Source organism: Cyclobacterium xiamenense (assembly GCF_900109255.1).
Lineage (GTDB): Bacteria > Bacteroidota > Bacteroidia > Cytophagales > Cyclobacteriaceae > Cyclobacterium > Cyclobacterium xiamenense.
This window is the reverse complement of record NZ_FNZH01000003.1, coordinates 847,667-903,865: the sequence shown is the minus strand read 5'-3', so window position 1 is coordinate 903,865 and position 56,199 is coordinate 847,667. Positions and strand designations below refer to the sequence as shown.

Annotated in this window: 54 protein-coding genes (1 of these 54 running past the window's edge); 38 read left to right on the top strand and 16 right to left on the bottom strand. The window is 49.3% G+C overall.

All coding sequences use genetic code 11. The features are described 5' to 3' along the window. The 3 genes from BMW71_RS13480 to BMW71_RS13470 form a co-directional block, all read left to right on the top strand. The coding region (locus BMW71_RS13480) for an RHS repeat-associated core domain-containing protein (RefSeq protein WP_092174754.1) at positions 1–1,524 on the top strand (1,524 nt) is incomplete at its 5' end. 208 nt (positions 1,525–1,732) lie between these two features. Next, positions 1,733–2,035: a PH domain-containing protein gene (locus BMW71_RS13475; protein WP_092174752.1), complete on the top strand. Its 303-nt coding sequence runs from the start codon at positions 1,733–1,735 to the stop codon at positions 2,033–2,035. 42 nt (positions 2,036–2,077) lie between these two features. Then, the gene (locus BMW71_RS13470; protein ID WP_092174749.1) at positions 2,078–2,602 is read left to right on the top strand and encodes a hypothetical protein; all 525 of its coding nucleotides are present in this window, start codon (positions 2,078–2,080) and stop codon (positions 2,600–2,602) included. Positions 2,603–3,001: 399 nt separating this feature from the next. Here BMW71_RS13470 and BMW71_RS13465 read toward each other — a convergent pair whose 3' ends face one another. Together BMW71_RS13465 and BMW71_RS13460 are read right to left on the bottom strand one after the other, a co-directional pair. Continuing rightward, positions 3,002–3,733: a hypothetical protein gene (locus BMW71_RS13465; RefSeq protein WP_092174748.1), complete on the bottom strand. Its 732-nt coding sequence runs from the start codon at positions 3,731–3,733 to the stop codon at positions 3,002–3,004. Positions 3,734–3,735: 2 nt separating this feature from the next. Continuing rightward, on the bottom strand, positions 3,736–4,053 hold the full coding sequence (locus BMW71_RS13460; RefSeq protein WP_092174745.1) for a hypothetical protein: 318 nt from the start codon (positions 4,051–4,053) through the stop codon (positions 3,736–3,738). Positions 4,054–4,540: 487 nt separating this feature from the next. Here BMW71_RS13460 and BMW71_RS13455 point away from each other — a divergent pair, with 487 nt between their 5' ends. The 3 genes from BMW71_RS13455 (at position 4,541) to BMW71_RS13445 (ending at position 7,551) form a co-directional block, all read left to right on the top strand. Further along, positions 4,541–5,206 (top strand): SDR family oxidoreductase, encoded by a 666-nt coding sequence (locus BMW71_RS13455; protein WP_092174951.1) that lies wholly within the window; start codon positions 4,541–4,543, stop codon positions 5,204–5,206. A gap of 79 nt (positions 5,207–5,285) precedes the next feature. Beyond that, on the top strand, positions 5,286–6,455 hold the full coding sequence (locus tag BMW71_RS13450) for an FG-GAP repeat domain-containing protein (protein WP_092174743.1): 1,170 nt from the start codon (positions 5,286–5,288) through the stop codon (positions 6,453–6,455). A 46-nt stretch (positions 6,456–6,501) separates the two neighbouring features. Continuing rightward, complete coding sequence (locus tag BMW71_RS13445; RefSeq protein ID WP_092174741.1) at positions 6,502–7,551, top strand: DUF3500 domain-containing protein; 1,050 nt, start codon at positions 6,502–6,504, stop codon at positions 7,549–7,551. A 130-nt stretch (positions 7,552–7,681) separates the two neighbouring features. Here BMW71_RS13445 and BMW71_RS13440 read toward each other — a convergent pair whose 3' ends face one another. Genes BMW71_RS13440 through BMW71_RS23540 form a run of 3 tightly spaced genes read right to left on the bottom strand, consistent with a single transcriptional unit; the run spans position 7,682 to position 9,741 of the window. Next, positions 7,682–8,599 carry a glycoside hydrolase family 16 protein gene (locus BMW71_RS13440; RefSeq protein WP_092174739.1) on the bottom strand — a complete coding sequence of 306 codons (918 nt, stop codon included), beginning with the start codon at positions 8,597–8,599 and terminating at the stop codon, positions 7,682–7,684. Between the two features lie 31 nt (positions 8,600–8,630). Further along, positions 8,631–9,506: a sterol desaturase family protein gene (locus BMW71_RS13435; RefSeq protein WP_092174948.1), complete on the bottom strand. Its 876-nt coding sequence runs from the start codon at positions 9,504–9,506 to the stop codon at positions 8,631–8,633. 16 nt (positions 9,507–9,522) lie between these two features. Further along, the gene (locus BMW71_RS23540) at positions 9,523–9,741 is read right to left on the bottom strand and encodes a hypothetical protein (protein WP_143057622.1); all 219 of its coding nucleotides are present in this window, start codon (positions 9,739–9,741) and stop codon (positions 9,523–9,525) included. Between the two features lie 106 nt (positions 9,742–9,847). Here BMW71_RS23540 and BMW71_RS13430 point away from each other — a divergent pair, with 106 nt between their 5' ends. From BMW71_RS13430 to BMW71_RS13415, 4 genes are all read left to right on the top strand, one after another. Next, entirely contained in the window at positions 9,848–11,782 is a 1,935-nt protein-coding gene (locus BMW71_RS13430) for a fumarate reductase/succinate dehydrogenase flavoprotein subunit (RefSeq protein ID WP_092174736.1), read from the top strand. Next, positions 11,782–12,510: a succinate dehydrogenase/fumarate reductase iron-sulfur subunit gene (locus BMW71_RS13425; protein WP_092174733.1), complete on the top strand. Its 729-nt coding sequence runs from the start codon at positions 11,782–11,784 to the stop codon at positions 12,508–12,510. The genes BMW71_RS13430 and BMW71_RS13425 overlap by 1 nt, the downstream gene beginning before the upstream one ends. 9 nt (positions 12,511–12,519) lie before the next feature. Beyond that, positions 12,520–14,052, top strand: a complete 1,533-nt coding sequence (locus BMW71_RS13420) for a Ppx/GppA phosphatase family protein (RefSeq protein ID WP_092174731.1) — start codon at positions 12,520–12,522, stop codon at positions 14,050–14,052. 126 nt (positions 14,053–14,178) lie between these two features. Further along, entirely contained in the window at positions 14,179–15,918 is a 1,740-nt protein-coding gene (locus BMW71_RS13415) for a SulP family inorganic anion transporter (RefSeq protein WP_092174728.1), read from the top strand. A gap of 300 nt (positions 15,919–16,218) precedes the next feature. Here the strand turns inward: BMW71_RS13415 and BMW71_RS13410 are convergent, their stop codons facing one another. Beyond that, entirely contained in the window at positions 16,219–16,818 is a 600-nt protein-coding gene (locus BMW71_RS13410; protein ID WP_244891165.1) for a superoxide dismutase family protein, read from the bottom strand. 247 nt (positions 16,819–17,065) lie between these two features. Between BMW71_RS13410 and BMW71_RS13405 the strand changes: the two genes are divergently transcribed. Continuing rightward, positions 17,066–18,640, top strand: a complete 1,575-nt coding sequence (locus tag BMW71_RS13405) for an ArnT family glycosyltransferase (protein ID WP_092174725.1) — start codon at positions 17,066–17,068, stop codon at positions 18,638–18,640. On the opposite strand, the gene BMW71_RS13400 is transcribed toward BMW71_RS13405, so the two are convergent. After that, positions 18,637–19,356, bottom strand: a complete 720-nt coding sequence (locus BMW71_RS13400; RefSeq protein WP_092174722.1) for a phosphatase PAP2 family protein — start codon at positions 19,354–19,356, stop codon at positions 18,637–18,639. The genes BMW71_RS13405 and BMW71_RS13400 overlap by 4 nt on opposite strands. A gap of 298 nt (positions 19,357–19,654) precedes the next feature. Between BMW71_RS13400 and BMW71_RS13395 the strand changes: the two genes are divergently transcribed. Continuing rightward, entirely contained in the window at positions 19,655–20,299 is a 645-nt protein-coding gene (locus BMW71_RS13395) for an ureidoglycolate lyase (protein WP_092174719.1), read from the top strand. A gap of 324 nt (positions 20,300–20,623) precedes the next feature. Here the strand turns inward: BMW71_RS13395 and BMW71_RS13390 are convergent, their stop codons facing one another. Further along, positions 20,624–20,836, bottom strand: coding sequence for a hypothetical protein (locus tag BMW71_RS13390; protein WP_092174717.1), 213 nt, complete (start codon positions 20,834–20,836; stop codon positions 20,624–20,626). 417 nt (positions 20,837–21,253) lie between these two features. Between BMW71_RS13390 and BMW71_RS13385 the strand changes: the two genes are divergently transcribed. The 5 genes from BMW71_RS13385 (at position 21,254) to BMW71_RS13365 (ending at position 27,521) form a co-directional block, all read left to right on the top strand. Continuing rightward, on the top strand, positions 21,254–22,831 hold the full coding sequence (locus BMW71_RS13385; RefSeq protein WP_143057621.1) for a PKD domain-containing protein: 1,578 nt from the start codon (positions 21,254–21,256) through the stop codon (positions 22,829–22,831). Between the two features lie 206 nt (positions 22,832–23,037). Beyond that, positions 23,038–24,273: a M16 family metallopeptidase gene (locus tag BMW71_RS13380; protein WP_092174712.1), complete on the top strand. Its 1,236-nt coding sequence runs from the start codon at positions 23,038–23,040 to the stop codon at positions 24,271–24,273. Further along, complete coding sequence (locus tag BMW71_RS13375) at positions 24,270–24,908, top strand: O-methyltransferase (RefSeq protein ID WP_092174709.1); 639 nt, start codon at positions 24,270–24,272, stop codon at positions 24,906–24,908. Before BMW71_RS13380 ends, BMW71_RS13375 begins: the two co-directional genes overlap by 4 nt. A 10-nt stretch (positions 24,909–24,918) precedes the next feature. Further along, positions 24,919–26,493, top strand: a complete 1,575-nt coding sequence (locus BMW71_RS13370; protein ID WP_092174707.1) for a LysM peptidoglycan-binding domain-containing protein — start codon at positions 24,919–24,921, stop codon at positions 26,491–26,493. A 44-nt stretch (positions 26,494–26,537) separates the two neighbouring features. After that, complete coding sequence (locus tag BMW71_RS13365; RefSeq protein ID WP_092174704.1) at positions 26,538–27,521, top strand: DUF3078 domain-containing protein; 984 nt, start codon at positions 26,538–26,540, stop codon at positions 27,519–27,521. Here the strand turns inward: BMW71_RS13365 and BMW71_RS13360 are convergent. The 3 genes from BMW71_RS13360 to BMW71_RS13350 all read right to left on the bottom strand — a co-directional run bounded on the left by BMW71_RS13360 (position 27,518) and on the right by BMW71_RS13350 (position 30,243). Beyond that, positions 27,518–27,970: a hypothetical protein gene (locus BMW71_RS13360; protein WP_092174702.1), complete on the bottom strand. Its 453-nt coding sequence runs from the start codon at positions 27,968–27,970 to the stop codon at positions 27,518–27,520. The genes BMW71_RS13365 and BMW71_RS13360 overlap by 4 nt on opposite strands. 119 nt (positions 27,971–28,089) lie before the next feature. Beyond that, positions 28,090–29,235 (bottom strand): DNA polymerase III subunit gamma/tau, encoded by a 1,146-nt coding sequence (locus tag BMW71_RS13355; RefSeq protein WP_092174699.1) that lies wholly within the window; start codon positions 29,233–29,235, stop codon positions 28,090–28,092. Positions 29,236–29,382: 147 nt separating this feature from the next. Next, complete coding sequence (locus tag BMW71_RS13350) at positions 29,383–30,243, bottom strand: GNAT family N-acetyltransferase (RefSeq protein WP_092174697.1); 861 nt, start codon at positions 30,241–30,243, stop codon at positions 29,383–29,385. A gap of 136 nt (positions 30,244–30,379) precedes the next feature. Between BMW71_RS13350 and BMW71_RS13345 the strand changes: the two genes are divergently transcribed. From BMW71_RS13345 to BMW71_RS13330, 4 genes are all read left to right on the top strand, one after another. Further along, complete coding sequence (locus tag BMW71_RS13345; protein ID WP_092174694.1) at positions 30,380–31,867, top strand: DUF5687 family protein; 1,488 nt, start codon at positions 30,380–30,382, stop codon at positions 31,865–31,867. After that, entirely contained in the window at positions 31,864–32,562 is a 699-nt protein-coding gene (locus BMW71_RS13340) for an ABC transporter ATP-binding protein (protein WP_092174692.1), read from the top strand. Before BMW71_RS13345 ends, BMW71_RS13340 begins: the two co-directional genes overlap by 4 nt. 78 nt (positions 32,563–32,640) lie before the next feature. Continuing rightward, complete coding sequence (locus tag BMW71_RS13335) at positions 32,641–33,870, top strand: sulfite oxidase (RefSeq protein ID WP_092174689.1); 1,230 nt, start codon at positions 32,641–32,643, stop codon at positions 33,868–33,870. A 3-nt stretch (positions 33,871–33,873) separates the two neighbouring features. Further along, positions 33,874–34,332, top strand: a complete 459-nt coding sequence (locus BMW71_RS13330; RefSeq protein WP_092174686.1) for a hypothetical protein — start codon at positions 33,874–33,876, stop codon at positions 34,330–34,332. Between the two features lies 1 nt (position 34,333). Here the strand turns inward: BMW71_RS13330 and BMW71_RS13325 are convergent, their stop codons facing one another. Next, on the bottom strand, positions 34,334–35,710 hold the full coding sequence (locus tag BMW71_RS13325; RefSeq protein ID WP_092174684.1) for a DUF3748 domain-containing protein: 1,377 nt from the start codon (positions 35,708–35,710) through the stop codon (positions 34,334–34,336). 123 nt (positions 35,711–35,833) lie between these two features. On the opposite strand from BMW71_RS13325, the gene BMW71_RS13320 reads away from it, so the two are divergent. The 5 genes from BMW71_RS13320 (at position 35,834) to BMW71_RS13300 (ending at position 41,975) form a co-directional block, all read left to right on the top strand. Beyond that, the gene (locus BMW71_RS13320; protein WP_092174681.1) at positions 35,834–37,987 is read left to right on the top strand and encodes a glycoside hydrolase family 31 protein; all 2,154 of its coding nucleotides are present in this window, start codon (positions 35,834–35,836) and stop codon (positions 37,985–37,987) included. Between the two features lie 112 nt (positions 37,988–38,099). Then, positions 38,100–38,546, top strand: a complete 447-nt coding sequence (locus BMW71_RS13315; protein WP_092174678.1) for a hypothetical protein — start codon at positions 38,100–38,102, stop codon at positions 38,544–38,546. Between the two features lie 117 nt (positions 38,547–38,663). Continuing rightward, positions 38,664–40,472, top strand: coding sequence for a translational GTPase TypA (gene typA / locus BMW71_RS13310; RefSeq protein ID WP_092174676.1), 1,809 nt, complete (start codon positions 38,664–38,666; stop codon positions 40,470–40,472). Between the two features lie 158 nt (positions 40,473–40,630). Further along, positions 40,631–41,605 carry a 6-phosphofructokinase gene (gene pfkA / locus BMW71_RS13305; protein WP_092174943.1) on the top strand — a complete coding sequence of 325 codons (975 nt, stop codon included), beginning with the start codon at positions 40,631–40,633 and terminating at the stop codon, positions 41,603–41,605. A gap of 1 nt (position 41,606) precedes the next feature. Then, positions 41,607–41,975, top strand: coding sequence for a hypothetical protein (locus tag BMW71_RS13300; RefSeq protein ID WP_092174673.1), 369 nt, complete (start codon positions 41,607–41,609; stop codon positions 41,973–41,975). On the opposite strand, the gene miaA is transcribed toward BMW71_RS13300, so the two are convergent. Beyond that, a complete protein-coding gene (gene miaA / locus BMW71_RS13295) occupies positions 41,947–42,879 on the bottom strand; it encodes a tRNA (adenosine(37)-N6)-dimethylallyltransferase MiaA (protein WP_394333692.1) in 933 nt (310 codons plus the stop codon). The two genes, BMW71_RS13300 and miaA, sit on opposite strands and share 29 nt — an antisense overlap. A gap of 47 nt (positions 42,880–42,926) precedes the next feature. Here miaA and BMW71_RS13290 point away from each other — a divergent pair, with 47 nt between their 5' ends. From BMW71_RS13290 to BMW71_RS13270, 5 genes are read left to right on the top strand one after another with little or no spacing between them, the layout of a single operon-like run. Beyond that, a complete protein-coding gene (locus tag BMW71_RS13290; RefSeq protein ID WP_092174668.1) occupies positions 42,927–43,685 on the top strand; it encodes a response regulator in 759 nt (252 codons plus the stop codon). Further along, entirely contained in the window at positions 43,678–44,058 is a 381-nt protein-coding gene (locus tag BMW71_RS13285) for a response regulator (protein ID WP_092174665.1), read from the top strand. Before BMW71_RS13290 ends, BMW71_RS13285 begins: the two co-directional genes overlap by 8 nt. Position 44,059: 1 nt before the next feature. Then, complete coding sequence (locus BMW71_RS13280; protein ID WP_092174663.1) at positions 44,060–44,338, top strand: hypothetical protein; 279 nt, start codon at positions 44,060–44,062, stop codon at positions 44,336–44,338. Further along, positions 44,335–45,096: an MBL fold metallo-hydrolase gene (locus tag BMW71_RS13275; protein WP_092174661.1), complete on the top strand. Its 762-nt coding sequence runs from the start codon at positions 44,335–44,337 to the stop codon at positions 45,094–45,096. The genes BMW71_RS13280 and BMW71_RS13275 overlap by 4 nt, the downstream gene beginning before the upstream one ends. Before the next feature lies 1 nt (position 45,097). Next, complete coding sequence (locus BMW71_RS13270) at positions 45,098–46,663, top strand: NFACT RNA binding domain-containing protein (RefSeq protein ID WP_092174658.1); 1,566 nt, start codon at positions 45,098–45,100, stop codon at positions 46,661–46,663. 97 nt (positions 46,664–46,760) lie between these two features. Here BMW71_RS13270 and pyk read toward each other — a convergent pair whose 3' ends face one another. Further along, the gene (gene pyk, locus BMW71_RS13265; RefSeq protein ID WP_092174655.1) at positions 46,761–48,191 is read right to left on the bottom strand and encodes a pyruvate kinase; all 1,431 of its coding nucleotides are present in this window, start codon (positions 48,189–48,191) and stop codon (positions 46,761–46,763) included. Positions 48,192–48,203: 12 nt separating this feature from the next. Continuing rightward, the gene (locus tag BMW71_RS13260; protein ID WP_092174653.1) at positions 48,204–48,632 is read right to left on the bottom strand and encodes an IPExxxVDY family protein; all 429 of its coding nucleotides are present in this window, start codon (positions 48,630–48,632) and stop codon (positions 48,204–48,206) included. Between the two features lie 148 nt (positions 48,633–48,780). Here BMW71_RS13260 and BMW71_RS13255 point away from each other — a divergent pair, with 148 nt between their 5' ends. From BMW71_RS13255 to BMW71_RS13235, 5 genes are read left to right on the top strand one after another with little or no spacing between them, the layout of a single operon-like run. Next, positions 48,781–49,017 carry an acyl carrier protein gene (locus tag BMW71_RS13255; RefSeq protein WP_010855324.1) on the top strand — a complete coding sequence of 79 codons (237 nt, stop codon included), beginning with the start codon at positions 48,781–48,783 and terminating at the stop codon, positions 49,015–49,017. A 19-nt stretch (positions 49,018–49,036) separates the two neighbouring features. Next, positions 49,037–50,290, top strand: a complete 1,254-nt coding sequence (fabF, locus tag BMW71_RS13250; protein WP_092174650.1) for a beta-ketoacyl-ACP synthase II — start codon at positions 49,037–49,039, stop codon at positions 50,288–50,290. A 2-nt stretch (positions 50,291–50,292) separates the two neighbouring features. Continuing rightward, positions 50,293–51,036, top strand: a complete 744-nt coding sequence (gene rnc, locus BMW71_RS13245; protein WP_092174647.1) for a ribonuclease III — start codon at positions 50,293–50,295, stop codon at positions 51,034–51,036. Positions 51,037–51,071: 35 nt separating this feature from the next. After that, entirely contained in the window at positions 51,072–52,934 is a 1,863-nt protein-coding gene (locus tag BMW71_RS13240) for an NAD(+) synthase (protein ID WP_092174645.1), read from the top strand. Positions 52,935–52,960: 26 nt separating this feature from the next. Next, on the top strand, positions 52,961–54,058 hold the full coding sequence (locus tag BMW71_RS13235; protein ID WP_092174642.1) for a prolipoprotein diacylglyceryl transferase: 1,098 nt from the start codon (positions 52,961–52,963) through the stop codon (positions 54,056–54,058). Positions 54,059–54,069: 11 nt separating this feature from the next. On the opposite strand, the gene yidD is transcribed toward BMW71_RS13235, so the two are convergent. After that, the gene (gene yidD, locus BMW71_RS13230; protein ID WP_092174941.1) at positions 54,070–54,282 is read right to left on the bottom strand and encodes a membrane protein insertion efficiency factor YidD; all 213 of its coding nucleotides are present in this window, start codon (positions 54,280–54,282) and stop codon (positions 54,070–54,072) included. Between the two features lie 85 nt (positions 54,283–54,367). Here yidD and BMW71_RS13225 point away from each other — a divergent pair, with 85 nt between their 5' ends. Both BMW71_RS13225 and BMW71_RS13220 read left to right on the top strand, forming a co-directional pair. Beyond that, positions 54,368–55,825 (top strand): BamA/TamA family outer membrane protein, encoded by a 1,458-nt coding sequence (locus BMW71_RS13225; RefSeq protein ID WP_317041149.1) that lies wholly within the window; start codon positions 54,368–54,370, stop codon positions 55,823–55,825. A gap of 81 nt (positions 55,826–55,906) precedes the next feature. Beyond that, a protein-coding gene (locus tag BMW71_RS13220) for a PorV/PorQ family protein (protein WP_092174640.1) crosses the window boundary here: on the top strand, positions 55,907–56,199 show its 5' portion. Its footprint extends 541 nt past the window's final position; 293 of the gene's 834 nt are visible here — the first part of the coding sequence; it begins with the start codon at positions 55,907–55,909; the stop codon falls past the right edge of the window.

Below are 56,199 nucleotides of genomic sequence, written 5' to 3'. Positions count from 1 at the left end.
AACTTTGAAGGCGTACACCAAACCCGCCAATCCGGTGTCGAACACAATAGCACGCCCGGAGGCAGCCATTCGGCCTGGCTGAATGCCGGCCGGGGGAGAATTCTCGGTCCTGCCAGGAGGCAAGAGGTTGCAATTGGCGAGCAGGTACTCCTTTCGGTCCGCGGCAAATACCGGGATAGGCGCGGCTTGTCGGTAAAGCCGGAGACCTTTATCGCCAGTGGCGCCAAAACCCAGCTGCTCGACCGCCTGACCGAATTTAGAAATGCTCCCGCGGCAGCCGGTAACCCGGTGCTTTGGCTTTCGCTGGCGGACCTGCTGATCCAGTCGCTCCAGCGCAAACCGGTACCCGAGGCCTATCTGTTGTATGCGTTATACGATAGGGAAGGAAAGCTTTACCGCCAGGAAAAAAGAACCTTATCAAAAAAAGCGGCCGGAAAACACGAATTTCTGGAGGCAAATTTTTATATTGAAAAGGATGGGTATATGGAAGCCTTTTTGGTAAACGAGACCGAGACCGATGTCTGGTTTGACGACTTCCGGATACAAACCCTGAGCCCCCTGGTGGTGCAGGAAGACCACTACGACCCCTGGGGACTAGCGCTTAGCGGGCTGGAATACCGGATGGAAGATCGGAAGGAGAGTAGGTACGGATTCAATGGTAAAGAATTAATCTCTGACGCTAGGCTTAATCTATATGATTTTGGTGCCAGGCTTTATGATCCAAGTGTTGCACGATGGTCTACAGTTGACCCTCTGGCTGATCACCAAAAGCAATTGGACAAATCACCCTATGCTGCCATGTGGAATAATCCGGTCAGGTACAATGACCCCGATGGAAGATGTCCTGAATGTGAAGAAGAAGTGAAAAATCCGATTGACGGGCAGGTGTATGAGTCACGTGGAGGTGCCGAATACACGTTTGGAAATGGGCAATGGACCCGAGATGGGGGAATACTTGACGGCGTTAATGTTGAGGCCTCAAGGTCTGAGGGAATCGATTTTGGCGAGAACAATCTAAGTTTGGGTGATATTGGTACAGTACTTAGCCTTGCTGGTGAAGGAATGTGGTTATCGGGAGAAAGCAGGAGTACAAGTCTTTATCAGCAAGGGTTTAGGAGAGGTTTGGGTGGTAATTATCAATTAACAGGACGAAACTTTTCTTTATTTGGTAATCAGCCAATGACATTTGCAACAAAACCGCTCACAAGTTTTAACTCAATCGGAAATTTTGGGAGAGTTTTATCAAATACAGGAACATTTCTATCTGGCGCATCTGCTGTCGTTGATACCTATAGTTACAGTCAGGGCAACTTAAGTGGAAGTAGATACAGCTATCATTTGATTGGAATAGGTTCTTCACTTGTAGCAATGAGTTACCTGGGTGGGCCATATGGAGCTGCGGTAGGAGGCTTGTTTTTCTTAGGTGAAAAAGCTTGGGATGTGACACAGCCTCTGAGATATGAAATAAGCCAACAGTATTGGCAAGTTGAAATTGCTATAAGAAACGGTTGGATACCCAGATAGAGTGAATATGTTTACATATAAAGTTAGTTTTAAACATCAATTTCAAAATTCGTGGCCAATTTTAATCTATTTGATTGGATCGTTTATTTTACCTCTTTATATGATAAATAGATTTGGATCAGGTGATACTTGGATATTTATCCTACTATCTACTGCATTGTTTCTAGTGTTTTTCATTCCTCAATTAGTCCTACACATTAATTATTATATGAAAAACAAAGGCGATATATTCTTCTATGACCCCGTAGGGCAACGAATCACGATTAACCACAAGGGTGAGTCGGCGAGCTTTTCTTTTAGTGATATTGAATTGATAAAGCGGTTTAAATCCTACCCTTTGGCCGAAGACAGGATGCAGTGGTTTCCTTGGGATAATTACAACTACTCCATGGTCCGATTAAAAAATGGCCAGGAATTTATCATTACTAGTTTGCTGGTTCCCAATATGGACCTTCCCATTGATTCCGATAAGATAAAAATAATGAAAAGGTTTTACCCTATTGTACAATAAATAAATTCAAAGATACTTTGCTACTGGTCTGGCCTACATACTTTGCACGAGGACGAAAGTTGGACCTCGGGAAAACGGAAGTACTGGCATCAAGAAACAGACGGAATCGGCAAAATGGTTACCTATGGCATTAGCGGCAGCCAGGTAGCAGCAGCCGCTTCCCCGGCGTTGGTTAGGGGAATGGTCGAGGGATTGGGTGGCAGGGTAGTTCAACGAATGGGGATTGAAACTGGATTGCAAATGGGGACAAGTTTGGTATTTGAGGGGAATTTGTCGGGGGTCGATATTGCAGACATTGGATTTGCTGGTTTATTCTCCAAATTGGCTTTTGTAGGACAAGCATTTGTAGATTTTAAGTCTAAAGATGGCTTGAAAACCTCATTGGGGTTAGGAACGGACAAAACGATTTGGGATACTTCGTTGGGTTTTGCGGTTGGAGGGTTCAATGCAGGATATAGTAAGTTACTTGATTCTTCAGAAATTGACAAAAATGTAATTTCAATTATTTCTACATTTAATGGAGGAGTGAGAACATTAGTAACCGAAGCAGCAACACCAATTGATTAGCAAATAATGAAGAAAAAATGGCGATGGTCCCAATCCGCTACTATTCAATCCATTACAATTTAGTGATACTTTTTGAATGTCCAATAAAACCTAAAAAAAATACATGGAATTTACGAAAAATTTCTTTGATCAGGGAATGTTGCTGATTTTGGAAGCGGCGGGGGGCTTCGTTTACCAGGTAGGCATTTAGCCGGACTGCTTCAGAAGCCGATAAAAACGGTGGCGCCAGGCCGATCCGCCAGCGTTAAAAAAAGAAATGCCGCCACGACCAACAAATGAACCGGATCACTCCACCCCAATGCAAGAACACATGCCGTAGTAACACGGACCAAAATGGTGGCGAGCTGGCCGTTGATGGACTCATAGCCGCTCTGGATACCAGTACCCGGGCAGGAGTGGCTACCCGTCTCCCATCAATTCAGGCAGGTAATTTTTACCCCAATCTTTTCGGCCATCAAAATAGGCCCCCTCAAAACCCTGCTCACGTATTAGTTTTACGTTAAGTCGATACGCTCGGGTAAACGTTCCGTTGCCGGTTACCGCCAATCGAAAATAGTTTTTCCCTTCTTTATAGATCGCCAGTTGGTCCCTGTCGTAGAGGGATGCGACCTTGGTTACAATCCCCTTTAGGTCTTCAAGAGACACGCTAGATGCTACAATCACAATCCAATCCCGGTCCTCCGTAATGGACGGCAGTGCCTCGACTTTTTCTGAGAGATGCAAATAATTGCCGCGTACCCTTTCTTCCAGCATTCTAAATTCTATAAAAAACATGGCTTCAGCGGAAGAACGGTTTGCCGAAGGCATGTTATCAATCATTTGTTTAAAATCCCATAGAACAGAAGTGGCTTTTCCCAGCGTAGTGGTAGATTCGATCAATACATGGCTTAACGAATCATTTTTACTTTTTAACGAATCGTTTTGCGCCCGAAGGGCCGCATTGATCGCCGCCGTTTCCTGAAATTCCTTTTGGATCGTAGCGAGCGTTGCATTTACCCTGATCACTTCTCTAGAAGTTACCGTTATCAAAACGATAGCTGTCAGGATGGGGATAAGTGTAAAAATGAACGTTCTCCGTTTTACCTTTTTTTCCTGTATTTCCAGTCTACGGAATAATTCGTTAGTTTCCATGGTTAGACGATCTTATCGATTGATTTTGCGATTAGCTCTTCCGCTTTTTTTAAGTCAGACGCTGTCATACTGCCGATATTTGACGCGTAATAGGCGTATATTCGTATCCGTTCGATTCGATTGATAATTTGGTTAATCGGAAAGGCACTTATCGTGGATATAAAACCGCCCCCGATTCCTATAAAAAGCTTGATCGTTTCGCTGGATTCAGAGATTTCAATAAATAAAAATGCGTACACGACCAGACCGATACCAAGAATAGCGATGGAAACCGCAAAAAAAGATAGGTACCCAATTGCACTTCGTTGATTCTTAATCAAAATGGACAATATCTCTGCTGTACTGGACAAACCCTATCCCATCTGAACGCTTTTTGCTGTTGTATTACAGACTTACCGTGGAAGTACTTACTCTCCAACCAACGCTGCAAGGTCCCGTCGGCCAGGAAAGCTGCTGCCAAGCAACCCGTTCCCGATACCTTGCCGCGTTGCCGGGATAAAACCTACCTTGCCCGCCTTCAGACCCTGCGAAGTGGCCTTTAAATCAATGGGCTTTACCAAGATAGTAGCTTTTTTCTACATGCGCGAACCAGGGAGGCAAAAAGATTTCCCTTCCAATCAATCGCATCCTACTTGCATCCATTTTTTTTTCCCGCCTTTTCGATGGGTTGCGTTCTATCAGGTCCGGCTACGCTACCGCGATCCGCATGCAGCCAGGCCCAATCCCCCGCAACGAACCGCCCAAAGCATTCCCCAGAAAGACTTTGGAACAATATTTGGTCCTGATTCGAGAAAAACGTTTATACCTATGGAAAACATACTAATAATTGGCGCAAATGGAAAAATCGGACGCCTGCTGGTGAAACGCCTGGCGGCACATACCGCCTACAATCCGGTGGCCATGATTCGGAAGGAGGACCAACGCCCCTTTTTCGAGGAATCGGGAGTCAAAACGGTGCTGGGCGATTTGGAAAAGGACTTCAGCCAGGCATTCGACGGCATCGATAAAGTTATTTTTGCGGCAGGTTCGGGCTCCAAAACGGGCAAGGATAAAACCAATCTGGTCGATAAAATCGGTGCCATCAAAAGCGTGGACCTGGCCCTCGAAAAAACGGTGAAAAAATACGTCATGCTAAGCTCCAGGGGAGCGGAAAATGCGGAAAAGGCCGACGAATCCATGCAGCACTACTTACTCGCCAAAAAAGAAGCCGACGAACACCTGAAGGCCAGCAGCCTTCCCCATGCCATCGTCCGTCCGGGAAGGCTTACCGACGGGCGGTACACGGGAAAAATAAAGGTTTCTTCCGTATTTAACGAAAAAGGAGAAATTTCCAGGGAAGATGTGGCGGCCGTTTTGGTGCACATGCTGGACGATTCCCTCAGCAGCCCGCAGGTCTTTGAAATTCTCGGCGGAAAGGTCGCTATTCCGGAAGCCATCCACCTCTTCCTTAAATCCAGACAGCCTGTGATCTAGCGCAATAATGGTAGAATAGTTGCCGGGTATCGTTTTTTTTGGTTAAATTTATTGAATTCATCAACCCAAACCAAACACCATGATACACTGGCTATTTTTTTTGCTGCTACCCGGCTTGCTCGAGCCCGCGCCCAACCCTTCCTTCGAACGACAGGTACTGGACGAGCGGATTAAAATCGGCTACGGACTCGGCATCGGCGATGTGGACGGAGACGGAAAACCCGATATTCTGCTGGCTGATAAGACGGAATTTGTCTGGTACCGAAACGGGGACTGGAAACGATTTTTAATGGTAGAAAACCTCACCCCCTACGACAACGTGTGCATCGCCGCCAGAGACATAAACGGAGATGGACAGGTGGAAGTGGCCGTGGGCGCCCAGTGGAATCCCGGCGAAACCTCCGACGATACGGAGTCCGGTTCGGTGCATTACCTGATACGCCCCGACGATCCTACCCAAAAATGGGAGCCGGTACGCCTACACCACGAGCCCACCGTCCACCGCATGCGCTGGATACAAGCAAATGACACGCTATTCCATTTGGTGATGCTCCCCCTGCACGGTCGGGGAAATTCCGGGGGCATGGGCGCAGGAGTAAAGGTAATCGGCTACGAAATGCAGGATACCCGCGGCAGGGACTGGAAGCATTGGGTCATCGACCAATCCATGCACCTCACCCACAACCTGGAAATCGTCCCGGAAGGCAATGCAACCGAATCCTTGTACATCGGAGGCAAAGAGGGCGTGAAGGCCTTTCACTACGCAAACGGCACCTGGAAAGCACATCCCAAGGGTGACTGGCTGGTAACCGGACAGGGATTCGGAGAAATTAGGGTGGGGAAAAATAAAGCCGGCAGGCAGTTCCTAACCGGCGTGGAACCCTTCCACGGCCCAACGCTATCGGTTTACCTTCCCACAGCCGCCGGCTTTACCAAAGAAAATCTGGACCGACAGGTACTCACCGAGGCCATGAATCAAGGACATGGATTGGCCGCTGCCGATGTACTTGGCTTGGGAAGCGATCAAATCGTCATTGGCTGGCGGGAACCAAACGAGGCCGGCGAGATCGGCATCCAGCTCTACCAACAAGGCCCTGATTCCTCCTGGCAAGCACACTGGGTAGACAAAAACGGCATGGCCTGTGAAGACCTGAAAGTAGCCGACCTGAACGGCGATGGCAAGCCCGACATCATCGCCTCTGGAAGATCCACCCAAAACCTGGTCGTCTACTGGAATACAAGCGACTGAATACACCACCCCCTTTCCCCGGCCAACTAGCGAAACCTCCCCCACTATGAACCATAAAATCAAGATCTGCTGCCTCTTTGCCTGCCTGCTGCAACTCACCATCAGCACGGCGCAGGACCTGGCCCCGGCGGCCAATGCCTTTATCGAAAGTCTGGATGCCGAGGGCAAGCGGCAGGCCTGCTTTCCCTTTGACCACCGCGAGCGCTTCGACTGGCATTTTGTCCCCCGGCAACGAAACGGTCTTACGTTCCACCACATGACCGCGCAGCAGAAAGCCGCCGCCCTCGCCTTGATACGCGCTTCGCTGGGTGAACCGGGTGTGAAACGTACCGAGGCCATTTTCGAATTGGAGAATGTGTTGCGGGACGTGGAAAACCGACCGGCAAACGATACCTACCGCGACCCCTTAAACTACCATTTTAGCATTTTTGGAACACCCGGTGGCGAAAACGAATGGGGTTGGCGACTCGAAGGCCACCACCTGTCGCTAAATTTTTCCTCGCGAAACCAAACCCTTGTCTCGGCCACCCCTTCCTTTATGGGATCCAACCCTGCGGTCGTCCTCTCCGGGCCTTTTCTTAACCGGCAGGTCCTGGCCGAAGAAACCGATCAGGGATTTGCCCTGCTGCATTCCCTGAACGAAACCCAACGAAATCAGGCAAAATTCTCGGACAAAGCCCCCTTAGATATCATCACTTCCAACCACCGGGAGGCAGCCTTATTGGATCCGAAGGGGATTGCCTATGGTTCGCTGAGCAACAACCAGCAGCAGCTGTTGCAATCCCTGGTGAAGACCTACCTTTCGCGGTACACGGCTACCTATCGGGACATCCTGCTCGAACGGATACAAAACGAGGGTTGGGAAGCGATAACCTTTGGCTGGGCCGGAAGCGAAACCAATGCTGTAGGAGAACCGCATTACTACCGGATCCAGGGAGCAGACCTGCTGATTGAATACGACAACGTTCAAAACGATGCCAACCACGTGCATACCGTGGTTCGTGACCTGCAAAACGATTTTGGGGAGGGCGACGCGCTGAGAAGCCATTACCAGCGGGAACACCTACCCGATGCGCTAGCAAAGCAGGGGGAGTAACGGTCGCCGAACCCGGACCGCCCGGCTGTTCCATTGGCTGGCGATTGGGCCAGGGGCATACCCGAGGAACCGCCGAAAGCGAGCGGGATTTTACCCAAGGAGCGCTCCTGGGAGACAAAACCACACCCGCCTACCGGTACCCAGCGGATCCGGCAGCAGTGTTCTGTTGGAGCGCATCTACCGGATCATCCGGGGTATCTTTCTGGTACACCCGCACGTAATCCACACGGTAGTCCGCGGGAAAAACACTTTGAGCCGGATCACCTCCATTTCCTCCAATCGCCAAATTCAACAATATATAGTGGGGTTGCCGAAAGGGGTTTGTCCCATCCGGATTGACCGTACTGCTCAGGTCTACTTCGTTTAGCAAGTGTTCGTCCAGATAGATCCGTAGGTAGTCGGCGGTCCATTCCAATTTCCAAACGTGAAATTTTTCTACCCAATCCGGATCCGCTGCCAAAAGCCGGGCGAGCGGTATTTTTGCCTCATCCCAGGCAGCTCGTTTATCCGGATGCGCCCAAGCCGCATTGGCCAGCAACGTGGGTTCTCCCTCCACCAGGTAGTATTCCATCACATCGATTTCTCCATTGGCTGGCCAGTCTCCGTCTACCCCCAGGGTCCAGATAGCGGGCCAAAGTCCCACATCCGTAGCAATTTTTGCCCGCACCTCCAGAATCCCGTAACGAAAAGAAAATTTTCCACGGGTATGAATGCTGGAAGAAGTATAGCTGGCGATTGGGCGGTTCGTTTTCCAGTTTTTGCTCGTTTCGTCAAAAGCCGGGTTTACTACCGATTCCCGCCTGCCTTCGATGAGCAGCAATCCTCCCTCCAGGCGGGCGTTGGCAGACTGGTACCACTGCAACTCCCGATTCCGCACAAATCCATGCTCGAAGGACCAAAAGCGCGGATCCGGGCCTCCCGTTCCCAGGAACTCCTCCGCCCATACCAGCGCATAGCCGGCCGGCGGAAGTGTATCGGCGCGCTGTGCGGCCAGGTGGCCTAACGAAAGATAAAAAAGAAAACTGCTGCAGAGAAAATACCTTTTCATGGGGATGGGATGGTTTCCTGCAAGGTACGCATTAGGTGCTTTTTTTCCGAAGGGGGTAGGTCACTTGTTCCCAAAAGGTCTTGGGGAATTTTTCCACCCCATCAAAGCCCAGGGGTATGTCCCTGCCCTCGTGCGGGATGTAGGCGGTGCCAAACAAATAATCCCAAATACTTAGCGTAAGACCGTAATTCACACCGTAGGATCCCTTTGGCAGCGTTTTGGCATGATGCCAAATGTGCATGATTGGATTGTTCAGTAGGTATTTCAGCGGTCCGTAGGTTATTCGCAGATTGGCGTGATTCAAATGACCAATGGCGGTAGCAAAAATATGGACCAAAAAGAAATCCGTCAATCCGAACCCAATCATAGCCAGGGGAATGTATTGGGCGCTCTTGTACAAAATGGTCTCCATCCAGTGAAACCGCAGGTGCGCCGCAAATCCCATTTGCTCGACGGAATGGTGTACCTTATGAAATTCCCAAAGCGCCGGTACCCGGTGCAACAGGCGATGCACGTTCCACTGGATAAAATCAGCGACGACAAATAACAATGCAAACTGCGCCCATCTTGGCCAGGAGCTCACCTCAATGGCCACCAGGTTGGTAATACCAAATAGCCCCAGAAAATCGTTAAAGGCCTCTACGGCCACATTTGAAATGGCATTGTAAGCGATCAAGGAAAACAGAAAGAAGTTAAAAAACATGTAAAAACCATCCAACCAGAAATCCTTCCGCAGTGCCGGTTGGCTTTTTCTCCAGGGAAACACCAGTTCCAGCAACCAGACCGCCAGCGAAAGCCCTACCAGCCACCAAAAATAATTGGTCCAGGAGGGATACATGATTTCATTGACCAGGTAATTGAAGTACCCGTAATAGGCATCGACGACGATTTTAAAATATTTTTCCATGGCTATTTTTTCCCGGTCACTTGTGGTTTCCCCGGGCCAATTTTTGGTAATCCCCGCCCACTTCGGTTGGACTATGTCTGGCGAAGGTAAAAAGAGGAGACCCACACAAGTCTCCTCTTTCCAGATAACTAAACCCAATAAAAACCAAATAGGTTTTACTCAAATTAACCAAAAACCGGTCCTTGCTGTTTCGAAGTTTAAATATATACCCGGCAAATGAGGTAGTTGGTGACAAGGGTTACATTTGATAAAATAAAGCCGGAAATTACTTACCGCATTCATTGGGAACATTGGGAATAATTTCTTACTATTAAACTACAGCAGCAGCAAAAACGCTTTTCATGTATTTTACCACCGACACCGCCACCACACCTTTTGCCAAGATTCCCGAAGGCGATTTGACCGAAAAATGGTCCAACTTCAAAGACAAAGCCCGGTTAATCAGCCCCAATAACCGGAAAAACTACCACATAGTCGTCGTGGGAACGGGTCTTTCGGGAGCTTCTGCCGCCGCGTCACTGGCCGAACAGGGCTATCGGGTGACCACGTTTTGTTTTCAGGACTCCCCCAGGCGAGCCCATTCGGTGGCTGCACAGGGTGGAGTAAATGCCATGAAAAATTACAAAAACGACGGAGACAGCGTTTTCCGTATGTTTTACGATACCTTGAAAGGGGGCGATTTTCGCGCCAGAGAGGCCAATGTCTACCGGTTGGCCGAATGCTCGGCCTCCCTCATCGATCAGGCGGTTGCCCAGGGGGTTCCGTTTGCCAGGGAATACAGCGGGTACCTCAATAACCGCTCTTTCGGAGGCGTTCAGGTGAGCCGTACCTTCTATGCCCGAGGCCAAACGGGACAGCAATTGCTTCTAGGTGCTTACCAGGCACTTATGCGACAGGTGCACCTGGGAAGGGTCACCGCGTATATCCGGCACGAGATGCTGGACCTGGTCACCGAAAATGGCGTGGCAAAGGGTATTTTGGTCCGCAACCTCGACACCGGCGAAATCAGCAGGCACGGCGCCCATGCGGTAGTCCTGGCCTCGGGAGGGTTTGGGAAAATCTACTATTTGTCTACCCTGGCCATGGGCTGCAATGGATCGGCCATTTGGCGGGCGCACAAGCGGGGTGCATGGGCTTCCTGCCCCAGTTGGACACAAATACACCCCACCTGCCTGCCACAATCGGGAAACCACCAGTCCAAACTCACCCTCATGTCCGAATCGCTACGAAACGACGGTAGAATCTGGACACCCCTGGCAAAAAATGATACCCGCCAGCCCGGCGCCATTCCGGAAGAGGAACGCGACTACTACCTGGAACGGAAGTACCCCTCCTATGGCAACCTTGCTCCCCGAGACATCGCCTCTCGAGCTGCCAAGGAGCGAATTGATGCCGGACAGGGAGTGGGGCCCTTAAAGAATGCCGTCTACCTGGATTTCAAGGATGCCATCGCCAGCCAGGGAAAGGACGCCATTGCAAAAAAATACGGCAACCTCTTTTCCATGTACGAAAAGATCACCGGCATCAATGCCTACCAGCAGCCCATGATGATTTCCCCAGCCGCCCATTTTTCCATGGGAGGCTTATGGGTAGATTACGAGCTCAGCTCCAATATCTCGGGGCTGTTTGTGATCGGTGAGGCGAATTTCTCAGACCACGGCGCCAATCGGCTCGGAGCCAATTCCCTACTCCAAGCCTGTGTCGATGGGTACTACATCCTGCCCCAAACCCTGCCCCATTACCTGGCTCACCTGGGAAAAGGCACGCAGGCAGGCACCCAATCGGCGGCATTTGAGGCCTGCGAAAAGGAGGTGAAAACCAAACTCAGCGAGCTCTGTCGGATCAACGGGAGCAAGACCGTGGACCATTTTCACCGGGAACTGGGTAAAATTCTCTACGACAAATGTGGCCTCTCCAGAAATGAAAAAGGGCTGATCGCTGCCATCGAGTCCATCCGGGTGCTTCGGGAGGCATTTTACCGGGAGTTAAAAATTCCGCCAACGGAAAACGGCATCAACGAAGAGCTGGAAAAAGCCGGTCGGGTGGCCGACTACCTGGAAATCGGGGAGTTGATGTGTGTGGATGCCCTGAGCCGGGAAGAGTCCTGTGGCGCACACTTCCGCGAAGAATACCAGACCAGCGATGGGGAAGCAAAAAGAAACGATCGGGACTATGCCTTTATCTCCTGTTGGCGTCCGGGAGAAAATACGCCGGTGCTTATCAAGGAGCCGTTGAATTTTGCCTATACCGAACCAACCGAAAGAAGCTACAAGTAATGAATTTCAAACTGAAAATATGGAGGCAGGCCAATTCCCGGGAAAAAGGGAAAATGGTGGATTACGACGTGAAGGATATTTCGCCGGACACTTCCTTTCTGGAAATGCTCGATCAACTAAACGAAACCCTGATACTTCGGGGAGAATCGCCCATTTCCTTCGATCACGATTGCCGGGAGGGAATATGCGGTCAGTGCAGCCTGTTTATCAACGGACGAGCCCACGGGCCGCTGGACCAAACAAGCACCTGTCAACTGCACATGCGTTCCTTCAAGGAAGGGCAGACGATTTATGTAGAACCGTTTCGGGCGGGCCCGTTCCCTATCCGAAAGGACCTCAGCGTGGACCGAAAGGCCTTGGATAAAATCATCGCTTCCGGAGGTTATATTTCTGTCAGCACCGGGCAGGCACCGGAAGCAAACCAAACCCGGATAAGCAGCGAAGCCGTCGAGCAAGCCTTTGATGCTGCTTCCTGCATCGGCTGTGGCGCCTGCGTTGCTTCCTGTAAAAACGGTAGCGCCGCATTATTCACCGCCGCAAAAATCAGCCATTTGTATCGGTTGCCTCAGGGAAAAATCGAGCACAAGAAACGCATCCAACAGATGGTCCAAACCATGGATAACCTGGGATTTGGTGCCTGCAGCAATACGGGGGCTTGCGAGGTGGAGTGTCCCCAGGGTATTTCGATCGCGCACATCGCCCTGATGAACCGGGAATTTTGGAAATGACCTGACGAGATGAACCTGGCGGCAATCGATATCGGCACCAACAGCATCCACATGATTCTTGTGAAAGTTCAGCCAGGAAACCGGTTTGAAATCCTCATGCAGGAAAAAAGCATGGTCAAATTGGGAGTTGGCGTATTCGCAAAGAATAAAATTAGTCCCGATGCCCTGGAACGGGGGGTGGAAACAATAAAGAAATACGTACAACTGGCCGATCAGTACGGAGTGGACGACATCATTGTCAATGCCACCAGTGCCAGCCGGGAAGCCAAAAACGGGCGGGAATTTTTAGACCGACTGATCCAGGAAGCCGGTATTTCCCCACGATTGATTTCCGGAAAAGAGGAAGCGCGGTTGATCTTTCTTGCTGTAAAGGAGGCCATTTCGATCAAGAAAGAAAAGGTGTTGGTGCTGGATATAGGCGGAGGAAGTACGGAAGCCGTAGTGGGGGACGAACACCAGATTTATTTCGGGAATTCCATGAAACTGGGCGTACTTCGCCTGCTTGACAAGGTCGGGCATTCGGGACCACTGACCAAAGAAGCGCAGCAGGACCTGAAGCGGCACATCCGGAAAGCAGCATCCAAACTGATGGACCCCATTCGTGAAACCGGGTTCAACCGCGTGATTGGTACCTCCGGAACCATCCGCTCTCTGGCAGAGTCCTGCCTGGAAAAAACGGAAAACCCCGACCCGGAACGCGTAAATGCGGAAGAGATCCGCCTGGAAGAACTTGTCAGACTCCGTGACAAATTGATTGGCGCCAGCCCCGAAGCCCGCGGCGAGATACCGGGCATCAGTCCCAACCGATCCGATGCCATCCACCTTGGAGCCTTGTTACTTGTAGAACTGTTGCAATTGGTGGAAGCCGACCGAATGACGATCTCCGACGCTTCGCTGCGGGAAGGCATGATCCTGCACTACATCGAAAAAAACAAACTTCAAATTGGTAAGGAAACCCAGGGCAAAAACCTTCGGGAGAAAAGCTGCATTTGGCTGGCCAATCGCTACGAGACCGAGTTGGACGCCAAAAAACACGTCTCCGGATTGGCCCTGCAGCTGTTTGATCAACTCAAATCGCTCCATGGAGCCGGGGAGCAGGAACGAAGCCTGCTGTATCACGCCGCCTTGATCTACGATGTCGGCCTTTACGTTAAATTTCAGGATTACCACAAGCACTCGCGGTACATCATCAACCACAGTCAGCTGCGCGGATTTACCAACGAAGAGGTTTTGCTTCTGGGGCATTTGGCACGCTACCATCGAAAAAAAGGACCCAAAAAGCGGCACAAAAAGTTTAAACGCCTTACGGCTCCGCAACAAAAGCAGGTGCGGTTGCTGGCGGGCATTTTGCGCATAGCCATTGGCTTGGATAAAACCAAAAACCAATGGGTGCAAACGCTCTATTGCCTTCCGAACCGGTCAAAACTGGAAATCCAGGTATTTGCGGAAGAAAACATCGCCCTGGAACTATGGGAAGCCCAGCGCTTTTCGGATACACTTAGCAGCTACCTAAAAAAAGACATTCACCTGACGATGGGCTAACTACTGCGCTCCCCTGTGATAAAAATCACTTTTTTTACCAGGGAAAGCGGTCAAATTTGTAGTTCGTAGGATTTACAGGCCCGATTGCGGCCACAAAATTACTGTAACGCACAAATTTAGACACCAATGGACATAAAAAAATATTTACCCTTTCTACAATGGCTTCCCCATTACGATAAAACGTATTTGAAAGGGGATTTGTCTGCCGGAATCACCGTCGGGATCATGCTGATTCCCCAGGGAATGGCCTATGCCATGCTGGCCGGGCTGGAACCCATCCACGGACTGTATGCGGTAACCATCCCGCTAATTTTATATGCCATCTTCGGAAGTTCCCGACAGCTGGCAGTGGGGCCGGTTGCCATGGTTTCCCTATTGACCGCAGCGGGTATCAGCAGTCTGGGACCCGCTTCCCCGGAAGAGTACCTGTTGTACGCCCTTACCCTCGCTTTTTTGGTAGGATTGGTCCAGTTTTCGATGGGGGCCTTGCGCCTGGGCTTTGTGGTAAACTTTCTCTCCCACCCGGTGATCAACGGTTTTACCTCTGCGGCAGCCATCATCATCGGATTAAGCCAAATCAAGCACTTATTTAAGATCAATCTTCCCAACAGCGAACACATCCAAGAGATGATCGTGGCGATCTACCAAAACATCGGAGACCTCCACTGGCTCACCTTCGGTATTGGGCTGTTGGGGATTGTCATCATCAAATTTGGTAAAAAAATTCACCCTTCCCTTCCTGCCCCCCTGCTGGCCGTGGTGGTGGGGATCGTCCTGGTCTGGGGCTTTGGCCTGACGGAACGCGGGGTGAAAATTGTCGGAGATGTCCCGAGTGGTTTGCCCGGATTCTCCCTACCCTCCTTTGATATCAGCGGCTGGTCCACCCTATTGCCCATCGCGTTGACCATTTCGTTGGTTGGCTTTGCGGAGAGCTTTGCCGTAGCCAAAACCATTCAGGCCAAGCATAAAAACTACCGGTTGGATGCCAATCAGGAGCTGATGGCCCTGGGGATTGCCAATTTTGGTGCAGCATTTTTCAGAGGCTACCCGGTGACAGGAGGGTTCTCGCGGACAGCCGTAAACAATCAGGCAGGTGCGAAAACCACCATGGCCTCCATCATTAGTGCGGCCTTGATACTGTTGACGCTCTTATTCTTTACCGGCCTGTTTTATTACCTGCCGAGTGCCATTTTGGCCGCGGTGGTATTGGTAGCCGTGGCCGGGTTGATCGATTTCAAAGAGCCCGTAAACCTTTGGAAAAAAGACAAAACGGATTTCTCCATGCTGATCGCCACCTTTTTGATCACCCTTACCCTGGGAATCGAGACCGGCATCATCGCAGGCATGGTACTTTCCCTACTGGTGGTGATTTACCGGGCCTCCAGACCCCACATGGCTCGATTGGGCCGGGTACCCGGCACAAAAATCTACCGGAATATCCGGAGGTTTTCCAATCTTGAAGTCAACGAAAACTTGCTCATTGTCCGAATCGACGGCCCCATTTACTTTGCCAATGTGGAATACATCCGGGATAAAATGAATCAATGGCTGCTGGACCGAAAACAGCCAACGAAAATGATCATTTTCAATATGGAAAGTGTCACCAGCATGGACAGCACCGGCGCACATGCGTTACACGATTGGATCATGGATTGGCGGGCCGGGGGCATTGACGTGTGCATAACCGGAACCAAGGGACCAATCCGGGACGTGCTGGATAAATGGAACCTCATCGAATGCGTAGGGGCAGACCACGTATTCATCGACGATCATTCGGCTACTGCGTACTTTGAACAATCAATGGACAACGACCACATGGAACAGCTGGCACCCTATGCCCTGCAAAGCAACGTGGAAAAAAAGTAAGGACACGGATTTAATCGGCGATCGCTGACAAAAGGCGGATCGTAGGCTGGAAGGTTGGGGATTTTTTCCCAACCTTTTTTTGTTTGCCTGCCCGGTGAATCCGTTTTTGTTCCGAAACAGACCAGCAAAACGTCCAATTAATCCCAAACGGTGGGACACTAGGAAGCGATCGGCTAGGGGAACGATACCCGGTTTAATGGAATAAAAAAATCCCGGTGGGCATTCCACCGGGATCCAAGCGGCCTTGCGACCGCTGGTTGTAGTTTAGCCCAACCATAGCTGGGCAAACAGCCGTATTGCTTAGCTACCTGCCTGGATAACGCCGCACGCAACCCTCGCTCCGGCTGCGCCGGATGGCTGAGAGGTGAAGTCGTCCGCATCCGCATGGATGATCACGGCTTTATTGACGATGTCCGAACGGGAACCATCACCGATGGTCCATCCTTCTACTTCCATCTCAAGGGTACCGACCCCGTCTTCTCCAACGACCATATTATCGATGTCTCCGCTATGGTGTTCGCTTTCGCCTCGTTCCCCGTGCGGATCATCGGTTGGGTTCCAATGTCCACCTGCAGAGGTTGCATCAGCTGCGCTGCAATCCCCGTTTTCATGCAGGTGCAAGGCATGCTCTCCGGCACTCAGATTTGCCACATCCATCACTAGGCGAACCTTTCCGCTTTCCAACGTAGTAAACGTCGCTGTGCCGGTGACATTGCTTCCACTGGCCCCGGACAAAACCGCAACCGCTGATTTGGTTTCCATTTCCGGAGCTGCCGGCTCGTCGGTGACCATTTCCTGATCCACACTTGTCGCTTCTTCCGAACTATTATTTCCAGACCCGCAGGCATAGGCAAACGTGGAAAGTCCAAGTATTACTAGATAATTTAATCGTTTCATCATGACAATTCTTTTTTTGGTTGTATTCATTCGATAGGCTATGTATAGAAAAAAATGTGCCAATTGTGCCAAAAGTGAAAATCTATCAGAACCTTGGCAATGCAAACCAGCAGGGCGGCACTATCCTGGAGGAATCGCTTCGTGTCGATTAAGCGGAACGGAACTGGTACAGCCAACCTTAATGATTTTTTAACGCGAGCCAGCTGATTCTGATTTTCCTTTTTAGCTATATTCGTTTAACGAACGTACCATGAAAGTAAACGAATCCAAATGGCTGTGGTGGCTGGTGTTTGGCTCATTTCTAATTCATTTTGCCAACATCGGCGGTTTCAGTATCTATGCGCTGGATGAAGCGAAAAACGCCACGGCAGCAATCGAGATGATGCAACAGGACGAATGGGTCTTACCCACCTTTAACCGGGAACCCAGATTTGCTAAACCACCCTTGCATTATTACGCATTTGCCCTCGCTTACTCCTGGTTTGGTTTCAATCCCTTTGCTGCCCGATTCTTTCCAGCACTGCTTGGCTTTTGTTTGATCTGGGTGGTCTATGGGTTTACCCGATACCATACCAACAAGCGCCTGGCTTTTTGGGTTGCTTTTGTAGTGTGCTGCAGTCCCCATTGGGCCATACAGTTTCACATGGCCGTCCCGGACGCTTTTTTAATTTTCTTTCTGACCTGTTCTTTGGCCTGCTTTTATACCTCTATCAAAAAAAGCGAGAAGTCACCTAAGTTAATCCTTGCGGCCTACCTGTCTTTGGGACTGGCGGTCCTGAGCAAAGGACCGGTGGCCATTGTTCTGGTTGCAGGAATCATGGGCCTGTATCTCCTTATTGGTCAAAAAAACCCCCTGCGGCAGATCGCAGCCTTGCTGTATGTTCCCGGGGTGCTGCTTTTCTTTTGCGTCGTACTGCCCTGGTACGTACTCGTCGGCATTCAATCCGAGGGTCAATGGCTTTCGGAGTTCTTTCTAACGCACAATTTGAGCCGATTTTCGGCCCCCATGGAAGGGCATGGTGGTGGTCCCTGGCTGACCTGGGGCTACGTATTCGTGGGAATGCTGCCCTTTTCCCCACTTTTGGTTTTTCGTCTTCGAAAACTCCGTTCGCTGCTCAAACCAGCAAATGACCTGCTCCTTTTTTCGGCGTGTGCGGCGGTTGTCATCGTGCTTTTCTTTTCCGTTTCCGCTACCAAACTTCCGAACTACACCGTACCGGCTTACCCATTTATAGCCATTTTGGTGGGATTCTTGATCAATCGGTTTATACGAACCAAAAACGAAACTCCGGTTCGGGTTTTCGGCTTCGTATCGTTGCTTACCCTGTCCCTGCTTACCCTCCTTCCTTACATCCTGTTCCGTTCCATCGATGAACTGCGTCATTTTACAGACGCCGCATTCCCGCTGCTTGTACTCGGAATTATCTGCACGGGTCTACTTGCCGCTGCCCTGCTGTTTCGTAGAAAAAACGAGGAAATCATCGCAACGGTAGGTATTTCCTTCTACCTGGTTGCGGTTACCTTTTTCTATGTTTCCGCCCCGGCACTGGATCGTTTCAATCCGGTACTGAATGCTCCTTTACAAACCCTGCGCCAAGCCGAGCTGTATTATTATCAGATATACAATCCGGCCTTTTCTTTTTACCTGCAAAAAGAAGTGAAGAACATCGAAGACCAGAGCAGTGTTCCGCAGTCGGGTTTTGTACTCACCCGAGAAAAATACCTCCCGGAGTTTGAACGGCTAAATATCCCCTACCGCGTGGTGCATGCACAGAAAGATCTGTTTGAACCGCCCGTTACGGTGGTTTTGGAAATCCGGCCTTAAGGTTTTGACGCGTTTGACTTTCGGAGCTTGATCTCTCCGGGAATCCGTAGACGGCCTATCCGTAGCTCCAATCGTCCCTCCCACCAAGATCGCTGAGGAAAGGAATGTAGGAACAAATATCCGGCATACGCGGAGAAAATACCAAGTAGTGAGCCTGCATACACATCCCATATAAAATGCTGTAGCAAATACACGCGACTAAAGCCCACGAGTACCGCCACGGCCAACCAAAAGATCTGCCACTGCTTTCCGGCGGGTCGAATCAACAGCCAACTGGTAACAAATAAAAAAATACTGGCCGTATGTCCGGAGGGGAAGGTATGGTAGAGGGCATTGCGCATCCCCTCGATGCGGTGCAAGGGCTCACCTTCGAAGTAGGCAACCGGTCGCAGCGTTCCCGGAAAGCAGACCTTTTTAAAGAAATGAACCAAAAAGGCATGAAGCAGAAAACCAATTGTCAGAAAAAGGGCATCGGCATACCGAATCCATAAAAAGCCGCCGATTAGAAACACCGCCACCAAACCGTCTCCCAGGTTTGTAAAGCTCTTGAAAAATACATCCAGGATGTCTGTGTGTTGGCGATTGATCCACAATTCCCAGTAGCCCTTTTCCTGTCCAAGCAAAACTACCGGGAGGAGTACTAACAAAAAAACGTAGCCAGTAAAAAAAACGCGTGGGAGGGATTGCCGGCACTTGCCCCAGGGAATAACGTTCATGCTTGAGCCAAATAAATCATTGATCGATATACCCGCGAAAGGTAGCAAATGGAACTTCCTAACAGGTTACCAGAAAATAATCAAAACGTTAACATTCAATCCATTGCTACCGCCTCATTCGCCGCTGTAGGTACAGGCAAGCCGTACCCTGCAGCAGGAATGCCCGGTAAAAGTGTTGGACAGGTGCCACCCGAAGTCGAATGCGGAATAAATCCATCAGGTGTTTACCCTATTTACAAGCAATTTTTCTATTTTTAGCGTTCTAGACGGTACTTTACCAAACAAATTTCTTTGTCCCATGAAAATAGACTATCAAAACCCCCAAATCCCTCCCGGTACCGGACAGGTGGATGTCCCCCTTGTAGAGGCCACCGAAGAATCCCTAAAGGGATTTGGTAAACTGGTTAGCAAAGATGCGTACCGCAACTACCCCATCGAAATTGTCCGGTGGCCGGCCTCCGGATGGAGAAACGTAGACGAAGGCACCGGAGACGAAGCCGGTACCGTATCGGGCGACTTTGAGTTTTTTTGGGAGGGAGATTTTTTTAAAGGAAGAAACCATGCCGTCGGTTCCGAATACCTCTTTGGCTGGAGCAAGCCGCCGGAAGAAGCGGACCCTTTATCCCGGGAGCAGCCAAAAGAAGTATTGCTTTGGCACGCCAACTATCATCCGGATGGGGGGCAACTGTTTTTCCCCCTGGACGGAAAGCCCTTTATCACCGCGTTGGCGCTGCCTGGAGACGAGGTGCGTCCGGAAGATTTCGTAGCCTTCAGGGTGGCCGCAGGAATGGGGCTGTATATCCATCCGAATGTCTGGCACGAAGCAATCGTTCCGCTGGAACAAAAAGCCGTCTTTTATGACGAACAGGGTGCGATCCATGCCCGGGTCAGCGTACACTTCCCCAATGAATTCGGCGTTTTGCTGCGGATTCCGATCCAATAAAAGCCGACCCAACCAGGCTTCCAGAAAACGGGCCGAAACTAACGAGGGCTTCTGACCCTCCATTACCCGTAAAACCCGGCCCCCCTCCTTCTGCTTCTAGCGGCTACACCGGTAAGCAGACCGGTCAGGACCCGGATAAGGTCAATCGCCGAAGAGGCTGCGAAAAACGATCAAAACTTCTGGCAGGGGTACAGCGTTTTTGATGAATCGGCCACCTATGCCAGATTTTCAATCCTGCCTTATTGGCAAAAAAATGCCGCCCAGATTTCCGACATAGGAGAAGGAATCTGGGCGGTATTTCCACCAATTATTGGTTCATTTCCTTCAAGCTACTGCTTGATGGCTGGTCGAATGATGCGTTTTCCAAAGAAAAAAAACAAACCCCGACTGCGGGACCAACACCAACGCTAGTTGCGGAAGCAATGCTCCGGAACCCAGGCTCCAATCTATATTTAACAGCGTACATACCGATACGATTACCGCTACCGATACCAATGCAAACAGATTGGCCAACACTAATTTTGTTTGATTTTTCATGACAGTATTGAATTAAAAATTTGATCAAAAAAAGAGCCGTTTTCGCTGGTACGAGCCCTCTTCTCTACGAATGTCGGGCATAAAAACAGAAATACCAAATGGTAAAATAGATTGAAAATCAAGTCAATAAACGCCTTTCCATTACAAAAAATAAATAATGTAAATCGATTTACAGAAACTGTATTTCACGCCAGAAATCAACGGTAAAAAAAATTTAACTTTTTTTTTACCTCCTGACAGAAACGCAATTTCTCCGAAAAAACCCGTCAACATCGACCACCTGCTTCCGATCCGGATGGTTAGGAAAATAGAACGATATATTGTATTTTTACCTTATATAAGCGAATAAACTGATATTTTGAAATAAAATAAAATTTTATACTAAACAAAATGTTCCTTGTCCGGAAAATATTGCTTTTGATAATCGTGATTCTGGGAGGATCGATCCATGGATTTTCCCAAAATCAGAGCAATCTTTTGGACATACGTACCTGCGATAAAAGTTGCAGTTCAAATAACTACACCATCGAATCGGTCTATTTGAGTGATTCCACGGGCACTCCGGTTACCAGTTCCCTGCTCACCTGCAGCCCTGGAACCGAGCAAACCACGTATATATCGTTCACCTATACTACGAGCGCCGCAAGCACTGCCAATAACGGACGCCTGTTTGCCGATCTGCTGGTGGGTGATTCCACCCTATTTTTAAACTACTATTTTGGCACCATTCCCTCGGCAAAGACCGTTGCCGATACGTTAACGCTGGCTGAGTTTCCGCTCACCTGGACCTGTGGAGAGGTAGTGATCCTCCAAAACCCCCTGTTGGCCTGGACAACGAGCGCATCGGCCGACTTGTCAGGAGCCTATGGGTGTAACGATTACCCAACGGCCCAATGCCAAACCACAGCAACTATCGTGGTAGACGCGCCTTTGGCCGTACAATTTGACTACAGCGCTTCTTGCCTGGTAGACGAAAGGAGCGAGGTAACCTTCACCAGCACCACGAATGGCGGGAGAGAAGCCTATCAATACGACTGGACATTCACCAATGCAACGATCAGCAGTGACACGGTTGCCAATCCACTGGTTCAATTCCTGGCTTCGGGAACGGCGGAGTTGACCGTCACCGATGCCAACGGCACCCAAAACAGCTTTAGTAGTGTGATAGACATTCCGGTAACCACGAACCTGAATGCCGCGATCACCGACCATACCGACGACGAAAATCCAGATGGAGCCATTGCGGTGACCATGGTAAGCACCGGCGATTACAGTTATTCCTGGACCGGGCCGGGAGGCTTCACGAGCAGCCAGCAATCAATCAGTGAGCTCATCGGCGGCGACTATTACCTTACGGTAACCGACGAATTTGGGTGCAGCAGCCATTGGGAATTTGAGGTAAACTATTTCGGAGCGCTGCCGATTACCTGGGGAGAGGTGAAAGCAAGGGCACATGCCGATCCCTCCATAGTCACCATAAAATGGTCCACGTTGAAAGAAAGGGAGTCCAGCCATTACGAGGTCCAACGTGCCATTCAGGATATTTCGCGCTTCACCACGCTGGGAAAAATCCCTGCTCAGGGAAACACGGATCAAACGACGCAGTACCAGTTTACCGACAAGTTGCAGCCGGGCACCGGGACCTGGGCCTATTACCGGATTTGCCAGTTCAATAGGGACGGCAGCTTTGAGCACAGCCCCACGCTGTCCGTGGCCATTCCAACAGTGGAGGGCCAAACCAGCGATTGGACGGCCTACCCCAATCCCGCGAACAACGGCTCTTTATACCTCATCTTTACCGGTACCGATCTTCCTTCTGATCAATTCATTCGGATAAAAATCATCGAACAGGAAACATCGGTGCAGCTGGCCTCCGAATGGAACGGTTCGCCGATCGAATTGAGTCAATGGATCCAATTGCTTCCCAAAGGCCTATTGATCCTTGAAATTCACTATGCCGATAAGGTACAGCGCCTAAAAGTAATTCAGCGTTAAGTGGGGGCGCATGTTGGACCAATTCGTTGCGCCTCACCCAACCCTACTGTACGGATTTTTCCATCGCCCCGGGTTTGCCTTGTATTTATGGGTATCGGTTGATTTTACCCGGCCCCTTCGTTTCCATGCCCATCCGGGGGCATTTTTTTGTTTTCTGATTTCTTTCCCAATATTTGCTGTTATTTTTGTACTTAGGAAAACGTCGCATGGTATACCAGATTAAGGAATTAGCAAACGGAATCAGAATTGTACATCAGGAAGTCACTAGTACCCGATTGGTGCACTGCGGGTTCGTCCTGGATATTGGAAGCAGGGACGAACGAGAAGATCAGGAAGGGCTGGCGCATTTTTGGGAGCACATGGCCTTCAAAGGCACCGAAAAACGAAAAGCATTTCACATCATCAATCGCCTGGACTCCGTCGGAGGGGAACTAAACGCCTACACGACCAAAGAAAAAATTTGTTTTTATGCCAGCGTATTGCAGCAGCACTGGAGCAAAGCGGCAGAGTTGCTGTGCGACATCACCTTTAATAGTACTTTCCCCCCGAGGCAGATCGAGAAAGAACGGCAGGTAATTCTGGAAGAAATGGCGATGTACCGGGACTCTCCAGACGACGCCATACAGGATGAATTCGACGATTTGTTATTTCCTGGCCATTCCCTGGGCTACAATATTCTGGGAACGGAATCCACCGTAAGCCGATTCAGCCAGCAAGATTTCCTCGACTTTGTGGACCAACACCTGGACACCTCGCGTATCGTTTGCTCGGTGGTGGGCAATATCAGTTTTAAAAAAGCGCTCCGCACGCTGGTGCCTTTGCTTGGTGCGGTTCCTGCGACAAGCAGAACTACCGTAAGGCAGGCGGTGAACGGCTACTCCCCGCGAACCACGATTCAGTACAAAGAAATCACGCAGGCGCACTGCGCATTGGGAAAGCCCGCCCTGGCGCTCAACGACGAACGGCGGTTTACGCTATACCTGCTCGATAACATCCTGGGCGGCCCCAGCATGAATTCCCGGCTAAACATGGCCCTGCGAGAGAAACACGGATTGGCGTACAGCATCGAATCGGTTTATCAGCCGTTCACCGACACCGGATTTATCGGGATTTTCTACGGGACAGAGGAAAAAGCCGGACCCAAAGCGCGGAGGATCGTCCTGAGAGAAATCCGCAAGATCAGGGAAAAGAAACTGGGTACCTTGCAGCTTCACATGGGTAAGGAACAAACCATCGGGCAAATGGCTATGGCCGAAGAAAATTATTCCGGACTCATGCTGGTGTATGGCAAAAGCCTGTTGGATAAGGGCTACATTGAATCATTGGAGGCTATTTTCAAAAAGATCCGCTCCTGCACGGCAGAGCAACTACAAGAATTAGCGAATGAGGTGTATGATGAAGCGCAATTTAGTTTTCTTACGTATTTACCGAAACCACAATGATACCTGAAGAATTATGGAGCTACTGTGTGGAACACAGCAGTCCGGAAGACGAATTACTGGCACGTATTTCCCGGGAAACACACCTGAAAGTACTGAAGCCACGCATGCTTTCGGGACCACTGCAGGGCAAGTTTCTGGAGATGCTTGTCAAAATGACCGGTGCAAAGAAGGTATTGGAAATCGGTACCTTTACGGGCTACGCCACCATCTGTATGGCCCGGGGCCTTTCAGAAGGGGGAACGATTCAGACCCTGGATAAAAACGAGGAACTCGAAGAGATGGTCCGGGGTTTTTTTAAGCTATCGGGACTGGAAAAGAAAATCGATTACCGGCTGGGACACGCGCTCGATTTGCTAGCCGATTCCACGGATAGTTTTGATTTTGTTTTTATTGACGCAGACAAACAAAACTATACACACTATTACGACTTGATCGTTGAAAGACTACGTCCCGGAGGCCTGATCGTTGCCGATAATATTCTCTGGTCGGGCAAAGTGCTCGCCGAAAACCGGAAAAAACTCGACAAAGATACCGCCGCAATTATGGCATTCAACAAAAAAGTGCAGGAAGACCCCCGGGTAGAAAACGTGGTTTTGCCCATCCGGGACGGCATTACCCTTGCTAGAAAGCGCTGATTTTATTATCATGAAAAAATTTTTGGTTGGTTTATTTTTCGCCCTGTGCTCCTTGAATGCCGTCATGGGCCAGGTACCGCAGGTGCCGCGGACGATCCGATTTGCAGACATGACACTTCACCTCGATCCAGGCTTACAGCGAGAAATTCAGGACGAGGTCAATGCGCAATACCGGAGTCCTTCCCATTTTCAAACGAAACTGGACCGGGTAAATCTCTACCTGCCCGTCGTTGAACGGGTCTTGCGGGAGGAAGGGGTTCCGGAAGACTTTAAATTTCTCGTCATTCAGGAAAGCAGCCTTATCTCGGATGCCGTTTCTACCTCCAATGCCGTCGGCTTTTGGCAATTCAAACAAGCCACCGCCGAAGAAGTACTGCTACGTGTAGACCAGGAAGTGGATGAACGCAAAAACATTGTATCCGCGACCAGAGGTGCAGCCAGCTACCTGAAAAAACACCAACGATACCTCGACAACTGGGCCATCACCCTCGTTTCCTACCAAATGGGCCTGGGGGGAGCAAATAACTACTACAAGGGCAGGCATAAAGGAGAACGAACCATGGACCTGGACCGAAAAACGTACTGGTACCTGAAAAAATTTCTTGCCCATAAAATCGCCTTTGAGCCCCAGTTGGGCCAGGTCGTCAGCAATGGAGACTACCTACACGAGTACCCGGTAAAGGGACCCACCGATCTAAAAACCCTGGCAAAATCCCTGGGAGTCAGCGAAAATCACCTCAGGGAGTACAATACATGGGCAAGCAAGGGGAGAATTCCCGGCGACCGCACCTATGTGGTGACCTACCTTCTCAACGGAATTGTGCCCAATCGCCCGATCCTTGTCAGCGAGACCCCACAGGCTACAAACGAAGGGCTGGCTCCCTCTCGACAAAATGCCGGGGGATTTCCCCGGATCAGTGGAAACCTCTCCAATGCGCGCCAACCCCGGGAAATAAAAATCAACGGCATCCACGGTATTTTAGCTAATAGCAGCGACCAAAGCCGCCTGGCAGCTCAGGCTGGGATCAGTGAACGAAAACTGAGGCGGTCAAACGATCTAAAACCCTCCGACCCGGTACAGGCGGGCCGTTATTATTATACCCGACGAAAGAAAAGCAAAGGGGAACCGGAAGAACACATTGCGCAGCCGGGTGAAACGCTCTGGGAAATCTCCCAGCTGTACGGCATCCGCCTGCACTCCCTCATGGCCAAAAACCGGCTATACCGGGACGAACAGTTGCTTCCTGGCATGGTCTTGCGGCTTCAAAAGTACTATAAAAAGAATGAACCCATCCGCCGGGTAACGTTGACCCCAGCTCCTCAACGACCCGCTGCGGCCAAACAAGCGGCCGTACCCCTGAAATCGACACCCAGCGTAGAAACCCCACCGAAAACTACCCGACCGTCTCCAGACCCTGAGCCATCCGCCCCGGCCAGCGTAGTGGTCCATCTGGTGCAGCCGGGAGATACGCTATATGCCATTTCGAGAAAATACGGCGTGACCGTAGCCGATTTAAAATCCTGGAATCAGATCGGAAGTGACAATATCCTATCCGTGGGACAAAAACTCGAAATCAGAAAATAAATCAACGCAAATGACCGTATATTTGCCCTTTACCTAAAAATGCCATGCCTTACCGGATTTTATTGATTCTGTTTTTACTTAGTGCTGCCCGTACCGGCTACAGTCAGGACCTATCCAAGGCCGATACCGTGATTATCGGCGGGGATACACTGGTGATGCGCGGCGACTCCCTCATCTTCACGACGGAAGCTCCACCCGTCTATTGGGAAAAAGGAGGCAATTACAACCTCAGCATGCAACAAGTGAGCTTGAGCAATTGGTCAGCAGGGGGCGCAAGTTCCTTTGCCTTTACCACCGGCTTGCAACTTTTTGCCAGCTATAAGAAAGAAAACATCATTTGGGACACCAACCTGTCTGTAAACTATGGGATTAATCGACAGGCCGGAAGGGCTTTCCCTACGCGGAAGACCAACGATAATTTTATCTTCACCAGCAAATACGGGCGTCAGTTGAGCGATAAGATATACCTCTCCACGCAGATTGATGCACGAACGCAACTTTTGGCGGGACACCGGTATTTCCGGCCCTCGGGGGCCGAACAAGACAGCCGGAATCGGATTTCTGATTTCCTGAGTCCAGGCTATGTGCAGTCTTCTACAGGATTGAACTACCAGACTTCCCTGGAAAAAAAAGGAAAATTTTCGGTAATTCTTTCCCCCTTTACCGGTCGTTTTACCATCGTACTGGATGATTCTCTAAGCCGGGCGGGCGCATTTGGGGTATTGCCCGGAGAAAGCGTACGGGCAGAAGCCGGGGTCTCCCTCGGCTCCACGGCAGATATTCAGGTGATGGAAAATGTGCGGTGGAGAACCGATTTAAACCTTTTTTCAAATTACGAAAAGCTGGGGAATACCGTAGTAAATTTCAACTCTGTCGTAAGTCTAAAAGTTAACAAATACATTACCACCCGCATTGAGACCATCGTTATCTACGACGAAAGTGTCTTTATCGAACAGGACGACGGTACATCTTCCAGAGCCGTGCAGCTCCAAAACCTGATCAATTTTGGGATCGGGGTCGATTTTTAAAAGTCAGTTTCTAGCCCAAACCGGTTTTTAAATTCCTTAAGCGCCGGCGATTTCTTCAGCAAATACCCGAGTTTCTCACTAGAGGTATAGAGACTTTTTACCGGGTCCAGGTCGTCTGCTTTGACTTCAAAGTTCACTTCCACCTCGGGATGTTGTAGTTTTTTTCGAAATATGCCCGTCAATTCCGGTTTGAGTTTGGGGAAAAGATCCTCCTGCAGGCCTCCGTGAATGAGAAACACAATTTGCTGTAGCCGGACTTCAAAGGGCTGCTGCAGAAGCGCCATCTCCATGTTTTTATGCCCTTCCTTAAATGCTTGCTTCACTTCTTCCAACACACCTTTCACCTCCGCTTCGCTTATCGAGCGATTGGAGTTTGCCGGTTTTTCTTCGGAAGGGGTCGGTTCGGGTGTTGTTTCGTCCAAAACCTGCAGTACCGGGCGATCTTTCATCTGCCGCTTTACTTCTCCCAGGCTGGAAGGAATGGCAATGGATTTCTTTAGTTCGGAAAAACGGGATTCCTGATTGGATGGCGCGGGCGCTGGATTGGTTGCAGTGAGGCTTTCAGCCGTTACGCTTTTTTTTTTGACGAATCCTCCGCCAGACTGGCCAAATTGATGGCGTGCGGCAGTTTTGCGAGTTTCATCAAAACCAGTTCCACATGCAAGCGTTGGTTTTTGCTGGTCTTATAAGACATATCCGCCTGATTGCAAATGGTAAGCGCCGACAAGAGAAACGATAACGAGGCCTGTCTTGACTGATCCTTGTACCGGTTTTTGGCCGATTCCGACACTAGAAGCAACTGGGCCGTATCCGGATCCTTGCAGACCATCAGCTCCCGAAAATGCTCGCTCAACCCCACCAAAAAGTTATGCCCGTCAAATCCCTTTTTTAGAATTTCATCAAAAATCAGCAAGGATTTGGATATACTTTCTTCCAACAAGGCATCCGTTACTTTGAAGTAATAGTCGTAATCGAGTACGTGCAGGTTATTGATGGTTTCCTGATAGGTAACCTTTTTCCCTGCGGAAAAGGTAACGATCAGGTCAAAAATGGAAAGGGCGTCTCGAAGGGCACCGTCCGCTTTGGTCGCAATTAGACGCAATGCCTCTTCTTCGTAATCAATGTCCTCTTCTTTTGAAATGTACGCCAGGTGTTGGCTGATATCCTGAATCTGAATCCGGTTGAAATCAAATATCTGACAGCGCGAAAGGATGGTCGGAATAATTTTGTGCTTTTCCGTTGTTGCCAGAATAAAGATGGCATGCTTTGGCGGCTCCTCCAGGGTTTTCAGAAATGCATTGAACGCCTGCGTGGTCAGCATGTGAACCTCATCGATGATGTAGATTTTGTATTTGCCTCTCTGGGGCACGTACCGCACCTGCTCTACCAGGTTGCGCATGTCGTCCACTGTGTTGTTTGAAGCCGCATCCAACTCGTGCACATTGAAGGAACTATTCGAATTAAATGCCTCGCACGAACTGCACGCATTGCAGGCTTCTCCGTTTTCCAGCCGGTCTTCGCAGTTAATGGTTTTGGCCAGAATCCTCGCACAGGTGGTTTTACCTACGCCTCTGGGACCGCAAAAAAGAAATGCCTGCGCCAAATGTTCGTTTTTTATGGCGTTTTTCAGCGTTGTCGTAATATGGCTTTGCCCCACCACACTTTTGAAGTCTGAAGGTCTGTATTTTCTGGCAGAAACAACAAAATTTTCCATTACCGCAAGTTATAAAATTAATCCAACTTACATCCCGTCTGAGCGGGTTTTTAGCCAGTACTTTTTGCTAACCTATTCAAAATAAATCCAGTAAATTGAGCCGGTTGCATCCGCTCCTTTCGCTGCTACCCGTACCCAGCTGAAGTGCTAGCCCAATTCGGGCCCGGCAATCAGGTAATACTTGTCGGGCACCCCAGCATGCGTATTCCTTCGGTAATACATCCGTATCAGTGGTCGTCGTTGTTCAAACCCCTGTGCCTCGAGCCAACGCCTAAATTCATTTTTGTCGGCCGCCACATCCAAAACCAGTGGCCTATCGGAAAATCGCCGAAGAGCGGTCCTAACCAGGCATTTGGCGTCTGCATCGGTTTCTGCGACGAGCGGGCCCAGCTGAATGTACCTACTTCCGTGCCGGCAAATCACCATTCCATTGATTCGCCGATCTTGTTTTCGCATCCATGCCCCCCCGGGAAATTCATCGAGCAGGTAGCGCAGTAAGTGCTCCCTTTTTGCCCCGAATACTGCTGCGTCTAAGTTCGTCAAAAGGGGCAGTTCGTCCCGAGACAGCGGAAAAACATCCGCTGGTATTTCACCGGATTGCTCCGAGACCCCGGGATTCCGCACGTATCTCCAAAGGGTATATTCCTTGATAAAGCCCATGCTTTCGTACACCAACTGACCTTCTGGGGTGGCATCCAGCTTGATGGTCTCCATGCCTGAAAGGCGATTCAGCAGTTCGTGCATCAGTTTTCTACTAATTCCCTTTCGCCGGTGTTCCCGATCCACCAACATCATCCCAATCCAAGCCAGCCGGTTTTGATAGGCTATTGCCGTGACGGTGCCCACGGTTTTTCCGTTGACGACGGCCACCTGGCATAACGCTGGGTTCTGATCAAGAAAGAACTGCCAATCTTTCCTTGTCTGGTTCCAGCCCTCCGCATTTTTGAGGGCCATCGCCCGGTCCAGGTCCTCCAGCCCCATGGGCCGTATGTATAGCGCTGCATCCATGGTGATTTATTTCTTTTCAAAGATCCACTATTTACCAGTAATCGGGAAATTTTTAGCGGCTCTTGGTATTTTTTTTCTATTTTAGACAATCAAACCTGTCGAAGTCGACAGGGCTGCCAATAAACCCGAGCCCCTTATGCTGATTACCCTTATACGACTGCAACTACTAAAACGGATACGAAGCAGCTCATTTGCAAGAAGCATGGCCTTTGGAATTGTTGCCATCGTTATTGGCTCGTTTTTGCTTGCGTATTTGTTTTTGATCGGCCTGGTACTGAACACCTTGGTGAAAGAGGTAATGGGGGTTTCCGATGCTGTATTGGTCATCAACAGCTCTCTGCTGTATTTTTATTTGCTGGAGCTTATTTATCGGTATTTTATCCAGCGAATGCCTGTGATCAGTTTGGGGAATTTTCTACACTTGCCCCTTTCAAAATCGCGAATTATCCATTTTCTGCTAGGAAGCAGTTTCGTTTCCCCACTCAACTGCATTGCCTTGCTGGTGTTCGGTCCATTCGCGGTATTGGAAATTCTTCCATTGTACGGAGCCGTGCCTGCGGCAACCTGGCTGCTGGCGGTGGTCCTCACCAGTTGGTCCATTCATTGGTTTATTCTCTGGTTCAAACAGCGCTTTGAAGACAGCCAGACGGGCCTGCTTTTCGTGTCCGCAGTGTTGTTCCTGAGTATTGTCTCCAGTTATTTTTCTTTTTTTGACCTGGGTGCATTTTTCGAACCTGTTTTCACCTTTGCGTTGGAAAGTCCGGTGCCGGTTTTCCTGTTGCTTACCGTTGGCATATTGAGTTACTTCTTGTGTTTCGCTTTCTACCGCCAAAACGCTTATCTGGACGAACTTAGTACCGGTGATCACCTGCAGTTTGCCGACCGGGACCTGGGGTTTCTTTCCAGATTTGGTTTGGCTGGAGAGGTGGCAAACCTGGAATGGAAGCTGATCATGCGCCATAAAAAAAGCCGTACCTACCTGACCTTATGCCTGGTCTTTCTATTGTACGGACTCATCTTTTACGGCAATCCTTCCTACCAGGTAGAATCCGGGTTTAGTAAGGTGTATATTTTCGTGGGAACGTTTATCACCGGAATATTTATGATTCAATACGGACAGCTTTTTTTAAGCTGGAATTCGCCCGCATTTGATTTTTACGTGCATCAGCGGGATGGGCTTCGCGCCCTGGTGCACGGAAAATACCTGCTATTTGCAAGCATATCCTTGCTTTGCTTCATCTTATCGGTACCCTATGTGTATTTTGGCTGGCACGTGCTGCTGATTCATTTGGCTACTTTCTTGTTTAACCTGGGTGTAACCATGCACCTGGTCATTTACCTGGCCCTTTGGAAACCCAAACCCATGGACCTCAACAAGGGTTCCATGTTTAATTTCGAAGGGGTAGGTATTTCCCAGGTTCTCGTCATTCTACCCCTGCTGGTTGCGCCTTATGCGGTCTTCCTTCCTTTTTCGTATTGGTTTAACGACTATGTGGGGTTAGCTGCTCTGGGGACAGCCGGAACGTTTGGGCTGCTGGTGTTCCGCCGGATTTCCTCCCTGATGACCGACCGGGTGATCCAAATGAAATATGAAATCGCATCGGCATTTCGTCAGGAGTTATGATACAAATAGACTCGTTGAAAAAGGTTTATGGAAACACGACGGTACTGGATATACCGAATCTCCGAATCCCCAAAGGCCAATGCTTCGGCCTCGTGGGAAATAATGGAGCAGGCAAAACCACCCTTTTTCGGATCATACTGGACCTGGTCCGGACCACCGAAGGGGCCGTGCTGGTCGACGGAGAAAACGTAAGCCAGGGAGAACAGTGGAAAACAAAAATTGGTGCCTACCTGGATGAAAACATGCTGCTCTCCTACCTTAGCCCCGAGGAATACTTTGCCACCCTGAAAAAGATATATGGGCTATCGGAAGCGGAGCTGCAGCTTCATCTGGATAAATTTACCGACCTATTCAACGGCGAAATACTCGGCAGCAATAAGTACATCCGGGACCTCTCCAAGGGCAATATCAAAAAAGTCGGTATCGCTGCTGCTCTTTTGGGACAACCGGAAGCCGTACTCCTGGACGAACCCTTTGAAAATCTGGATCCCAGCTCTCAAATTCGGCTGAAAAGGCTCATGCTGAAAGAAAAAACGGACCACCTGGTTACCTTTGTGATCTCCAGCCACGACCTGAACCACGTGACAGAACTTTGTGAACGAATTGTACTCCTGGAAAAAGGTGCCGTTATAAAGGACCTGCACGACAGAAATCGCATGAAAGAGGAGCTTGCCGCCTATTTCAATGTGGGGTAGCCAGAACCGGGAAAAATGGGTGGTATGGAATTGAAAAAACAGTAAAAAAGCTTAATTTGCTCGAAAAACAGGGTATTTATGAAAAAACCTTTCAATCGAAGAAAATTTATCAAAAATGCCGGTCTCGGGTCCCTGGCAGCTTGGATAGGTATGGAAAGCGTCTATCCAATCCCGGATGGGTACCTGCCGCTTGCCCTTTCTCAAAACCAGGACCCACAGAAACTTTTTGGGAAGCACAAAGAAATGCGCGTGCTAAACGATCAACCCTGGAATATCGAAGCGCAGGCACATTTACTTGACGAGGCCATAACGCCTGCGGAGAAAATGTTTGTCAGAAACAACGGAATCATTCCCGAAGAAGTGGACCCCGCCACCTGGACACTGACCATCGACGGAGAGTCCGTCTCCCAACAAAAAACGTTTAGCCTGCAGGAATTGAAAACACAATTCCCTACGCATACCTATCAGTTGGTACTGGAGTGTGGCGGAAACGGTCGCAGCGAATACTACCCTCCTGCGGAAGGCAACCAATGGACCGTGGGTGCAGTATCCTGTGCGGAATGGACCGGAGTCCGGCTGCGGGATGTGCTGCAGGAAGTGGGAATCAAAGACAATGCCGTATACATCGGATACTATGGTAAAGACAGCCACCTAAGCAGGGACCCCAATAAAAACCCCATCTCGCGAGGCATCCCGCTTGCTAAGGCCATGGAGGACCAAACGCTACTTGCCTTTGCCATGAATGGTGTGGACATTCCCATCGCACACGGGCATCCGCTTCGGTTGATCGCCTCCGGTTACCCGGCTTCGGTATCCGGTAAATGGATCCACCGCCTCGCCGTCAGGGATAAGGTCCACGACGGAGAAAAGATGGCGGCCCCCTCCTATTCGGTCCCCTGTGAGCCGGTTCAGCCAGGAGCGGAAGTCTCCAAAGAAAACATGTGTATCATTGAAAACATGCCGGTCAAGTCCCTAATTACCTACCCAAAGTCGGGAGCAATGCTCCGACCGGAACAGCAACTGGCGGTGAGAGGACATGCCTGGGCGGGCGCAAATCAGATCCGATCGGTCGACTATTCCATCGATTTTGGTGCCACCTGGCAGCCCTGCCTGCTGCAGGATCCGGTCAACCCATTTGCCTGGCAACATTTTGACGCCAACATTTCGTTTCCTAAAAAGGGCTACTACGAAGTATGGGCCAAGGCAACTGACAGCCAGGGCATCAGTCAGCCCATGCTGACGCCGGGATGGAATCCCAAGGGCTACTTGAACAATGCCTGTCACCGAATCGCTATAAAAATAACCTAAATCATGCAACACCTTCCTGCCAACCTTCGCCTGCTAATCGGTGCCGGCCTCCTGGTATTGGTGCTAGCCGGCCTGATGTTCTATTTCTTTCCGTCCGAGACACCAACCGTACTCAAAGACGGGGAAATGCGAGAAGCGGAAGCCCCGCTTCCGGTAGATGACGTAGACGGAGCCATCGAAAACGGTATTCATACACCAACGGGCCTGATTGCCTCCGAGGGCGTACACCTGGTAATTGCCCATTGTACTGCCTGCCATTCCGCAAAGCTGGTCACCCAAAATCGGGCCGATCGGGAAGGCTGGGAGAAAATGATCCGATGGATGCAACAAACACAAAACCTTTGGGACCTGGGCGAACAGGAGGTAGCAATTCTGGACTACCTCGCGGAGAATTATGCCCCGGTGAAATCCGGACGAAGACCTCCGCTTACGGACATTGACTGGTACGAACTGAAGGACTGAATTAGGGTCGATCCGCCAGAAATACCTGAATGTATCCCTCCACGTAGCGGTTGAATGCCAGCCGGTTGCCATCCCGGGAATATACCGGCGAAAAAGGTGCAGGTTCAAATGCAGGGCTGATTTTTTTTGGTACGCCAGGTTTCCCCGCTGCGTCTAATTCTCCTATAAAAAGGCCTTTCTCGCATACGTAAACAAATTCCCTTCGAAATGGGTGCCAGCGCACCATGCTCTGCACGGAGCTGCGGTGATGGGTCACCTGAACCGGGTCTCCACCGACAGTCGGCACGACGAAAACCTGCACAATCCCGGCCTCATCCTTCGCCAGGTAACTTACATAGGCTCCATCCATGGATGAACTCACCCAATGTCGGGGACTGCCAGCCACCCCCGGAAATTTTCTGTCTTCGGTGTGGGTCAATCGCTGTACCGTTGCGCCTTTGGGAGGGGCTGGCATTTTCCCGGCGGTGCCCTCCAGCGGTCCTTTCTCACCGGGGTTGTCGATCGCCTCCGGTATATCCACGAGGAATACTTCGGTAAATTTCTTTCCATTGCGCCCGACCATGTCCCCTAAAAATGCCCTGGCTAGCTGCCGGGTACCATCTTCTTTGAGGTAGCCGGAGGTTCCTACCCACCAATCACTGTACGCTCGGCTTATCTCCCCGCTTCCGGGCTTGGGATCCGGCACAACTTCTACCAGCACCACGGAAAACCAGTTACCCTGTACATTTTCTCCAGGGTCTCCCGGATCCACCCGAACCGTCGGGCCGAGCCGTTTGGCTACGCCGAGGGTACGCAGGTCGCGAGCCTTGCCGGTTTTCGCTTCCAGATCAACCATTATCGCGTCGTTGTAGGTAAACCCTACCCAATTTCCATCGCCACTCCAGTGGTGCCGGTGCGTGCCGCCACGCAAGGCTCCGGGCGTAAACGGTTCCGTCACATCCCGGCTATCCATCCAATAGGATCCGTCTTCGTCGACAATTTTTCCCAACCGCCTATGTCCCGCATAGGGTTTCAGGGAATCGGCATGGGGTAGCCCATGAATAAACACCACCTTGTTTTCCCGGGGGTGGTAGCTGACCGCCCCCAGCCCGGGACCGTAAGGAGTTGCTTCCGGTACCTGGTACAGGCATTGAATTTGCCCCGTGGTGACGTTTACCTGCTCAATGCGTTGGTTTTGGGCGATTCCAGATGGATTGGGCCGGGTGTCGTAGACTATCCAGTGATCATCCGGAGAAAAATTTTGGTTGTGATCCAATTCGTGGTTATAGAGGTCATGAGTCAATTGCCGGATCGCCCATTCTTGCCGGGCTCCCGCATGGATACATGCGAGTAGGAAAAGTCCTGTAAGGGAATACGCTTTTAGCAAACTTGGTATCATATGAAACGAAAAAACCGATTACCAATATACGAAAGCCGCCAGGATTTGTACTACTCGTAGCAAAGGGGTTTCATAAGTCGGGATTTTTCACCATTTTTCCCTGCTCATCGTCAAGCACAACCCATGAACCGTTTTCCAGTTGCCCTACTTTTGCTTTTTTTACTCAATCTCCCCACTTTTTCTCAGGAAATCCAGTGGGAACCCATTGCTCCGGGTGTGTGGAAAGGCAGCAGCGGCGTGCCGGAGTCTTACGATCTATCGTCTGCCGCTCAACCTGAAGCAAAACTGGCTGCCTTGGAAAAATTGGGGGCCGAAGCGTTCCCGCTGAACCAAGGAGAAATTACCGGGATTCAGCGGGATGGAAACACCTATTTACGATTCCCGCTGGAACGGGGCGAACAGCTTTTTGGTTTTGGCCTAAATTTCAAGACGGTACACCAGCGCGGACGGATCTTGCGACTTCATGTGGACCATTACGGCGGAACAGATAACGGAAGAACCCATGCTCCTGTCCCGTTTTATGTCTCGGACCGGGGATACGGTGTGTTTGTGAACTCGGCTCGCTACCTGGACGTCTATGCGGGGTCGGCCTCCCGGCTGGATAGCGATGACCCGCCGGAAGCGCGCGACCGCAACACGGACTCCAAATGGACGGCAAGCCCCTATTCCGACGCGGTAGAAGTAATGGTGCCGGCGGCCGGGGTTACCGTTTATGTGTTTGCTGGCCCCACTGCACTGGAAGCCATCCAACGGTTTAATCTACTCAATGGCGGGGGGGCGTTGCCTCCCCGCTGGGGACTGGGCTTTACCCAGCGGGTACACCGCTTGTACAGCCAGGAAGAGGTAGTCCGGGAAGTGGATGAATTTGAAGCCCGGGGCTTTCCCCTGGATTTTGTCGGGCTGGAGCCCGGCTGGCAAAGCAAATCCTACCCCAACACCTTTGCCTGGGATCCGGTACGGTTTCCCAATCCGGCGCAACTGGTCAAAACCCTACAAGAGAAGGGTGTCAGTTTAAATCTCTGGATGAACCCCTACGTTTCCCCGGATGCTACGTTTTACAACAGCCTTACACCCTATTACGGCAGTCACACCGTTTGGGCAGGAGCGGTACCCGATCTCAGCATGCCAGCGGCACAGCAGATTTATTGGGAAAACTTTACACGCGATCATGTAGAAATTGGCGTGGGTGGCTACAAAATAGATGAGGTAGACGGATACGATCGCTGGCTTTGGCCCGATGTAGCGACCTTTCCCTCCGGCCTTGCGGCCGAACAATTGCGTCAAACGTATGGACTACTCGTCCAAAAACAAAGCGCACAGCTCTTTCGGGAGCAGAACCGCCGCACCTGGGGATTGGTAAGGGCTTCCAACGGCGGCGGCGTCTCTTTTCCCTACGTTCTTTACAACGATTACTACAACCACCGGGATTTCATCACGGCCTTGATCAACAGCGGCTATTCGGGCTTGCTATGGACACCGGAAGCGCGGGCGTCAGATACGGCCGAAGAATGGCTCAGGAGATTCCAAACGGTCGTGTTTTCTCCCATGGCCATGATAAACGCCTGGGCCAGCGGAACAAAGCCCTGGACCTATCCAGAGGTAGAAGAAGAAATAAAAGCCATGGCCCTATTGCGGATGCAGATGATCCCTTACTGGTATTCCAGTTTTGCACAGTATCATTTCGAAGGGATTCCTCCCTTTCGGGGCATGAATCTGGAACCGGGCTTCGTAGAGGCAAAACCAATCGGCGAGCCCAAGGTTTCCATGGACTTGGAATCCAATCCTTACGAGGAGGCGATTAAAAGCGAAATAAAAGACCAGTACATGGCCGGACCTTCGCTGCTGGTTGCACCCTTTTTTGCGGGTGATACTTCCCGAAGCGTGCTGCTGCCAAAAGGTAACTGGTACGACTTTTACGATGGCCGCTATGTAGGCAACGGTGAAATCATCGAGGTCCGGTCGCGCCTGGACCAGATCCCCGTATTTGTACGCGAGGGCAGCCTCATTCCCTTGATGGAACCAAGGCTGCATGCACCTGGACCGAATGAACGGGTAGATCTGGAAATCCGGCACTACGGCAAGGAAGCCGCTACCTATTGGTACTACGACGACGATGGCTACTCCTTTGACTTCGAAAACGGTAACTTTACCTGGAGGGAATTGAAAGTGGAGAAGGATGGGCAAGGAAACTGGAAAGGTACGCTTTCGCCTGCTTCCAAAGGAAAACCCAATACCATTGGAAAGGTACGTTGGAAGTTCATGAGCTTGGAGGAATGATCCTGCATGAAAATGGGCCGGTTTACCAAAAACGCGTGTTTTTTGTAACTAATTCGTACGTATCGGTGTTGGTACAGTACATGAACGTATTATTTACTTTATCTTTTGCTTTATGAAACCTGCATTTGCGTTAGACGTCCCGGTATGGAAATTCATTGTTTTTACGCTGCTGATTGCGGGCTTTACTGCGTGTTCTACGAAAATCACCTTCCCCGTTTCACGGGTAGTTCCTGCGGCCCATCCCGAAGCGAAAGTCACCAAAGCGAAGGACGGAACCTATGAGGTAGCTTTAAATGTCTCGCATCTGGCACTTCCCGAACGCTTGAGTCCTCCCAAGAAACACTACCTGGTATGGATTGATACACCCGAGCAGGGAGTCAAAAAACTGGGTGAAATTGCGAACAACAGTGGTATTTTCAGCAATCGGGGAAAAGCATCCTTTGAGACCAGCACCTCGTTTCGCCCAAACCTGATCCTGGTAACTGCCGAGAATAGTTTGGAAGTGGCTTACCCTGGAACGCACGTGGTTTTTAAAAGTCGTCCATTTGAGCTTCGGTAGGATTTGGAAGGATCGCCTGTGGCACTGGTAATTAGCCGTTAACAAATTATTATCTATCGAAACAAATCCTCCTTTTTCAAAATATTATTTGTACTTTTGCACCTTAATTTAATTAACATGCAGAGTATCCGTAATATTGCGATCATCGCACACGTTGACCATGGAAAAACGACCCTGGTGGACAAAATCATCCATGTCTCAAAAATTTTCAGGGAAAATCAACAGTTTGATGATCTGATTTTGGACAACAACGACCTGGAACGGGAAAGAGGCATTACCATTCTTTCCAAAAACGTTTCCGTGAGGTATAAAGATATCAAGATTAACATCATTGACACTCCCGGTCACGCCGACTTTGGAGGGGAAGTAGAGCGTGTCCTAAAGATGGCCGATGGAGTAATCCTGCTGGTTGATGCCTTTGAAGGCCCCATGCCCCAAACCCGATTCGTACTGGGGAAAGCGCTGGAACTTGGTCTTACACCCATCGTGGTTGTCAACAAGGTAGATAAAGAAAACTGCCGTCCGGATGAAGTTCACGAGGCGGTATTCGACCTGATGTTTAACCTGGATGCCACGGAAGAACAATTGGAATTCCACACCCTGTACGGTTCGGCAAAAAATAACTGGATGGGCCCCGATTGGAAAAACCCTACCGACTCCATCCTTCCTCTATTGGATGCCATTGTCAAATACATTCCAGAGCCAAAAATCGAGGAAGGCACCACCCAAATGCAAATCACCTCGCTGGACTACTCCAATTTTGTGGGGCGTATAGCCATTGGACGGGTTAAAAGGGGCCTAATCAAAGAAGGGCAGCAGTATGCGCTTTGCAAAGCCGATGGAAGCACCAAGCGGGTAAAGGTAAAAGAAGTGCACGTATTCGAGGGCTTGGGGAAAGTAAAGGCCACCGAAGTACAAACCGGAGATATTTGTGCCATCACTGGCATTGAAGGTTTTGAGATTGGAGACACCCTGGCGGATCTGGAAAATCCGGAGCCATTGCCACGCATTTCCATTGACGAGCCCACCATGAACATGCTTTTCACGATCAACAACTCGCCCTTTTTTGGAAAAGAGGGTAAGTTTGTGACCTCCCGACACCTTCGGGACAGGTTGATCAAAGAAACAGAGAAAAACCTCGCCCTGCGGGTGGAGCCAACGGATAGCGAAGATAAGTTTTTGGTTTACGGCAGGGGTATTTTGCACTTGTCGGTTTTGATTGAGACCATGCGTCGAGAGGGTTATGAATTGCAGGTGGGGCAACCACAGGTAATCTATAAAACCATCGACGGCGTAAAATGCGAGCCGATAGAGACTCTGTTTGTGGACGTTCCCGAAACTTCGGCGGGTAAAGTGATCGAATTGGCTACCCAACGGAAGGGCGAATTGCTGGTCATGGAGCCGAAAGGGGATTTGCAGCATCTGGAATTTAAAATTCCTTCCAGGGGATTGATTGGCCTCAGAAATAATGTACTCACGGCTACACAGGGCGAGGCCATTATGAATCACCGTTTTTCCGCTTACGAACCTTTTAAAGGGACAATTCCCGGACGAATAAACGGCTCCCTTATCTCTATGGATGCCGGACAATGTACGGCCTATGCCATTGATAAACTGCAGGACAGGGGTACGTTTTTTGTGGATCCCGGCGAAGAATTGTATACCGGACAGGTAATTGGTGAGCACTCCAGAGACAACGACATTGTCGTGAATGTTCAAAAAGGAAAACAGTTGACCAACATGAGGGCTTCCGGTTCGGATACCAATACAAGAATTGCTCCTGCCAGGAAATTTTCGTTGGAGGAGTCCATGGAGTACATTCAGAAGGACGAATACCTGGAAATCACGCCAAAAAGTATCCGAATGCGTAAGATCCACCTGGACGAAAACGAACGGAACCGCGCTTCGAAGATGCAAAATGCATAAGCATAAAAACGAAAGGATGGATTTTTTCCATCCTTTTTTTGTCTAATGCGAAGGTATTGGGCTTATTTCTTTATTTTTATAAGCTGAACCGGATCGGTAAACCGGGCAGCCCTATGCCGATCGTTTATCCGAAAGTCACCAAAAACGGAAATGTACCTATGAAAAAAATCGCAGTTTTTACCTCAGGAGGAGATTCTCCCGGAATGAATGCCTGTGTAAGGGCCGTCGTGAGGACAGGAATATACCATAAACTGGATGTGTACAGCATCATGTATGGGTATGATGGCATGATCAACGGCAACATCAAAAAAATGCAGTCCCAGTCGGTTAGCAATATTTTGCAACGAGGCGGTACCATCTTGAAATCGGCTCGCAGCGAGGAATTCAGAACCAAGGAAGGGAGAAAAAAAGCCTTTGAGGAACTCAGCAAACACGGCATCGATGGCCTGGTTGCCATCGGTGGTGACGGGACCTTTACGGGAGCCAAAATATTCTATGAAGAGTTTGGCATCCCGACGGTAGGTTGTCCGGGCACCATTGATAACGACATTTACGGCACCGATTATACCATTGGCTTCGATACGGCGGTAAATACAGCCCTGGAAGCCATCGACAAAATACGAGACACGGCTGCGGCACACGACCGCATCTTTTTTGTAGAAGTGATGGGAAGGGACAGCGGGTACATAGCCATTGAATGCGGAATCGGCGGAGGAGCAGAGCTGGTGATGGTCCCGGAAACCACCACGACCATTCACGACGTGGTAAAGTCCCTAAAGGGCCTGCGGAAGTCTAAAACGTCCAGCATCGTCGTCGTAGCAGAAGGCGACGAAGAAGGCGGGGCTGCGGATATCATGGAACGCGTAAAATCCGAATTCAAGGGTGAGGACAAAGAGTTTAAAGTCACCACATTGGGTCATATACAACGAGGCGGTAGTCCCACAGCCAAAGACCGAATTCTGGGAAGTCGTAGTGGCATGGCCGCTGTTGAGGGCCTGATCAATGGGCAGTCAAACTGCATGGCTGGAATTATCAACGATCAGGTTGTCTATACGCCCTTTGAAGAATGCATTACCAAAAGCAAACCCCTGAAGGAGGAGTACCTGAGGCTTCAGGAACTGTTAAGTATATAGTATGGGCTTTGTACCGATTTTCATCACGCTGGGTGGTTTTGTGTTTTTATTTGTCCTACTGGTGCATCAAAACCTGCGACAGAAAAAACGAGCGTTTTCCCTGGACTGGGAGACGCTGGTCTTGCGTGTGGGGGACGGTAGCTGGCTGAAGCTAACAGAGCAAAACCCGGAGGGCGGAGGATTGGACTCGCTGGAAAGACTGCTTCGTTCCGCTGCTAAATCGACGAGTAATCCAGCCGAGAAAGCGGAAATGGAATCGCTCAAGGAGGTATTGGGTCGCGCGAAAAGAACCCGCTACGAATACAACAACTTGATCGGTACCAAACCCTATTCCTTCGTTGCTAGTCTTTTTGGTCATCACCCTCTTTAACCCGGTCGCCGATCCACTGCAGCATCTGCTCCCAGTCATCGGGGTGAAACCATGTGTAATCCGGATCTTTTCGGAACCAGGTGAGTTGCCGCTTGGCGTATCTTCTAGAGTTTCGTTTTAACAGCCTGACGGCTTCTTCCCGGTCGTAGCTGCCTTCCAGAAAGCCAAAGACTTCTTTGTACCCCACCGTTTGGAGCGCATTGAGGTGGCGGTAAGGATACAATCTTTCTGCTTCGGAAAAAAGTCCCTGGCGAATCATTTCATCCATTCGCCGATCGATCCTATCGTAGAGTTCTTGCCGCTCGCGATCTAGCGCAATTTTAATGCTGCGAAAAAATCTTGGTGATTTCCGCTTCTTACGGAAATCACTATACGGACGGCCGGTACCCAGGCACACTTCGAGAGCCCGGATAAGTCGTTGGGGGTTTTGCAAATCCACCTGCTGGTAGTAAGCCGGGTCCAGGAGGGCCAGTTGTTGCTGTAGGTAGGGTAGTCCAAACTGCCGATACTCACAATTGAGCTTATCCCTAATTTCCGGATCGATGCTGGGCATTTCATGCAGACCTTTTAATAGCGCATCCAGGTACAGTCCGGAGCCTCCGGTAAGGATTAGCAGCTCATGCTCCTTGAACAAACGTTCCATCAGATCCAGGGCGTCCTGCTCGAAATCCCGTACATCGTAGGGCTGGTGAATGGACTTATTGCCAATAAAATAATGCGTTACCTGCGCCAGGACATCTTTTCCGGGCTTAGCGGTCCCTATATCCATTTCCCGAAAAAATTGTCTACTATCAGCCGAAATTATCGCAGTATTAAATTTTTTGGCTAAATTTATGCACAAATCAGTTTTGCCTACTGCTGTTGGACCGGCAATGACCAAAAGAATATGATTGGAGCGCTTCACTATCTGTCAAACCTAAGCTAGAAACTCGAAGTTAAGGAATTTCACTCATGAAAAACAAAAAAGTCCTGATCGTAGACGACAACGCACTGAACCGAAGGGTATTCGAAAATGTAATTGGACACAACTATTTTTTTGATTCGGCTTCGGATGGCGTAGAAGCGATCGAACTACTGAAACGAAATAACTATGACATCGTGTTGATGGACATACAAATGCCCAAGTTGGACGGCATTTCCTGTTTGAAAATCATCCGGGAAGAGGACATCACCAATATCCCGGTAATCGCCATTTCGGCCTATTCCAATCAAGGAGATCGGGATTATTTTTTGTCCACCGGGTTTGATGATTTCATTGCCAAGCCGGTAAAACCAAAAGATTTGCTCGAAACGATTCATTTTCATTTGCAGCCCGATATGAGCAGTTCGTTGGCGGATGACAATAATTCGGAGGAATATTCCGAATTGAATGAAGCCGTTATCCGGCAACTGCTCAAGTACCACAGCATCGAAAACATAAAATCCGTTTATATTGATTTTCTTGAAGAAGCAAAAAATTTGACCGAAGAGATAAAAATTTTGGCAGATTTAAAAAAATTTGATGAAATTGGAGAAAAACTTCACATATTAAAAGGAAATTCAGGTACTTTGGGCGTGTTGGCGATATACAGGGCCACAGCGGGATTTGAAAAAAAAATCAAACAGTCCAATTTGGCGGATATAGAGGCGGATATGGCCTGTTTGGAATCAGGTTTAAGAACCTACCAGCGAATTATTGAGAACGACAAAATCTTTTCGAAATATGAATGAACCCAAAAAAGTACTGGTGGCCGAAGACAGCTCCGTGATTATTAACTTGACCAAGAATGTATTGTTATTCGAAAACTTTCACATCACGGCGGTCAAAAACGGTCAACAGGTTTTAGACAGGTTGGGAAAGGAAAATTTTGACCTAATCCTTATGGACATCAACATGCCCGTGATGGATGGAATCTCCTGCACCAAAGCGATACGGAAGCTTTCCGATCCGGAAAAATCGACCATCCCCATCATTGCCATTACCGGCAATTATAAAAATTATACCCTGGATGATTTTAAAAAAGCAGGACTAAATGATTACGTTCAAAAACCCCTTGACTACGACCTGCTGCTTGCCACGGTGAAAAAGCACATCGACAACTGAAATGCCCGTTAAGTATACCAAAAGCTATTTGGATAAGCTGGAAGATGTTTTTGCTGCCTCAGAGTACCACCTGCGGTACGAAAAAGGAAATTTTAAGTCCGGATATTGCATTTTGAAAGATACAAAAATCGTCATTATCAATAAGTACTTCACGCTGGAAGGGAAAATCAATGCTTTGATCGATATTTTGAAGACCCTGGATTTCAATCCCAAATCCTTCGCCAACCAAAAACAGCAGGATTTTCTTACCGAACTCAAACAAACGGAACTCAAACTTTGAAGCTCACATTTTTAGGAACCGGAACATCCCAGGGAGTCCCCGTCATCGGTTGCCATTGTGAGGTGTGCCAGTCGTTGGATTTTCGTGACAAGCGCCTGCGAACATCGTTGCACCTGGAAAAAGATGGAAAAAGCATTGTCATTGATACCGGACCGGATTTTCGTATGCAAATGCTTCGGGAGTCCGTTCCCCGGTTAGATGCAGTCGTCTACACCCACGAACACAAAGACCATACCGCTGGTCTGGATGATATCCGGCCGTTTAATTTCAGTCAACAGACCGATATCCCGCTTTACGGAAGCCCTCGGGTTCTCAACCAAATCAAAACCGAGTTTTCGTACGTCTTTGCAAAGAACAAGTACCCGGGAATCCCACGTGTGCTGATCAACGAAATAGGCAACCTGCCGTTTGATGTAATGGGCATTCGGTTTATTCCCATTGAGGTGATGCACCACAAACTACCGGTATTCGGCTTTCGCATAGCCGATTTTACCTACATTACGGATGCCAACTACATCGCGCCCGAAGAAATTGACAAGATCATAGGGACAAAAGTACTGGTCGTTAACGCCCTACAAATCCAGCCCCATATCTCCCACTTTACCCTGGAAGAAGCCCTTGCCTTTATCGAAAAAATCGGCCCGGAAACCGCTTACCTTACCCATATTAGCCACCGAATGGGCATGCACCAGCGAATACAGGAAGAGTTACCCAAAAACGTAAACCTGGCCTACGACGGGTTGAAAATCCATTCCTGACATGCACCTAAACTACCATTTTTTCCGCTTTCTATGTCCGGCATTGGAGTCGACGGCCAGAGGCCGGACATTGGGTGCCTGTTTTTCTCAAAACAAAGACGAATTGGTAATGGAATTCACATCCGTTACCGCTCCTCCGTTCTTTATTCGGGCACTGCTCCTTCCCGCAACTCCCTGCCTGAGTTTTCCGGAAGATTTCCGGAGAAGCAAAAAAAACAACGTCGACTTGTTTCCAGAGCTCATTGGGCAAACGGTCCGCAGGGTCCACCTGCTCTCCTTTGAAAGAGCTTTTTACGTTGAGTTCGAATCTGGAAAGCTGCTCCTGTTTAAGATGCATGGCAGCCGGTCCAATATCCTCCTTTTTGCTTCCCTTCAGGAGCGCCCGCAGCGACTTTTTCGAAAGGACTTGGTAGAAGACCTACAGGTATTCGTTTCGCACCTTGAAAAACCCTTATCGCTGGATTGGGACCGTTTCGCTTCCCTGGAGGGTAATGCTTCCGCGTTTCTCCCGACGCTCGGCAAACTACCCAGGACCTGGTTGAAAGAAAAAGGCTACCTTGCCGCCAGCCTGGAAAGCCGTTTTCGGCTAATGCGCGAGTTGCTGGACCTGTTGGAAAGCCCACTGTTTTCGATCTATCGGGAAGAGGAGCAATACCGACTGACCTTACTACCCTGTGAAAACCCCCTGGACACCACCACGGACCCCATAGCGGCGGCCAACCTGTATTACCAAAAAGCGGTGGTTCGGCAAGCTTTTGAGCAGCAAAAAAACCAACTGATGCGTTCATTGGCAGATCAGCGAAAAAAAACGGAGAGCTACATCCAAAAGACGCGCGATAAATTAGCGGCTATGGAAGCCGAAGCCTCACCGAGCCAACTGGCAGACATCATCATGGCCAACTTGCACCAGATTCCAGCCGGTTCGGAAAAAGTCGCATTATTCGATTTTTATTCCAACAAAACAATAGAAATCAGCCTCAAACGGGGGCATAGTCCGCAAAAGCATGCGGAAAACCTGTACCGGAAAAGCAAAAATAAAAAGATAGAATTCGAACAGGTACGCCAAAATCTGGCACGAAAAGAAGCCCTATTGTCCAACCTGGAGCAGGAAACAGAGGAACTGGCCTCGGTACAGGATTTTCGGTCGCTCAAAGCGTTTGTCAAGTCCGAGGAACGCACGGTAGACCGGACCAGGTCGGAACGATTGCCTTTCAAGCGTTTTGAAGTACTTGGCTATGAAGTATGGGTAGGGAAATCTGCACGTTCGAATGACGAATTGCTCCGAAGGTATGTATGGAAAGACGATTTGTGGTTGCATGCGAAGGACGTAGCCGGCTCGCATGTCATTATCAAGAATCAATCCGGCAAACAACTACCCGCTCCCGTACTGGAGCGCGCGGCATCCCTGGCTGCCTATTATTCCAAAAGCAAAACATCCGGCCTGGCCGCAGTCATGTACACTCCGTGTAAATATGTGCGGAAGGTCAAAGGCTCCGCACCGGGTGCAGTGATGGTCGACAAGGAAAAGGTCCTCATGGTGCCTCCTGAAGGCCCGGAAGAGCGCTGAGCATAAAACAACAAAAACCGCTTCGGAACCAGCCAAAACGGTTTTTGTGTGCAAGTCCGGTACACCGGGAATGCTTTCTGCTAGTAAACGGCCTGTATTATTCCACGACGTGTAGTTTCATCATGTTGGTTCTTCCTTTGGCTTTCAGCGGCATGCTGGCCGTATTGATGATGATATCTCCTTCACTTACATGATTTTCCTCCTTCAGCTTGTCCTGAATGTCCAGGAATGTGGCATCCGTGGACTCGCTGTTGTCGTAATAATAGGCACGAACGCCCCAAACCAAACTTAATTGGGTCAGCAGCTTTTTGTTTCGGGTAAAGACAAAAATACCTGCAGAAGGACGGTGCGAGGAAAGCCGGAAGGCTGTAAAACCCGAGGTGGTAATGCCCACGATGGCCTTAGCCTTCACGTTTCTGGATAGCCTGCTGGCCATGAGCAAGAGGTTATTGCTCAAGTAGCTATCGGTATCCTCAGGTATTTTGTACAGGTTGTGGTAAATGTCCGCATTGACCTCGATGTGATCAATGATGCTACTCATGGCCTTTACTGCGGCTATGGGAAATTTACCTGATGCGGTCTCAGCGGATAACATGACCGCATCTGCACCGTCCAGCACTGCACTGGCCACGTCGTTGGTCTCTGCACGGGTAGGACGGGGATTTACGATCATGCTCTCCATCATTTGAGTCGCAATAATCACGGGCTTGCAAGCCAATTTGCATTTCTCCACCATTCGCTTTTGCCAAAGGGGAACAATCTCCATCGGTACCTCTACACCCAGGTCGCCTCGGGCAACCATGATGGCATCAGTGGCCTGAATAATGGCGTCAATATTTTCCAGAGCTTCGGGCTTTTCAATTTTCGCAACGATTTTACAGCTTTTCCCTGCATTGCTGATTCTTTCCCGGAGGTCCAGGATATCGTCCGCGGTGCGAACAAAGGAAAGGGCGATCCAATCTACTTCGTGTTCCAGACCAAATTCCAGGTCTATCAGGTCTTTCTCCGTCAGTGAGGGGGCGCTTATTTTTGTATTCGGGAGGTTGATCCCTTTTCTGGATTTTAAAATCCCCCCATGCACAACCGTGCAATCCACGTTTTTCCCGTCGGTTCTCAAAACCACCAGTTCAAGGTTACCGTCGTCAATCAAAATGCGGTCTCCTTGCACCACGTCATTGGGCAGGTTTTGGTAAACGGTACTGACAAGCGACGCATTTCCCATAACCGGCTCGTTGGTAATGGTAATGGGATCCCCTTGTTTGATGAGTACCCCGTTATTTTCCACTTCTCCCACCCGGATTTTGGGCCCCTGAAGGTCCTGTAGAATCCCAATATTGAATGGCATTTCCGCATTTAATTCACGGATCGTTTTGACCACGTCTGCATGAATGCTATGATCGCCATGGGAGAAGTTTAACCGGAAAATATCAGCTCCCGCCATCACCAGCTCGGTGATGGTTTCTTTGGTATTGCTGGCAGGTCCTATGGTAGCTAATATTTTGGTTTTATTAAAAATAGGTACTCTCATTTCTAGTTATATTTAATATGTTAACAGGTTTTCTTTTGATTTTAACTTGTTGATATCAATTTTCACGATGCTCTGAATCCCATTCACTCCGGAAAGGCCGTCAATATACGTATTTAAATCCACTTCAAAGGTAAAGTCCTGGCAGACCAAAAAGTAATCCATGCTCCGGAGTTCCGGCACCAGGTACCGGGAGTGTCCGCCGACCGGGTACGACTTGTTTCTCAGCAACTGCACGAATCCATGCTCTTTTTCCAGTATAAATTGAGAAATAATTAAATCCGGCTGGCGAAGAAATTCCATCTGATAATCCGCTGTTTTTTTTAAATTAATCCCCAACGATTGATTGATCAGCCAAGCCAATTTATAGTCCTTTAAAGGGGCTACAAGGCCTAAAAGATCAAAATCAAACGAGGTTTCAACATGAAGTTTGCTTTTCTTCATTCAGGAAGAATTTAAAAAAACAAAGTTAAAAATTTTATTTCAACTTCTATCTCTGAGGGAAAGTTCTTAATTTAGTTTGTCTTTTTTTTTGACATTAAGGTTTTAAATAATTTTCTTTGCGGAGTGTTTAAACTAAACTGATCACAAAATGTCTGAAATTGCACAAAAAGTAAAAGCCATTATCGTTGATAAGTTAGGCGTCGAAGAATCTGAAGTCACTCCCGAAGCGAGCTTTACCAATGACCTTGGGGCCGATTCTCTAGATACAGTAGAGCTTATCATGGAATTTGAAAAGGAATTCAACATTTCCATTCCGGATGACCAGGCTGAACAGATCGGTACGGTTGGCCAGGCGGTTAGCTATTTGGAAGCTAACGTAAAATAACCCATACTTAAAATCATTTATGAATTTAAGAAGAGTTGTAGTAACAGGTTTAGGTGCCCTTACACCCATTGGTAATACCGTTCCGGAATTTTGGAAGGGCTTGTCAACGGGTGTAAGTGGTGCCGCGCCTATTACCCGTTTTGATGCCTCTCAATTCAAAACCCAATTTGCCTGCGAGGTAAAAAACCTTGATATCGCGCAATTTCTAGACAGAAAAGAAGCAAGAAAAATAGATCCGTATACGCAATACGCCATGGTGGCGGTAGAAGAAGCGATGAACGATTCGGGTATTGACCTGGACAGCATCGACCTCGCCCGATCCGGGGTGATTTGGGGATCCGGCATCGGTGGATTAAAGACCTTTCAGGACGAGGTGACGGATTTTGTTAACGGGGATGGGACCCCCCGGTTTAATCCCTTTTTCATCCCTAAGATGATCGCCGATATTGCCGCTGGCTTTATTTCCATAAAATACGGTTTTCAAGGCCCAAACTTTGCCACGGTATCGGCATGCGCCTCTGCTACCAATGCATTGATTGACGCGTTTAATTATATCCGCCTTGGAAAAGCAGACATTTTCATCTCAGGGGGCTCCGAGGCAGCTGTTACCGAGGCGGGTGTGGGTGGTTTCAATGCCCTGAAAGCACTCTCTCAGCGCAACGACGACCCGGCCACCGCGTCCCGACCCTTTGACAAGGACAGGGATGGCTTTGTGCTGGGAGAAGGAGCCGGAGCGCTTATCCTGGAAGAATACGAACATGCGAAGGCCCGAGGCGCCAACATCTATGCCGAACTCATCGGAGGAGGCATGACAGGCGATGCCTATCACATCACCGCTCCCCATCCGGAAGGACGAGGAGCTGCTAACGTTATGAAATTTGCCCTGGAAGATGCGGGAATTTCTGCCGATGCGGTGGATTACATCAACGTGCACGGTACCTCTACGCCATTGGGAGACCTGAGTGAAGTAAAAGCCATTCAAAAGATCTTTGGCGATCACGCGTACAACTTGAATATCAGCAGCACCAAGTCCATGACGGGGCATCTTTTGGGTGCAGCCGGAGCTGTGGAAGCCATTGCTTGCATCATGGCCATGAAATACAACCTCATTCCCCCCACGATCAATCATTTTACCGATGACACCGAAGTGGATGGGAAATTAAACCTAACGTTCAATCAGGCCCAGGAGCGAGAGGTGACGATCGCTCTGAGTAACACGTTTGGATTTGGCGGACACAACTGTTCCATCATTTTCAAAAAAATCCAGGAATAAATTTGAAAGTACTTCGGTTGCTCCGGATTCAGGAGCTAACGTACGATAAGAAAGACAAAAGGCTTGCTTCCGCTATAAAGAACATGGTGGGTAGCAGGCCTTTAAACTTATCGCTCTACCGGCTTGCCTTTCGGCATGCATCCGCTTCCAAGGAAATAAAATCCGGAGTAAAAATCAGCAACGAACGCCTGGAATACCTTGGCGATGCGGTACTGGGTACCGTGGTCGCAGAATATTTATTTCAAAAATTCCCCTACCGGGACGAGGGTTTCCTTACCGAAACACGCTCCCGCATCGTAAACCGGGAATCCCTGAACCAGGTAGGACAAAAAATTGGACTTCCAAAAATAGTCGAAACCGAAATGGATGGGAAGGTTCCCTATTCCTTTAAATCTCTCTATGGAGACACCTTGGAAGCGCTGATTGGCGCTGTTTATCTAGATAGAGGGTATTATTTCTGCCGAAGATTCGTCTACGAACGGTTGATTATCCCCTTCTTTGATTTGGACAACATCATTACCACGACCACCAATTTTAAAAGTAAAATTATCGAATGGTCTCAGCGAGACAACAAGGAGGTCGATTTTGTGTTAAAGTCTGTAGCAGGCAGCCAGCGGTTCAAAGAATTTACGGTAGAACTCACGATAAGTGGATCTTCTTTTTCCGAAGGCAAGGGTTCGACCAAGAAAAAAGCAGAACAAGAGGCTGCCAAAATAGCCTGTGAAAAGCTTCACCTTATCCTGTAATCACGCAAGTCCCGAAGGGAATAGAAAAATTACGTATGCCTCACTTACACATTGCCGGTGCTACCCTGAATCAAACGCCATTGGATTGGGAGGGAAATAAAGATACCATCGAACAAGCCATCCAAAAAGCAAAAGAACTACAGGTAGACTTGCTGTGTTTCCCGGAACTGAGTATTACGGGATATGGGAGTGAGGACCTCTTTTTGAGTCATTGGTACCCGAAAAAAGCCCTTGCCTACCTGCAAAAAATCCTGCCGCTTACCCGGCAGCTAACCGTCTGTCTGGGGCTACCCTGTCGGCTAAACAACCAGCTTTACAACTGCATGGCAGTACTGGAAGACCAAAAAATACTGGGAATTGTTCCCAAACAATTTCTGGCCATTGACGGGGTGCATTACGAGTGCCGCTGGTTTACCCCCTGGAAAGCGGGAGAACTCACGCAGTTCGATTGCAACGGCGTCGCCGTCCCCTTTGGCGACCTGGTATTCGAAAAAAAAGGCATTCGCTACGGATTTGAGATATGCGAAGATGCCTGGAGAGGTGCCCAGCGCCCCGGCTATCGCCTAAAAGACCGAAAGGTTGAGCTGATTTTCAACCCCAGTGCCAGCCATTTTGCCATGGGCAAAAGCGAACAACGGGAGATACTCGTAAAAGAAAGTTCGGAATCCCTGAACGCCGCCTATTTTTACATCAACCTGCTGGGCAACGAAAGTGGCAGGATGATCTTTGACGGAGAAATTCTCTTTGCCGACAGGGGCAAAATCTTATACAAAAATCCCTTGTTGTCCTTTCAGGATTTCCAGTTGGTCCCCATTCAATTCTCCCCGGAAGAAGCGCCAAGTCAACCTGGGTACCGAAGCCGACACAACAAAAACGAAGAATTCACGGCGGCAGTTTCTCTGGCGCTGTTTGACTACCTGCGAAAAAGCCGTAGCAAGGGCTTTGTCCTTTCCCTGAGCGGTGGGGCAGATTCCTCCACCATTGCCGTATTGGTGGCCGAAATGGTAAAACGAGGCATCGATTGCCTGGGAACGCCCCTTTTTCTGAAAAAAATTCACCGCAGCGATGATATTGATCCCAAAAGTAGTCTACCGGATATCGTAGGCAAACTGCTGACTACAGCCTACCAAAGTACGCGCAATTCCTCCCCGGACACCCTGCATAGCGCAAAAACCCTGGCCGACAGTCTGGGCGCCACGTTTTATCAGTGGTCCATTGACGAGGAAGTGGCCGGATATACGCAAAAAATCGAAGCCGCCTTGGGACGATCGCTGGAATGGCAGAGGGACGATATCGCCCTGCAAAACATCCAGGCCCGGGCTCGATCGCCCATTATTTGGATGTTGACAAATATCAAACAGGCCCTGCTGCTGAGTACCTCTAACCGTAGTGAGGGGGATGTGGGATATACCACCATGGATGGAGATACGAGCGGCAGCATTTCACCGATAGCTGCAGTGCCAAAAGACTTTATCTTGCAATGGCTTCGGTGGGCAGAGAAAAAACTGGGGTATTCCGGACTAAACGCGGTAAATGCGCTGCAGCCTTCGGCAGAACTACGCCCCCTGGAATCGCGGCAGACGGATGAAGAGGACCTGATGCCCTATTCGATCCTTACCGCCATCGAACGGCAGGCCATTCGTGACCGGCGCTCTCCGGTGGATACGTACCTGATCCTGAAAGAAGAACTTTCTCTTGAATCGTCTGTATTAAAAAGGTACATTGCCAAATTCTTTAGCCTGTGGTCCCGAAACCAATGGAAAAGAGAGCGGCTGGCCCCCTCCTTTCACCTGGATGAATTCAACGTTGATCCAAAAACCTGGTACCGTTTTCCTATTTTATCGGGAGGCTACCGAAAAGAACTTGAAGAGATGCAGAATTTAGCGGATGATAACTAGGCGATAGCAAAAAATAATGAAACGCAATGATCAATAGCATTTTGTATTACGTGGTTTGGAGCCCAAACCCCGCTGTTTTTTCGGGATTTGATCGGCTTAGGTGGTATAGCCTGCTTTTTGCGCTGGGATTCATTATTTCCCAGCAAATCGTGGTGCACTTTTTCAGGAAAGAAGGCCAAGACGAGCAGCTTGTGGATCGACTGACCATTTACATGGTGGTGGCAACCATTCTAGGAGCACGACTCGGACATGTATTGTTTTACGAACCTGCGCGCTACCTGAGTAACCCCATCGACATCCTTAAAGTTTGGGAGGGCGGACTTGCCAGCCACGGCGCCGCCATTGGTATTCTATTTGCTCTTTGGCTCTACGCAAAAAAAACGCCTGGGCAATCGTATTTGTGGGTGGTAGACCGAATCGTAATCGTCGTTGCGCTGACTGGAGCCTTGATTCGAATCGGTAACCTGATGAACTCTGAAATTGGCGGAAAACCCACCGGTAGTGACAGTGGATTCGTTTTTGCCCGCGATGTGGAAGAAATACTGGGTACGATGAACCTCCCCATTGAATCCATCACTGCCTACAAACCGGAAAACCGTCAGAACGAGTTAGCGGGAAACGGTAGGGTACCGGTAAACATCGACATACAGATCAGTAAAGGCGGATTCGATGAAAGCAACCTTGCCTCCGTCTTGGAAAGAGACGTCAAGTATGCCCTTACGCGCTTCGGTAGTTCAAAAAAGTACATGGCCGAGGACCCCGAGGCTCCGTTAAACATGGAAATCACCGAAAAAAGCGACCATTACCTCGCGGTAGTCAAAACCTTTGGCATAGCAAAGCACCCCACGCAGATCTACGAGGCGCTCACCTACTTTCTGATTTTCGTGTTCCTGTACCTGGGTTGGCAACGGTACAAATCGGCCGTTCCCGAAGGACTGCTTCTGGGATTATTTCTCGTGTCGGTATTCGGCATGCGCTTTGTTTGGGAATTTTTCAAAGAGAATCAGGTGGACTTCGAGGATAACCTGGCCTTCAATATGGGACAGGCCTTGAGTATACCGCTGGTATTGGCCGGGATAGGGCTAATCCTCTATTCCTTAAAATCCAAAAAAACGACCGCTTAATCCGGAAAACATCAAGGCACCGGATCGTGGCCCTGCCCTCCCCAAGGATGACAGCGTCCAATCCGCTTGATTCCAAGCCAGCCTCCCTTGAACACTCCGTGTTTCAGGATTGCTTCTTTGGTGTACTGGCTGCAGGTCGGATAATACCGGCAAGATCTTGGAAACAATGGAGATAGTGCGTATTGGTAAATCAAAATAGGAAAAATGGCGATTTTCTTAGCTATTTTATTCACAAGTATCGTATTTACTTCTAATAAGTTAAAATTAGTGATTTAAGTTCTGTAAACCTTTACAAAAACCCCGGTTGTTTTGACGTACCGACCCTTCATTTTCTTCCAGTTCCTGATTTTCTGCGCGGCCAGCTGCTTGCTGAGTCTTTCCCTGCCGGCGCAGCAGATTCCGGCAGAAGATCCTTCCGGACAAATCAACCCTCCCGAGCGGGTCACGGTCAATAACATCTTTGTAGTAGGAAACGAAAAAACCCGACGAAATATTATTTTGAGGGAAATGGATATCGAAACGGGCGTGACCTACGATTGGGAGGCATTTGTGGAATTGCTTTTGGCCGATGAAAAAAAAATCTACAACCTACAATTGTTTACGACGGCCACGTTGACTCCCTTGTTTGTTGCCGATGAACAGGTAGAATTGCTCGTATCATTAAAAGAACGGTGGTACATTTTACCGAGCCTGATTTTTAACCTGGCCGACCGAAATTTTTCCGAATGGTGGATCAACCAGGGAAGGGATTTTTCCCGGGTCAACTACGGCGTAAAGCTGGACCACAACAACGTGGGCGGAAGAAACGAAAAGTTACGTGTCATCGGGCAACTGGGCTTTACCCAGGCGGTAGACCTAAACTACAGCATTCCCTACCTGGACAAAAATCAGCTCCATGGGTTGGCCGCAAAATTCAATTATTTTACTAACAAAAACATCCCCATACGATCCATTGAGAACAAACAGTTTTTTTACCGAAACGAGGCTGAGGATGTCCTTCGGAAAACCCTCAATGCCTTCCTAACCTATAGTTTTCGCGGCAGTTTCTACAACATCCACTACCTGACGGCAGGCTTCCACAACACCCGGATCCATGCGGACGTACTGGAGCAGAATCCGAATTACTTTACCCACGGCAGTCAGCGACTGAAATATTTTATGGCCACCTACCGGTACCGCCACGACAACCGGGACAATGTGGCATACGCGACGGAAGGCACCTTGCTGGACCTGAGTCTGACGCAATATGGGCTGTTTTCGGGAGACGACATTAGTGAAACCGAGTTTTCCGTGCTCGCCAGTACCTATACCCGACTGGGTAAAAAGTTTCACTTTGCCACCGGAATTTCGGGGTCTGCCTTTTTCAGCCCGCGTCAACCCTATACACTGGTCAGAGGGATTGGCTACCGTCCGGACTTTATTCGGGGCTATGAAGTGAATGTGATTGAAGGCCAACAAACCATCGTACATAAAAACAGCCTCCGGTACGAATTGCTGAATATCGCCTTCGATATTTCCGATTTTATGCCCATTGAAGAGTTTTCGGTGATTCCCTTCCAGCTTTACTTAAGTGCGAATTTCGATCAGGGGTTTGTCAGGGATGCCAACCGAATTCCAGAAAACGCCCGATTGACCAACCGCTACCTTTCCGGATATGGGTTTGGTCTGGACCTTATTGGTATTTACGACACCGTTTTTCGCTTTGAATATTCCTTCAACAATGCCGGAACCGGAAACTTTTTCATCAACGTTCGGGCTCCTTTATAAAATTATTTTTTTTGTTGTTAAATTACATTTTTTTGCATTATATTAGGTTATCAATTGGTGTTTCTCCCAACTTTTATTCCCATGGTGAAATGGATTTTGATAGCATTCTTTTTTTCTTTCCGGATCACCTGGAATGCCTGGCCGCAAAACAGCATGGACCATTATCCAAAAGGAGCCATCAGTATGGGCATGGGGAATGCCAGCGTAACGTTGAGCGATCCCTGGGCGGTTTTTAATAATATCGGCGCCCTGGGAAAGGCCGAAGAAACCATACAGGCCTTTGCCGGCTATGATCACCGACTGGGATTAAACGAGCTAACCACTGTCTCCACGGGTCTGGTAATTCCAACCAAAAAAATCGGGAACCTGGGTAT

Bases quoted from the DNA above. Each gene is read 5' to 3' on its own strand.
- pfkA (WP_092174943.1), top strand. From the start codon at position 40,631: ATGAAAAAAATCGCAGTTTTTACCTCAGGAGGAGATTCTCCCGGAATG.
- BMW71_RS13430 (WP_092174736.1), top strand. From the start codon at position 9,848: ATGTATTTTACCACCGACACCGCCACCACACCTTTTGCCAAGATTCCC.
- BMW71_RS13260 (WP_092174653.1), bottom strand. From the start codon at position 48,632: ATGAAGAAAAGCAAACTTCATGTTGAAACCTCGTTTGATTTTGATCTT.
- BMW71_RS13315 (WP_092174678.1), top strand. From the start codon at position 38,100: ATGAAACCTGCATTTGCGTTAGACGTCCCGGTATGGAAATTCATTGTT.
- BMW71_RS13300 (WP_092174673.1), top strand. From the start codon at position 41,607: ATGGGCTTTGTACCGATTTTCATCACGCTGGGTGGTTTTGTGTTTTTA.
- BMW71_RS13320 (WP_092174681.1), top strand. From the start codon at position 35,834: ATGAACCGTTTTCCAGTTGCCCTACTTTTGCTTTTTTTACTCAATCTC.
- BMW71_RS13455 (WP_092174951.1), top strand. From the start codon at position 4,541: ATGGAAAACATACTAATAATTGGCGCAAATGGAAAAATCGGACGCCTG.
- BMW71_RS13450 (WP_092174743.1), top strand. From the start codon at position 5,286: ATGATACACTGGCTATTTTTTTTGCTGCTACCCGGCTTGCTCGAGCCC.
- BMW71_RS13435 (WP_092174948.1), bottom strand. From the start codon at position 9,506: ATGGAAAAATATTTTAAAATCGTCGTCGATGCCTATTACGGGTACTTC.
- BMW71_RS13270 (WP_092174658.1), top strand. From the start codon at position 45,098: ATGCACCTAAACTACCATTTTTTCCGCTTTCTATGTCCGGCATTGGAG.
- fabF (WP_092174650.1), top strand. From the start codon at position 49,037: ATGAATTTAAGAAGAGTTGTAGTAACAGGTTTAGGTGCCCTTACACCC.
- BMW71_RS13420 (WP_092174731.1), top strand. From the start codon at position 12,520: ATGAACCTGGCGGCAATCGATATCGGCACCAACAGCATCCACATGATT.
- BMW71_RS13340 (WP_092174692.1), top strand. From the start codon at position 31,864: ATGATACAAATAGACTCGTTGAAAAAGGTTTATGGAAACACGACGGTA.
- BMW71_RS13440 (WP_092174739.1), bottom strand. From the start codon at position 8,599: ATGAAAAGGTATTTTCTCTGCAGCAGTTTTCTTTTTTATCTTTCGTTA.
- BMW71_RS13380 (WP_092174712.1), top strand. From the start codon at position 23,038: ATGGTATACCAGATTAAGGAATTAGCAAACGGAATCAGAATTGTACAT.
- BMW71_RS13240 (WP_092174645.1), top strand. From the start codon at position 51,072: ATGCCTCACTTACACATTGCCGGTGCTACCCTGAATCAAACGCCATTG.
- BMW71_RS13395 (WP_092174719.1), top strand. From the start codon at position 19,655: ATGAAAATAGACTATCAAAACCCCCAAATCCCTCCCGGTACCGGACAG.
- BMW71_RS13425 (WP_092174733.1), top strand. From the start codon at position 11,782: ATGAATTTCAAACTGAAAATATGGAGGCAGGCCAATTCCCGGGAAAAA.
- BMW71_RS13410 (WP_244891165.1), bottom strand. From the start codon at position 16,818: ATGATGAAACGATTAAATTATCTAGTAATACTTGGACTTTCCACGTTT.
- BMW71_RS13390 (WP_092174717.1), bottom strand. From the start codon at position 20,836: ATGAAAAATCAAACAAAATTAGTGTTGGCCAATCTGTTTGCATTGGTA.
- BMW71_RS13290 (WP_092174668.1), top strand. From the start codon at position 42,927: ATGAAAAACAAAAAAGTCCTGATCGTAGACGACAACGCACTGAACCGA.
- BMW71_RS13350 (WP_092174697.1), bottom strand. From the start codon at position 30,243: ATGGATGCAGCGCTATACATACGGCCCATGGGGCTGGAGGACCTGGAC.
- BMW71_RS13235 (WP_092174642.1), top strand. From the start codon at position 52,961: ATGATCAATAGCATTTTGTATTACGTGGTTTGGAGCCCAAACCCCGCT.
- BMW71_RS13330 (WP_092174686.1), top strand. From the start codon at position 33,874: ATGCAACACCTTCCTGCCAACCTTCGCCTGCTAATCGGTGCCGGCCTC.
- BMW71_RS13325 (WP_092174684.1), bottom strand. From the start codon at position 35,710: ATGATACCAAGTTTGCTAAAAGCGTATTCCCTTACAGGACTTTTCCTA.
- BMW71_RS13360 (WP_092174702.1), bottom strand. From the start codon at position 27,970: ATGAAAGATCGCCCGGTACTGCAGGTTTTGGACGAAACAACACCCGAA.
- BMW71_RS13370 (WP_092174707.1), top strand. From the start codon at position 24,919: ATGAAAAAATTTTTGGTTGGTTTATTTTTCGCCCTGTGCTCCTTGAAT.
- BMW71_RS13475 (WP_092174752.1), top strand. From the start codon at position 1,733: ATGAAAAACAAAGGCGATATATTCTTCTATGACCCCGTAGGGCAACGA.
- BMW71_RS13465 (WP_092174748.1), bottom strand. From the start codon at position 3,733: ATGGAAACTAACGAATTATTCCGTAGACTGGAAATACAGGAAAAAAAG.
- typA (WP_092174676.1), top strand. From the start codon at position 38,664: ATGCAGAGTATCCGTAATATTGCGATCATCGCACACGTTGACCATGGA.
- BMW71_RS13255 (WP_010855324.1), top strand. From the start codon at position 48,781: ATGTCTGAAATTGCACAAAAAGTAAAAGCCATTATCGTTGATAAGTTA.
- BMW71_RS13415 (WP_092174728.1), top strand. From the start codon at position 14,179: ATGGACATAAAAAAATATTTACCCTTTCTACAATGGCTTCCCCATTAC.
- BMW71_RS13335 (WP_092174689.1), top strand. From the start codon at position 32,641: ATGAAAAAACCTTTCAATCGAAGAAAATTTATCAAAAATGCCGGTCTC.
- BMW71_RS13375 (WP_092174709.1), top strand. From the start codon at position 24,270: ATGATACCTGAAGAATTATGGAGCTACTGTGTGGAACACAGCAGTCCG.
- BMW71_RS13405 (WP_092174725.1), top strand. From the start codon at position 17,066: ATGAAAGTAAACGAATCCAAATGGCTGTGGTGGCTGGTGTTTGGCTCA.
- BMW71_RS13365 (WP_092174704.1), top strand. From the start codon at position 26,538: ATGCCTTACCGGATTTTATTGATTCTGTTTTTACTTAGTGCTGCCCGT.
- BMW71_RS13345 (WP_092174694.1), top strand. From the start codon at position 30,380: ATGCTGATTACCCTTATACGACTGCAACTACTAAAACGGATACGAAGC.
- pyk (WP_092174655.1), bottom strand. From the start codon at position 48,191: ATGAGAGTACCTATTTTTAATAAAACCAAAATATTAGCTACCATAGGA.
- BMW71_RS13285 (WP_092174665.1), top strand. From the start codon at position 43,678: ATGAATGAACCCAAAAAAGTACTGGTGGCCGAAGACAGCTCCGTGATT.
- BMW71_RS13280 (WP_092174663.1), top strand. From the start codon at position 44,060: ATGCCCGTTAAGTATACCAAAAGCTATTTGGATAAGCTGGAAGATGTT.
- BMW71_RS13400 (WP_092174722.1), bottom strand. From the start codon at position 19,356: ATGAACGTTATTCCCTGGGGCAAGTGCCGGCAATCCCTCCCACGCGTT.
- BMW71_RS13445 (WP_092174741.1), top strand. From the start codon at position 6,502: ATGAACCATAAAATCAAGATCTGCTGCCTCTTTGCCTGCCTGCTGCAA.
- BMW71_RS13355 (WP_092174699.1), bottom strand. From the start codon at position 29,235: ATGGAAAATTTTGTTGTTTCTGCCAGAAAATACAGACCTTCAGACTTC.